This is a genomic window from Mycobacterium sp. RTGN6, assembly GCF_033804605.1.
Lineage (GTDB): Bacteria > Actinomycetota > Actinomycetes > Mycobacteriales > Mycobacteriaceae > Mycobacterium.
Map to the genome: position 1 here is coordinate 56,811 of NZ_JAPZKZ010000001.1, position 57,671 is coordinate 114,481.

Annotated in this window: 43 protein-coding genes (1 of these 43 only partly in view); 29 read left to right on the forward strand and 14 right to left on the reverse strand. The window is 68.0% G+C overall.

The window, feature by feature from the left end:
- On the forward strand, positions 1–415 hold the end of the coding sequence (gene holA, locus SLQ33_RS00280; protein WP_319452516.1) for a DNA polymerase III subunit delta. 530 nt of this gene lie to the left of the window's left edge; the window shows 415 of its 945 coding nt (coding positions 531–945); its start codon lies off the left edge, out of view; the stop codon is at positions 413–415.
- Between the two features lie 4 nt (positions 416–419).
- Here the strand turns inward: holA and rpsT are convergent, their stop codons facing one another.
- Positions 420–680, reverse strand: coding sequence for a 30S ribosomal protein S20 (gene rpsT, locus SLQ33_RS00285; RefSeq protein WP_319451784.1), 261 nt, complete (start codon positions 678–680; stop codon positions 420–422).
- Between the two features lie 149 nt (positions 681–829).
- Between rpsT and SLQ33_RS00290 the strand changes: the two genes are divergently transcribed.
- From SLQ33_RS00290 to SLQ33_RS00300, 3 genes are read left to right on the forward strand one after another with little or no spacing between them, the layout of a single operon-like run.
- Positions 830–2,548, forward strand: coding sequence for a circularly permuted type 2 ATP-grasp protein (locus SLQ33_RS00290; RefSeq protein ID WP_319451785.1), 1,719 nt, complete (start codon positions 830–832; stop codon positions 2,546–2,548).
- Positions 2,548–3,525: an alpha-E domain-containing protein gene (locus tag SLQ33_RS00295; RefSeq protein WP_319451786.1), complete on the forward strand. Its 978-nt coding sequence runs from the start codon at positions 2,548–2,550 to the stop codon at positions 3,523–3,525. Before SLQ33_RS00290 ends, SLQ33_RS00295 begins: the two co-directional genes overlap by 1 nt.
- Position 3,526: 1 nt before the next feature.
- Positions 3,527–4,366, forward strand: coding sequence for a transglutaminase family protein (locus SLQ33_RS00300; RefSeq protein ID WP_319451787.1), 840 nt, complete (start codon positions 3,527–3,529; stop codon positions 4,364–4,366).
- Here the strand turns inward: SLQ33_RS00300 and SLQ33_RS00305 are convergent.
- Positions 4,358–5,212, reverse strand: coding sequence for a ribonuclease Z (locus tag SLQ33_RS00305; RefSeq protein ID WP_319451788.1), 855 nt, complete (start codon positions 5,210–5,212; stop codon positions 4,358–4,360). The genes SLQ33_RS00300 and SLQ33_RS00305 overlap by 9 nt on opposite strands.
- A gap of 233 nt (positions 5,213–5,445) precedes the next feature.
- On the opposite strand from SLQ33_RS00305, the gene SLQ33_RS00310 reads away from it, so the two are divergent.
- The 7 genes from SLQ33_RS00310 (at position 5,446) to SLQ33_RS00340 (ending at position 12,195) form a co-directional block, all read left to right on the forward strand.
- Entirely contained in the window at positions 5,446–6,609 is a 1,164-nt protein-coding gene (locus SLQ33_RS00310; RefSeq protein WP_319451789.1) for an aromatic ring-hydroxylating oxygenase subunit alpha, read from the forward strand.
- Between the two features lie 10 nt (positions 6,610–6,619).
- Positions 6,620–7,999, forward strand: coding sequence for a type III glutamate--ammonia ligase (gene glnT / locus SLQ33_RS00315; RefSeq protein ID WP_319451790.1), 1,380 nt, complete (start codon positions 6,620–6,622; stop codon positions 7,997–7,999).
- Positions 7,996–8,739 carry a creatininase family protein gene (locus SLQ33_RS00320; RefSeq protein ID WP_319451791.1) on the forward strand — a complete coding sequence of 248 codons (744 nt, stop codon included), beginning with the start codon at positions 7,996–7,998 and terminating at the stop codon, positions 8,737–8,739. The genes glnT and SLQ33_RS00320 overlap by 4 nt, the downstream gene beginning before the upstream one ends.
- A gap of 13 nt (positions 8,740–8,752) precedes the next feature.
- A complete protein-coding gene (locus SLQ33_RS00325; RefSeq protein WP_413467533.1) occupies positions 8,753–9,499 on the forward strand; it encodes a TetR/AcrR family transcriptional regulator in 747 nt (248 codons plus the stop codon).
- 102 nt (positions 9,500–9,601) lie between these two features.
- Positions 9,602–10,030, forward strand: a complete 429-nt coding sequence (locus SLQ33_RS00330) for a CBS domain-containing protein (RefSeq protein ID WP_319451793.1) — start codon at positions 9,602–9,604, stop codon at positions 10,028–10,030.
- A 16-nt stretch (positions 10,031–10,046) separates the two neighbouring features.
- Positions 10,047–10,655, forward strand: a complete 609-nt coding sequence (locus SLQ33_RS00335; protein WP_319451794.1) for a GNAT family N-acetyltransferase — start codon at positions 10,047–10,049, stop codon at positions 10,653–10,655.
- 169 nt (positions 10,656–10,824) lie between these two features.
- Positions 10,825–12,195, forward strand: a complete 1,371-nt coding sequence (locus SLQ33_RS00340) for an LLM class flavin-dependent oxidoreductase (RefSeq protein WP_319451795.1) — start codon at positions 10,825–10,827, stop codon at positions 12,193–12,195.
- A gap of 61 nt (positions 12,196–12,256) precedes the next feature.
- Here the strand turns inward: SLQ33_RS00340 and SLQ33_RS00345 are convergent, their stop codons facing one another.
- The gene (locus tag SLQ33_RS00345) at positions 12,257–12,859 is read right to left on the reverse strand and encodes a type II toxin-antitoxin system PemK/MazF family toxin (RefSeq protein WP_319451796.1); all 603 of its coding nucleotides are present in this window, start codon (positions 12,857–12,859) and stop codon (positions 12,257–12,259) included.
- 12 nt (positions 12,860–12,871) lie between these two features.
- Between SLQ33_RS00345 and lepA the strand changes: the two genes are divergently transcribed.
- Both lepA and SLQ33_RS00355 read left to right on the forward strand, forming a co-directional pair.
- Complete coding sequence (gene lepA, locus SLQ33_RS00350) at positions 12,872–14,812, forward strand: translation elongation factor 4 (protein ID WP_319451797.1); 1,941 nt, start codon at positions 12,872–12,874, stop codon at positions 14,810–14,812.
- 52 nt (positions 14,813–14,864) lie between these two features.
- Positions 14,865–15,575 (forward strand): sensor domain-containing protein, encoded by a 711-nt coding sequence (locus SLQ33_RS00355; RefSeq protein WP_319451798.1) that lies wholly within the window; start codon positions 14,865–14,867, stop codon positions 15,573–15,575.
- A 373-nt stretch (positions 15,576–15,948) separates the two neighbouring features.
- On the opposite strand, the gene SLQ33_RS00360 is transcribed toward SLQ33_RS00355, so the two are convergent.
- On the reverse strand, positions 15,949–17,961 hold the full coding sequence (locus SLQ33_RS00360) for a glycoside hydrolase family 15 protein (protein WP_319451799.1): 2,013 nt from the start codon (positions 17,959–17,961) through the stop codon (positions 15,949–15,951).
- Between the two features lie 101 nt (positions 17,962–18,062).
- Entirely contained in the window at positions 18,063–19,298 is a 1,236-nt protein-coding gene (locus SLQ33_RS00365) for an FAD-dependent oxidoreductase (RefSeq protein WP_319451800.1), read from the reverse strand.
- Positions 19,299–19,321: 23 nt separating this feature from the next.
- On the opposite strand from SLQ33_RS00365, the gene SLQ33_RS00370 reads away from it, so the two are divergent.
- From SLQ33_RS00370 to SLQ33_RS00390, 6 genes are all read left to right on the forward strand, one after another.
- Positions 19,322–19,516: a hypothetical protein gene (locus SLQ33_RS00370; protein WP_319451801.1), complete on the forward strand. Its 195-nt coding sequence runs from the start codon at positions 19,322–19,324 to the stop codon at positions 19,514–19,516.
- A 426-nt stretch (positions 19,517–19,942) separates the two neighbouring features.
- Complete coding sequence (locus SLQ33_RS33535) at positions 19,943–20,035, forward strand: Ms4533A family Cys-rich leader peptide (protein WP_413467534.1); 93 nt, start codon at positions 19,943–19,945, stop codon at positions 20,033–20,035.
- 125 nt (positions 20,036–20,160) lie between these two features.
- The gene (locus SLQ33_RS00375) at positions 20,161–21,198 is read left to right on the forward strand and encodes a sulfate ABC transporter substrate-binding protein (protein WP_413467535.1); all 1,038 of its coding nucleotides are present in this window, start codon (positions 20,161–20,163) and stop codon (positions 21,196–21,198) included.
- A complete protein-coding gene (gene cysT, locus SLQ33_RS00380) occupies positions 21,195–22,079 on the forward strand; it encodes a sulfate ABC transporter permease subunit CysT (protein ID WP_319451802.1) in 885 nt (294 codons plus the stop codon). Before SLQ33_RS00375 ends, cysT begins: the two co-directional genes overlap by 4 nt.
- Complete coding sequence (cysW, locus tag SLQ33_RS00385) at positions 22,076–22,888, forward strand: sulfate ABC transporter permease subunit CysW (protein ID WP_319451803.1); 813 nt, start codon at positions 22,076–22,078, stop codon at positions 22,886–22,888. Before cysT ends, cysW begins: the two co-directional genes overlap by 4 nt.
- 26 nt (positions 22,889–22,914) lie before the next feature.
- A complete protein-coding gene (locus SLQ33_RS00390) occupies positions 22,915–23,964 on the forward strand; it encodes a sulfate/molybdate ABC transporter ATP-binding protein (protein ID WP_319451804.1) in 1,050 nt (349 codons plus the stop codon).
- A gap of 10 nt (positions 23,965–23,974) precedes the next feature.
- Here SLQ33_RS00390 and SLQ33_RS00395 read toward each other — a convergent pair whose 3' ends face one another.
- The 6 genes from SLQ33_RS00395 to SLQ33_RS00420 form a co-directional block, all read right to left on the reverse strand.
- Complete coding sequence (locus SLQ33_RS00395) at positions 23,975–24,907, reverse strand: 2-hydroxyacid dehydrogenase (RefSeq protein ID WP_319451805.1); 933 nt, start codon at positions 24,905–24,907, stop codon at positions 23,975–23,977.
- A gap of 160 nt (positions 24,908–25,067) precedes the next feature.
- On the reverse strand, positions 25,068–26,552 hold the full coding sequence (locus SLQ33_RS00400) for a zinc ribbon domain-containing protein (protein ID WP_319451806.1): 1,485 nt from the start codon (positions 26,550–26,552) through the stop codon (positions 25,068–25,070).
- A gap of 71 nt (positions 26,553–26,623) precedes the next feature.
- Positions 26,624–28,201 carry a peptidase S53 gene (locus SLQ33_RS00405; protein WP_413467536.1) on the reverse strand — a complete coding sequence of 526 codons (1,578 nt, stop codon included), beginning with the start codon at positions 28,199–28,201 and terminating at the stop codon, positions 26,624–26,626.
- 743 nt (positions 28,202–28,944) lie between these two features.
- Entirely contained in the window at positions 28,945–29,682 is a 738-nt protein-coding gene (locus tag SLQ33_RS00410; protein ID WP_319451807.1) for a sirohydrochlorin chelatase, read from the reverse strand.
- Positions 29,661–30,356 (reverse strand): phosphoadenylyl-sulfate reductase, encoded by a 696-nt coding sequence (locus SLQ33_RS00415; protein ID WP_413467537.1) that lies wholly within the window; start codon positions 30,354–30,356, stop codon positions 29,661–29,663. The genes SLQ33_RS00410 and SLQ33_RS00415 overlap by 22 nt, the downstream gene beginning before the upstream one ends.
- A 5-nt stretch (positions 30,357–30,361) precedes the next feature.
- The gene (locus SLQ33_RS00420) at positions 30,362–32,041 is read right to left on the reverse strand and encodes a nitrite/sulfite reductase (RefSeq protein ID WP_319451809.1); all 1,680 of its coding nucleotides are present in this window, start codon (positions 32,039–32,041) and stop codon (positions 30,362–30,364) included.
- Between the two features lie 302 nt (positions 32,042–32,343).
- Here SLQ33_RS00420 and hemW point away from each other — a divergent pair, with 302 nt between their 5' ends.
- Together hemW and SLQ33_RS00430 are read left to right on the forward strand one after the other, a co-directional pair.
- Complete coding sequence (gene hemW / locus SLQ33_RS00425) at positions 32,344–33,522, forward strand: radical SAM family heme chaperone HemW (RefSeq protein WP_319451810.1); 1,179 nt, start codon at positions 32,344–32,346, stop codon at positions 33,520–33,522.
- A 90-nt stretch (positions 33,523–33,612) separates the two neighbouring features.
- Positions 33,613–34,965 (forward strand): salicylate synthase, encoded by a 1,353-nt coding sequence (locus SLQ33_RS00430; RefSeq protein ID WP_319451811.1) that lies wholly within the window; start codon positions 33,613–33,615, stop codon positions 34,963–34,965.
- Here SLQ33_RS00430 and SLQ33_RS00435 read toward each other — a convergent pair.
- The 3 genes from SLQ33_RS00435 to SLQ33_RS00445 are packed head-to-tail and all read right to left on the reverse strand — an operon-like array spanning position 34,962 to position 37,681.
- Positions 34,962–35,540: a zeta toxin family protein gene (locus SLQ33_RS00435; protein WP_319451812.1), complete on the reverse strand. Its 579-nt coding sequence runs from the start codon at positions 35,538–35,540 to the stop codon at positions 34,962–34,964. The genes SLQ33_RS00430 and SLQ33_RS00435 overlap by 4 nt on opposite strands.
- Positions 35,541–35,546: 6 nt before the next feature.
- A complete protein-coding gene (locus tag SLQ33_RS00440; protein WP_319451813.1) occupies positions 35,547–35,936 on the reverse strand; it encodes a TA system antitoxin ParD family protein in 390 nt (129 codons plus the stop codon).
- 59 nt (positions 35,937–35,995) lie between these two features.
- On the reverse strand, positions 35,996–37,681 hold the full coding sequence (locus tag SLQ33_RS00445) for a (2,3-dihydroxybenzoyl)adenylate synthase (RefSeq protein WP_319451814.1): 1,686 nt from the start codon (positions 37,679–37,681) through the stop codon (positions 35,996–35,998).
- A gap of 95 nt (positions 37,682–37,776) precedes the next feature.
- Here SLQ33_RS00445 and SLQ33_RS00450 point away from each other — a divergent pair, with 95 nt between their 5' ends.
- From SLQ33_RS00450 to SLQ33_RS00485, 8 genes are read left to right on the forward strand one after another with little or no spacing between them, the layout of a single operon-like run.
- Positions 37,777–41,253: an amino acid adenylation domain-containing protein gene (locus SLQ33_RS00450; protein ID WP_319451815.1), complete on the forward strand. Its 3,477-nt coding sequence runs from the start codon at positions 37,777–37,779 to the stop codon at positions 41,251–41,253.
- Entirely contained in the window at positions 41,250–42,011 is a 762-nt protein-coding gene (locus tag SLQ33_RS00455) for a thioesterase II family protein (RefSeq protein ID WP_319451816.1), read from the forward strand. Before SLQ33_RS00450 ends, SLQ33_RS00455 begins: the two co-directional genes overlap by 4 nt.
- Positions 42,001–43,326: a polyketide synthase gene (locus SLQ33_RS00460; protein WP_319451817.1), complete on the forward strand. Its 1,326-nt coding sequence runs from the start codon at positions 42,001–42,003 to the stop codon at positions 43,324–43,326. Before SLQ33_RS00455 ends, SLQ33_RS00460 begins: the two co-directional genes overlap by 11 nt.
- On the forward strand, positions 43,326–46,334 hold the full coding sequence (mbtD, locus tag SLQ33_RS00465; protein WP_319451818.1) for a mycobactin polyketide synthase MbtD: 3,009 nt from the start codon (positions 43,326–43,328) through the stop codon (positions 46,332–46,334). Before SLQ33_RS00460 ends, mbtD begins: the two co-directional genes overlap by 1 nt.
- Positions 46,327–51,774 carry a non-ribosomal peptide synthetase gene (locus SLQ33_RS00470; RefSeq protein WP_319451819.1) on the forward strand — a complete coding sequence of 1,816 codons (5,448 nt, stop codon included), beginning with the start codon at positions 46,327–46,329 and terminating at the stop codon, positions 51,772–51,774. The genes mbtD and SLQ33_RS00470 overlap by 8 nt, the downstream gene beginning before the upstream one ends.
- Positions 51,771–56,147 carry an amino acid adenylation domain-containing protein gene (locus SLQ33_RS00475; protein WP_319451820.1) on the forward strand — a complete coding sequence of 1,459 codons (4,377 nt, stop codon included), beginning with the start codon at positions 51,771–51,773 and terminating at the stop codon, positions 56,145–56,147. Before SLQ33_RS00470 ends, SLQ33_RS00475 begins: the two co-directional genes overlap by 4 nt.
- The gene (gene mbtG, locus SLQ33_RS00480; RefSeq protein ID WP_319451821.1) at positions 56,144–57,436 is read left to right on the forward strand and encodes an NADPH-dependent L-lysine N(6)-monooxygenase MbtG; all 1,293 of its coding nucleotides are present in this window, start codon (positions 56,144–56,146) and stop codon (positions 57,434–57,436) included. Before SLQ33_RS00475 ends, mbtG begins: the two co-directional genes overlap by 4 nt.
- Positions 57,414–57,632: an MbtH family protein gene (locus tag SLQ33_RS00485; protein ID WP_319451822.1), complete on the forward strand. Its 219-nt coding sequence runs from the start codon at positions 57,414–57,416 to the stop codon at positions 57,630–57,632. The genes mbtG and SLQ33_RS00485 overlap by 23 nt, the downstream gene beginning before the upstream one ends.
- The last annotated feature ends 39 nt before the right edge of the window (positions 57,633–57,671 follow it).

The following is a 57,671-nucleotide window of genomic DNA, read 5'->3' on the forward strand; positions in this document are numbered from 1 at the left end:
CGCGGCTTCCGTGCGGCGCTACCACAGCGGCAAGGCGGAGGTGAAGGGGTTCGACATCGCCGACATGGCGGTCGTCGGCAACGTCTCCGGCGCGGCCGAGGCGTTGCGCTGGGCGATGATGGGCGGCGAGCCCCACGTCGTGTTGGCCGACGCACTCGCCGAGGCCGTCCACGCGATCGCCCGGATCGGGCCGTTGTCGGGTGATCCGTATCGGCTCGCAGGCGAGCTCGGCATGCCGCCGTGGCGGGTGCAGAAGGCGCAGAAACAGGCCAGGCGTTGGTCGCGGGAATCGGTGGCAGAGGCCATGCGCGTGGTCGCGACGCTCAACGCCGACGTCAAGGGCGCAGCGGCCTCCGCGGACTACGCGTTGGAGACTGCGGTGCGCAGGGTCGCCGAACTGGCCGAGGGAAGCTGACCGCTCAGAGCTTGTTGAGCGCCACAGCCAGTGCCGACTTCTTGTTCGCGGCCTGGTTCTTGTGGATGACGCCCTTGCTCGCAGCCTTGTCCAGCTGGCGGCTCGTGGCCGTCAGCATCTCGGCGGCCTTGTCCTTCTCACCAGCGTCGACGGCCTCACGGAACCCGCGGACAGCCGTGCGAAGAGCCGACTTTGCCGACTGATTGCGCAGCCTGCGGCGCTCGTTGGTGAGGATGCGCTTCTGCTGCGACTTAATGTTGGCCACGCGTTAGTTCCTTCTGAAAGTCAGGTTGGATTCGGCAAAGTCTTCATGGGGTGCCCGAGGGTGGGCAGCGAGGGATCAGATTACCAGTTCAGCGGGTAGATCCCCAAAGTGACGTCGGTGGCCTGCCGAAATGTCGCAGTTGGGGCACCATGTCAACGGTGAGCCTGCGAACATTGCCCGTCGAAGCCGCCCGGTCCTCGCGAAACCGGGCTTCGAAACGCCATGAAGGCATCTTCGATGGCTACAACAGCCTCGGCGGCTACTCCAAGGCGTTCGACGAGATGTTCGACGCCGACGGCAACGTGCGCGGGCCGTACAAGGGCATCTTCACCGAGCTCGCGCCCTCGGACGCCTCCGAACTCGCGGCCCGGTCCGACGCGCTTGGACGTGCGTTCACCGATCAGGGCATCACGTTCTCGCTGTCCGGTCAGGAACGGCCCTTCCCGCTCGACCTGGTGCCGCGGGTGATCTCCGCCGCCGAGTGGACGCGGTTGGAGAAGGGCATCAAGCAGCGCGTCAAGGCCCTCGAGTTGTACCTCGACGACATCTACGGCGATCAGGAGATCCTGCGCGACGGCATCATTCCGCGCCGCTTGATCACCTCGTGCGAGCACTTCCACCGCGAGGCCGCAGGCATCGTGCCGCCCAACGGCGTCCGCATCCACGTCGCGGGCATCGACCTGGTGCGCGACGCGCAGGGCGTGTTCCGCGTGCTCGAGGACAACCTGCGCTCGCCGTCGGGCGTGTCCTACGTGATGGAGAACCGTCGCACGATGGCGCGGGTCTTCCCGAACCTGTTCGCCACGCACCGCGTCCGGGCCGTCGGCGACTACTCGTCGCACCTGCTGCGGGCACTGCGCAACGCGGCCGCGTCGAACGAGGCCGACCCGACCGTCGTGGTGCTCACGCCCGGCGTCTACAACTCGGCCTACTTCGAACATTCGCTGCTCGCCCGCCAGATGGGCGTCGAACTCGTCGAGGGTCGCGACCTGTTCTGCCGCGACAACACCGTCTACATGCGCACCACCGAGGGCGAGCGGCAGGTGGACGTCATCTACCGACGCATCGACGACGAATTCCTCGACCCGATGCACTTCAAGCCCGACTCGGTGCTCGGTGTCGCAGGCATCCTCAACGCCGCCCGCGCGGGCAACGTCGTGATCTCCAGCGCGGTGGGCAACGGAGTCGGCGACGACAAGCTCGTCTACACGTACGTCCCCACGATCATCGAGTACTACCTCGGCGAGAAACCTCAGCTGGCCAACGTGGACACCTTCCGCTGCTGGCTCGACGACGAGCGCGAGGAGGTGCTCGACCGCATCGATGAACTCGTCATCAAACCGGTGGAGGGGTCGGGCGGCTACGGCATCGTGTTCGGACCCGATGCGTCGGAGAAGGAACTGGCCACCATCACCAAGAAGGTTCGCAGCGACCCGCGCGGCTGGATCGCCCAGCCGGTCGTGCAGCTGTCCACGGTGCCGACGCAGATCGACGACAAGCTGGCGCCGCGCCACGTAGACCTGCGGCCCTTCTGCGTCAACGACGGCGACGACGTGTGGGTGCTGCCCGGCGGGCTGACCCGCGTTGCGCTTCCCGAGGGCTCGCTGGTGGTGAACTCCAGCCAGGGCGGCGGCTCCAAGGACACCTGGGTGCTGGCCTCGCGCGCCTCGGTCGCCGACCGCGAACTGGCCGCCGCCGAGGTCGTCCGCGCACTGCCCAAGACCGCCAAGAACGGCAAGTCCGACAAGAACGGTGACGACTCGTCGCAGCAGCAGCAACAGCAACAGAGTCAGGCGCCAGTGCCCGGGCAGAGTCAAACCCAGACTCAGCAACAGCAACAGCAACAGCAACAGGCGGTGAGTGACTGATGTTGGCGCGCAACGCGGAATCGCTCTACTGGATCGGACGCTACGTCGAGCGAGCCGACGACACCGCCCGCATCCTCGACGTCACCGTCCACCAACTGCTGGAGGACTCCAGCGTCGACCCCGACCAGACGTCGCGCACGCTGCTGAAGGTGCTGGGCATCGAAGCACCGCCCACCGCGCTGGACGTGTGGTCCCTGACCGACCTGGTGGCATTCAGCCGGGACACCGACGGTGGCTGCTCGATCGTCGAGTCGATCTCCGCGGCCCGCGAAAATGCCCGCGGCGCACGCGAAGTCACGTCGACCGAGATCTGGGAGTGCCTCAACACCACCTACAACGCGTTGCCGGAACGGGAACGTGCCTCCAGACGACTTGGGCCGCACGAATTCCTGTCCTACGTCGAGGGTCGCGCGGCGATGTTCGCAGGTTTGGCCGACTCCACGCTGTCGCGCGACGATGGATACCGGTTCATGGTGCTCGGCCGCGCCGTCGAACGTGTCGACATGACCGTGCGGCTACTCCTCGCCCGTGTCGGTGACAGCGCTTCGTCACCGGCCTGGGTGACGGTGCTTCGCTCGGCGGGCGCACACGACACCTACCTGCGCACCTACCGCGGCGTGCTTGACGCGGGCCGCGTCGTCGAGTTCATGCTGCTGGACCGGCTGTTTCCGCGCTCGGTGATGTATTCGTTGCGCCTTGCCGAACACAGCCTCGACGAACTGCATCACCGAGCGCTCAACCGGGTCGGCGCCACTGCCGAGGCGCAGCGCTTGCTCGGACGCGCGCGCAGCGAGCTGGAATTCCTGCGGCAGGGCATGTTGCTCGAGACTCTCGAGGAGCGCTTGGCCGGACTGCAGGAAACGTGTGCGGACGTCGGAGAAGCGTTGGCGCTGGAGTACTTCCACTCCGCCCCGTGGGTGGCGTGGACCGACGCTGGTCACCACGCTTCGCTGGTGATCGAGGAAGGTGAGGTCTGACATGTGGCGCATGCGAGTCGTTCATGCCACGGGCTATGCCTACAAGTCGCCCGTGACCGCGTCGTACAACGAGGCCCGGCTGACGCCGCGCTCGGACTCCCGGCAGAACGTGATCCTCAACCGCGTCGAGACCGTGCCAGCCACCCGGTCCTACCGCTACGTCGACTACTGGGGCACGGCGGTCACGGCATTCGACTTGCACGCTCCGCACACCGAATTGGAGGTCACGGCGTCGTCGGTGGTGGAGACGGACAAGGGGGAAGCGCCGACTGAGCAGGTCTCCTGGGACGATCTGCAGTCCGACGCGGTGGTCGACCGGTTCGACGAGTACCTGACCGCGACCGAGTACACACCGTCGAGTCGGCGCATCGCTCGCGTGGGGCAGAAGATCGTCAAGTACCACGAGCCACTGGCGGCGGTGGTGGAAGCGGCGAAGTGGGTGCATGGCGAACTCGCCTACGTGCCGGGCACCACCGGCGTGCACTCGTCAGGCCTGGACGCGCACCGCGAGGGCAAGGGGGTCTGCCAGGACTTCGCGCACCTCACGTTGATCCTGTTGCGCAGCATGGGGATTCCGGCTCGGTACGTGTCGGGCTACCTGCACCCCAACAAGAAGGCTGCCGTGGGAGACACCATCGACGGCCAGAGCCACGCCTGGATTCAGGCGTGGACCGGTGGCTGGTGGCACTACGACCCCACCAACGACAAGGGCATCAACGAGCAGTACATCAGCGTCGGCGTCGGCCGCGACTACGCCGACGTGACGCCCTTGAAGGGCATCTACTCCGGAGAGGGCTCGACCGATCTCGACGTCGTCGTGGAGATCACCCGACTAGCCTGACGGTCGCACCGAGACGCCGGGATGCACCTCGACCCGATGCAGGTCGTCGCCCAGCTCGATCTGGCGCGGGAACTCCGCGGCGGCCAGCGCCCGCCAGTCGTCCTCCTGGCCCGGTATCAGCGGCGGGACGTAGTGCGTGAGAATCAGCGTGCCGACCCCGGCCCGCGCCGCGGTGGCCGCCGCCTGCTCGACCGAGGAGTGGTAGTCGAGGATGTCCTTGAGTCGTTGCTGCGGCGCCAGTGCAACGAGATCCTTGCGTATCACGGTGTGCACCAACGCACCTGCGCCCGCCGCGAGTGCATCGAGGCCGGCGCAGGGAACCGTGTCACCCGCCAGCACCACTGACGCGTCGGCGTAGTCGATCCGGTAGGCGATGGTGGGTTCGACGGGGCGGTGGTCGGTGGGAGCCACCTGAATCCGCACTCCGTCGGCCTCCCAAACCTGGCCGGTGCTGACTTCGTGGACCTGAACCGTCGGCGGCTCGGTGATGTCGGCGTGGTGCGCGATCCGGTAGCTGATGTCGGGTGCGAGCGCCGCGAGGGTGGCGTCGACGAGCGCCGCGGTTCCGGGAGGTCCGAAGACGGGCAACGGGGTGCGCGTGAACGTCGTGACCCAGCGGGTGGTGATCACGTCGCTCAGATCGGTGATGTGATCGCTGTGGAGATGAGTGAGCAGCAGCGCCGTGATGTTCGCCGCCCCGACGCCGACCGCCGCCGCGCGCATCAGCACGCCGCGCCCACAGTCGACGAGGAACATTTGGCTGCCCGCCCGCACCAAGGTCGAGGGACCCGCCCGATTCGCGTCCACCATCGGAGAGCCGGTGCCGAGCAGCGTCACATCGATCATGACGTCATACCTAACTCGTTCCGATCCCGACTGGGGCCGGAACGGAAGGACCGACCGGCTCTCGTCGGACGTGCGCAACGCGGCGCTTCCTCAGGTTTCAATAACCTATTGACGATGTCGAGTGAATCCGCTGGTAGATCGAATCGACTCGGCGTAATCGCTGGTGAGTAATTTCAATGAGGCATTTACCACGACGAAACAGGCCAGCAACAGAGCTTGCCTACCGTCGCCTCATGACATTCGACTACTCACGGCTCGCCGCGACCTGTGCGGTCGAGTCACCCGAGAACGCGGTCACGCTCCCGCCCGAGGCCTACGGCAGCGACGAGCTATTCGCCGCCGAGGTCGATCGGATCTTCAAGCGTGGCTGGATCCCGCTGTGCCGCATCGAGCAGGTGCCCACGGACGGGAGCTACTACAGCATCGACATCCTCGGCACGCCGCTGGTCGTCACCCGCGACCGCAAGTCCGACATCCGGGTGTTGTCGCGCAACTGCAGCCACCGATGGATGGAGGTATGCAGTGGAGCGGGGGAGGCCAACGTGCTCCAGTGTCCTTATCACCTGTGGTCCTTCGGCCTCGACGGTCATCTCGCCGGTGCGCCGGAGATGAAGCATTCTCCTGGCTTCGACCGGAATGACTATCCGCTCAAGAAGTTCCGCCACGAAGTGTGGAAGGGCTTCGTATTGGTGAACTTCGACGGGCAAGCGGAGTCCTTGGCCAGCCAGTACGCGGCTCTTGACCCGATCGTCGACGTCTACGACCTGGAGAACTACCAAACCGTCGAACAGACGGACTGGGGAGTGTGCGACTGGGACTGGAAGATCATGGTGGACAACTTCATGGAGTGCTACCACCACATGGGTCCGCATCGCGGTTCGCTCGAGGACCAATTCCCGGCGGCCCTGAGCTCCACCGGTGAGGTCGGCGACTACTTCACCACCATGTGGTCGGGGCAGGCTCCCGGCTACCCCGCGGACCCGCCGTTCCTCAACCCGGGCGCCGAGACGCTGAGCCCCGAGCACCACCATAAGTCGCTGATCTTCATCGCCTATCCGCTGTTGCAGATCGCGATGGGCCCCGCATACATGTACTGGCTCAAGACACTTCCGCTCGGGGCGGGCAAGATCGAGCTACAGCTCGACATCTGCATGTCGCCTGCCGCGCTGGCCGCGCCTGGGGTCGAGGAACGCCGCAGCCAGCTGATCAAGACGATCTGCGACATCCACCGCGAAGACATCGACGCCTGCACCGCCGTCCAGCGCGCCGTCCGCTCCGGGGTGACCGGAGTGGGCCGGCTGTCACACCTCGAACGTCCGCTGTGGGAGTTCTATCGCTACCTCGGCCGCGAACTCGGAATCGTCAGCAACGCCGCCGATCTCGCATCGACAGGCTAGGGGAGAACCTATGACCACCACATTGAATGGGCAGACGTCGACGGCCGGCATCGAATCGACGGCGCGTGATGTCGCGGATCGGCTGGCCGGCTCGGGCGTGAAGTACGCGGCGATCAGCTTCGTCGACATGCACGGGAAACCGAAGTCCAAGATGGTGCCGCTGGGCCATCTCGTCCAGGCGGCGCTCGGATCGGAGATGTTCACCGGCGCCGCACTGGACGGGGTTCCTCAGGACGTGAACGACGACGAGGTCGCGCCGCATCCCGACCTGAACGCGCCGATCATCATGCCGTTCAACCGCGAGGTCGCGTGGTTCCCTGGGGATCTGTGGATCGGCGAGACTCCTTTCGAGGCGTGCAGCCGCCAGATCCTCAAGCGCGTGACCGCGGACGCCGCGACGCTGGGCTACACCTTCAACCTCGGCATCGAGACCGAGTTCTTCCTGCTCACCGATGACCGCACACCCGGGCCGGCCGACCCGGACGACACCCTGGACAAGCCGTGCTACGACCTGCGCGGCATGCTTCACAACTACCCGGTGGTCGACGAGATCGTGTCGGCGATGAATGAATTGGGCTGGGACGTCTATTCGTTCGACCACGAGGACGGCAACGGTCAGTTCGAAACCGACTTCACCTACACCGATGCGGTGTCGATGTCCGACCGGCTCGTCTTCTTCCGGATGATGGTCGGCGAGATCGCCCGCAAGCACGGACTGTTCGCGTCGTGGATGCCCAAACCATTCGCCGACCGCACAGGTAGCGGCGCCCACTACAACATGTCACTGGCCGACGAGGGTGGCGCGAATCTGTTTGCCTCCGACAATGATCCACGCTCCTGCGGGCTTGGCGCGCTGGGATATCACTTCATCGCGGGGGTATTGCGGCACGCGCCGGCCATCTGCGCCGTGATCGCCCCGACCGTGAACAGCTACAAGCGACTGGTCAAGCAGGGCAGCATGTCGGGGCTCACCTGGGCGCCCGTCTTTGCCTGCTACGGCGACAACAATCGAACCAACATGCTGCGCATCCCGAAGGGGGGCGGACGGGTCGAATGCCGTGCCGCCGACAGCGCCAACAACCCCTATCTCGGGGCGGCGATCATGCTGGCGGCGGGCCTGGAAGGCATCCGCGAGGGACTCGACCCCGGTGAGCCCAACCGCGACAACCTGTATCGGCTCTCCGAAGCCGAGCTCGCCGATCGCGCCATCGGTTGGTTGCCTCGTTCCCTCGATGAGGCGATCGACGCGCTCGAGGCGGATCCGCTCGCCCGGTCGGTGTTCGGCGACGTGATGTTCGAGTCGTACGTCGCCGAGAAACGGGCCGAATGGGACTCCTACACCGCGCACGTGTCCGCGTGGGAAACCGAGCGCTACCTGAGGTTCTGGTGACCGCGCGATGGGGTGAGCTGTCCTCGGCGCAGCTGGCCGACCGCATCGCCGCCGATCCGGACTGCGTGGCGCTGATTCCCGTCGGGGCCACCGAACAACACGGACCGCATCTGCCGGTCGGTACCGACACCATCATCGCCACCGAGCTCGCCGAGGCCGCAGCGGGGGAGTCCGCGGTCGTGCTGCCGGCGCTTGCCTTCGGCGCCAGCTATTTTCACGGCTTTAAAATGGCTGGCACCGTGGGATTCTCGGGTGAGGAGACCGCCGCGGCGGCCGGCCTGGTCGCCGAAGCGTGCGTCGACTCGGGTTTTCGTCGGGTGCTGTTCGTGAACGGTCACGTCGGCAACGCGGCACCGCTCTGGATCGCCTGCGATGGGTTTCGCCGAGTGTTTCCCGACCGCCGGATCGGTGTCATGCAGTGGTGGGATTTGACCCCCGACATTGCTCGACGAGCGACCGAGGACGCGGCCGACTGGCACGCGAACGCCGCCGAGACGTCGATCATGCTGGCGCTGCGACCGGAATTGGTCGACACGGAAAAGATGCAAACGGCCGACGATCCCGACCGGACGGAGCACACCGTCTTCCGCTATACGGTCCAGCACGTGTCCACCAACGGCGTGACGGGCTACCCATCGCGGGCGTCGAAGTCGTTCGGTCTCGAGCTCTGGCGCGACGTGGTCTCGGCCGCACGCGACACGGTCGAGCGCGCACACGACGAGCACCCGCCGCTCGGCTAGCGGCCGCCGTAAGATGCACGTCGTGCCGACACCCGAGCGCCGGGCGCCGGTCCGCGCCATCGGACGACCACGCAACGACGCCGACGCGGCGCCGACGGCATCGCCGCGCGCGGGGATCGTGAACGCCGCGACGAAGCTCTTCTCCGAAAAGGGCTATGCGCAAACGACGATGAGCGATATCGCCCGCGCATCGGGCCTGCAGCAGTCATCGCTGTACTACTGGTTCCGCAACAAGGAACAGCTGTTGCAGGAAACCTTGCTCGTCAACCGGGCGCCGTTGAAGTTCATCGCGGAGGTCGGTGCCGGGTCCGGGTCGCCTGCCGTCAAGCTTTTCCGGCTGCTGCGGTTCGACACCATGCAACTGGCGATGTCACCGATCGACTTCAACGAGATCCAGCGCATCGCACACGAGCAGCGCAGCGAATTCCACCAGTTCTGGACGGATTACGAACGACTCAAGGATTGGGTCGCCGACCTCATCGGGGCGGCGATCAACGAAGGCAAGTTCGTCGACTGCGACAAGCAGGACACCGCTGGGTTGCTTCTCAACTTCGACGAGGGTGCGCAGAAGCGGACACGACTGCACACCGACCAGGGCGACCGGGTGGAGGAGGCGATCCGCGTCGGCGAACAAGTCGCGATCATCGCCCTGCGCGGATTGCTCAAGCGGCCAAGCGAGATCGAACGCATCCGTGCACAGGCCGCCCAATTCGACGATGCGGCCGTCGCCCTGCAGATCGCCGCGCCGCCGGCGGATTGACCGGCCGACACCGGCTCGGCGGAGAAGCTACTCCACGGCTGTCAACGAAGCGTATTTTGGGTGATAACTCGATGTGAGTCATGTCACAACAGGAGGCGCTCGGTGCGGATCGCAGACGTATTGAAGAACAAGGGAGCCGGCGTGCTCACCGTCGCCCCCGACACGATCGTCAGCGAGTTGCTCGCGGGCCTGGTGACGCGCAACGTCGGGGCGATGGTGGTCGTAGGACCAGACGGGCTCGTCGGAATCGTGTCGGAGCGTGACGTCATGCGCAAGCTCCACGAACATGGCGCCGGGGTGCTGCACCGCTCGGTCGCGGACATCATGACCGTCCAGGTGATCCACTGCACCTCCGACGACACGGTCGACAGTCTCAGCGGGCTGATGACCACCCACCGCGTGCGTCACGTCCCGGTCGTCGACAATGGCCAGTTGGTCGGCATCGTCAGCATCGGTGACGTGGTGAAGACACGGATGGAAGAACTGCAGGCCCAGCAGGAACAGCTGGAGGCGTACATCACCCAGGGGTGATGAATACGCTGACCTCGTGAACACCGCCGCGGCCCGACCGGCCACCCGTGCCGACATCGGTGCGCTCTCAGTCACGTTGGGCAAGGCGTTCTTCGACGACCCGGTCATGTCGTGGATGCTTCCCGACGCCGACCTGCGTAGGCGCAAACTGCACCGCCTATTCGCATCGCTGACCCGACACCATCATCTGGCCCGCGGCGGAGTCGAGGTCGCCCCCGAGGGAGCCGGCATCGGCGCCGCCGCGCTGTGGGATCCGCCCGGCGAGTGGAAGACGACCCGCGCCGAGGAGCTGCGGGCGATGCCCGGGTTGTTCCTGGCCTTTGGGACGGCACTCAATCGCGGGCTTGCCGTCACCGAGTTGATGAAGGCGGCGCATCCCGAAGAGCCGCACTGGTATCTCGCGGTCATCGGGAGCGACCCGGAGGTGCGGGGCAAGGGCTTCGGCAACGTGTTGATGCGGTCGCGGCTGGAGCGCTGCGACGCCGAGTACGCGCCTGCCTACCTGGAGTCGAGCAACCCCGACAACGTGCCGTACTACGAACGGTTCGGCTTCGAGGTCACCGGTGAGCTCCAGCTGCCAGGCGGCGGGCCCAGCCTGATCCCGATGTGGCGCGCTCCGCGCTGACCCTGTGAAGCGGCGGGGAAAGAATCCCGCAGATTTCATGGCTACCACCGCGAATGCCCTTGCGTCATCGTGACGGAGCGATTCTCAATGCGTCAGCAGCAGCGCTTCGGCTCGTCGCTGCTCGCAAGCCTGCCCACCGCCGAGATGCACGCCATCCCCGAAGGCCGACATGACCCGACAGATACTTCTCAACGCGTTCGACATGAACTGTGTGACGCACATCGTGGCAGGCACCTGGCGGCACCCCGAGTCGCAGGCCGCGCGCTACAAGGATCTGCAGTACTGGCTCGACTTGGCGAAACTGCTGGAGCGCGGCTTGTTCGACGGGTTGTTCATCGCCGACGTGCTCGGCATCTACGACGTCTACGGCGGTGGGCCCGAGGCCGCCCTACGCTCGGGCGCGCAGGTCCCCGTCAACGACCCACTGATGGTGGTACCCGCGATGGCCACTGTCACCGAGCATCTCGGATTCGGCATCACCGCGGCCACCTCGTTCGAGCATCCGTACTCGTTCGCGCGGCGGATGTCGACGCTCGATCACCTCACCAAGGGACGCGTGGGATGGAACATCGTCACCGGGTACCTGGAGAGCGCGGCGCGCAACCACGGCCTCGACACCATCACGCCGCACGCCGACCGCTACGACATCGCCGACGAGTACACCGAAGTCCTCTACAAACTGTGGGAAGGCTCATGGGACGACGACGCCGTCGGCACCGATCCGGCCCGCGCTGAGTACGCCGACCCCAGCAAGGTGCACCCGATCGAACATGAAGGCAAGCACTTTCGCGTGCCGGGTCTCCACTTGTGCGAACCGTCGCCGCAGCGCACCCCGGTGCTCTACCAGGCGGGCGCGTCCAACCGGGGCCGCCAGTTCGGCGCCGAGAACGCCGAGGTGATCTTCATCGGCGCGCCGACCAAGGAGGCGCTGAAGGAGGCCGTCGCCGATATCCGCGGCCGGGCCGCGGCCGCCGGACGCGACCCCTACGACGTGAAGATCGTCAACGGTCACGTCGTGGTCACCGGTGCCACCGAGGCCGCGGCACAGGCCCGCCACGAGGAGTTCCGGCGCTACATCGACCCCGAGGGTGCGCTGGCGCTGTGGTCGGGATGGCTGGGTACCGACCTGTCGCGCTTCGATCTCGACGACCCCGTCGCGGTCACCGACAACGAGTACCTGAAGTCGTCGGTGCAGACGTTCGGCCAAGGCCAGTGGACGTTGCGCGACTTCGTCGACGCGCACGCGATCGACGCGGAGGGTGGGTTCAGCGTCGGGTCGCCGGAGCGGGTGGCCGACGATCTGCAGGAGTGGGTGGCCGAGACCGACGTCGACGGATTCAACCTCACCAACGTGATCACGCCTGGCTCGTTCGTCGACTTCGTCGACTACGTCATCCCGGAACTGCAGCGCCGCGGCGCGTACAAGACGTCCTACGCCGAGGGCACGCTGCGCGACAAGCTGTTCGGCGATGGCCCGCGGCTGCCAGAGACCCACCGCGCGGCGCGCTATCGCCGCGTCACAGAGGAGCTAGTCAGATGACGGTGACCGAATCGCGCACCGAGCCGCTCGTATCCGGTTCGGGCCGGAAACCAGTGGACGGTTAGCTCCAGGAGTACTCGACGCGCAACCGTGTCGCGACCACCTCGAACGTCTCGCGGTCGAGCACCGCCCCCTCGCGCCGGATGCCCTCCTCGGGCACGTCGAGCACGCGATCGAGCCGCACCCAGCTGGCCCGACCCTCGTAGTCCCAGCTACCCGCACCGATGCCGACCCAGTCCCGGTCGGTCTCGTGACGTTCCTGGCTGGACAACATCAGCCCGAGCAGCGTGCTGCTGTCGCGGCCGACGACCAGCACCGGCCGGTCCTTGCCGCGCGACGGGTCCTCCTCGTAGACCACCCACGTCCAGACCACCTCGCCGGGATCGGCGCGACCGTCGAGGTCGGGTGCGTAGGCGATCCGACGGGCCCGATGCGCCGTTGGCACGCTGTCCTTGGTGACGGGCCGACCAGCGGAGATGGCGGGACGAGGCTCGGCCGTCGCGCCTGCCAGCATGGACAGCCCCGCATCGATGCCCAGCTTGATGCCCTGCTGGATGGTGCGGGGCACACTCTCGGGCTTCTGCAGCTGGCGGATGAGCTTCGGCGCCTCGTTGAACACCAGGTGGCCCGCCAGCCGCTGAAACGTCTTCCACTGCGACGCCATGGGGTCGAGCATATGCACGATTGTGTCGTCGCGACGGTTGGTCGATACCCTGGTAGCGCATCAGCGACTGGACCCAACCATGTTCAGGCCCCGCCCCACCAGGAGATTCCCATCAGCAGTTTCGCCGACCAGACCTTCACCGCGCCGGCGCAGATTCGGAACTTCTGCATCATCGCCCACATCGATCACGGCAAGTCGACCCTGGCCGACCGGATGCTCGGCATCACCGGCGTCGTGGCGGACCGGGACATGCGCGCGCAGTACCTGGACCGGATGGACATCGAGCGTGAGCGCGGCATCACCATCAAGGCGCAGAACGTCCGGCTGCCATGGGAGGTCAACGGGGAGCAGTTCGTGTTGCACCTGATCGACACCCCCGGCCACGTCGACTTCACCTACGAGGTGTCGCGCGCGCTGGAGGCGTGCGAAGGCGCGGTGCTACTGGTCGACGCCGCCCAGGGCATCGAGGCCCAGACGCTGGCGAACCTGTACCTCGCGCTCGACCGCGAGCTGACGATCATCCCGGTGCTCAACAAGATCGACCTGCCCGCCGCCGATCCGGACCGCTACGCCGGCGAGATCGCCCACATCATCGGTTGCGAACCGGAGGACGTGCTGCGGGTTTCCGGCAAGACCGGGGTTGGCGTCCGCGAACTGCTCGACGAGGTGGTCCGGGTGGTGCCCGCCCCGGTCGGCGACGCCGACGCGCCCGCCAGGGCGATGATCTTCGACTCCGTCTACGACATCTACCGCGGCGTGGTCACCTACGTCCGCGTGATGGACGGCAGGCTTCGCCCGCGCGAGAAGATCAAGATGATGTCCACTGGGACGACCCACGAACTCCTGGAAGTCGGCATCGTCTCACCCGAGCCCAAGGCCACCGAGGGGCTCGGCGTCGGAGAAGTGGGCTACCTGATCACCGGCGTCAAGGACGTGCGGCAGTCGAAGGTCGGTGACACGGTTACGAGCGCCCGCAACGGCGCGACTCAGGCCCTGACCGGATACCGCGAACCCAAGCCGATGGTCTATTCGGGCCTGTATCCGGTCGACGGCTCCGACTACCCGAACCTGCGCGACGCGTTGGAACGGTTGCAGCTCAACGACGCGGCGCTGGTGTGGGAGCCGGAGACGTCGGTGGCGCTTGGCTTCGGCTTCCGGTGCGGCTTCCTTGGCCTGCTGCACATGGAGATCACGCGCGAGCGCCTCGAGCGGGAATTCGACCTCGACCTGATCTCGACCGCGCCGAACGTCGTCTACCGGGTCGTCAAGGACGATGCCACGGAGATCGTCGTGACGAACCCCTCGGACTGGCAGGAGGGCAAGGTGCGCGCCGTCTACGAGCCGATCGTCAAGACGACCGTCATCGCGCCCAGTGAATTCATCGGCACGATCATGGAATTGTGCCAGCAGCGCCGCGGCGAGTTGGGCGGCATGGACTACCTCTCGCCCGAGCGCGTCGAACTGCGCTACACGATGCCGTTGGGCGAGATCATCTTCGACTTCTTCGACTCGCTGAAGTCGCGCACCCGCGGGTACGCCAGCCTCGACTACGAGGAGGCAGGCGAGCAGGAAGCCGACCTGGTGAAGGTCGACATTCTGTTGCAGGGCGAGGCGGTCGATGCGTTTAGCGCCATCGTGCACAAGGACTCGGCGGCGGCCTACGGCAACAAGATGACGACGAAGCTCAAGGAGCTCATCCCGCGCCAGCAGTTCGAGGTCCCCATCCAGGCCGCGATCGGCTCGAGAATCATTGCCCGCGAGAACATCCGGGCCATCCGCAAGGACGTGTTAAGCAAGTGCTACGGCGGTGACATCACCCGCAAGCGCAAGCTGTTGGAGAAGCAGAAGGAAGGCAAGAAGCGCATGAAGACCATCGGACGGGTGGAAGTCCCGCAGGAGGCCTTCGTCGCGGCACTGTCCTCCGACGCCGCCAGCGACAAGCCCAAGAAGTAACGCTCGTCGGCGTAGTCGAACATTCATGATCGGCATCGGCGACAATGGCTGGGTGAGCAAGGTCCGTTCGCCAAGCCGCCCGTGCGCCGTCGCGCTGGTCGTCGCGGCGTCGGTGCTGCTGTCGGGCTGCGCGAACGTCGTGTCCGGTTCAGCGATTCGGGACGAGCACGTGGTGCCGTTGAGCGTTCCGCCCCTGGACGCCTCGCAGTTCGACGACCTGCTGCTCGGAGTCGACGAACTCAACGACATCGTCGGGTCGTCGACCATGGAGCTCGACATCGACGCGACCGATATGACGGACAACTCCGACACCGTTTCCGATCCAGACTGCCTCGGTACGGTGTTCGGCGCAGAGGAGCAGGTGTACGGCGACGAGTGGACCGCGGTGCGCGACCAGGTGGTCCGCGAACCCGGCGATGACAAGGAACACTGGGCCGAACAGACGATCGTCACGTTCCCGTCGGAGCAGCAGGCGCAGAAGTTCTACGTCGAGTCCACGACGGCTTGGGAGCAGTGCGGCGGCTTCTCGGTGACCGTCGACAACGACGAGTTCACCTACATCTGGCAGCTCGACCAGGCGGCCGTCGAGGGCGACTACCTCACCCAGAACGGCACCCAGGAGGAATCCGACGGGTGGGAATGTCAACACGCACTGGCGGCCATCTCCAATGCCGTCGTCGAGACGTGGGCCTGCGCGTACGGCGTCGGCGACGAGGCCCTGGAGATGGCGCGCAGAATCGTCGCGAACGCGGCGGCGGCGTAGCGCTCGAAACGACGCCCTTCGGACCAGCCTGATCGAAATGCCTGGCTCCATGGTGCTGGGTGTGGCTGCTCTGAAAGATGCTGAACGACAGCATGTTTCGCGATGATCTCCATCCCGGAAGCTCACGGCTTGCCGACGACCCGTCCGCGTCGAGTTGGACGCGCGGGCGGACGCGACAACGCTGGGGGAGAAGGTGCTCGATGGGAGCGCCCGCCGACGCTTTGGAGTTCGCGTGTCCGACAACGTGTTCGACGGGCTGTACGCGCCGTCCCTGGCCGCACTGACGCGAAGGGGCCACCGGTGGCCGTGGGTCGTCGCCGCGCTCGGAACGGCCGTCGTCGTCATCGGAGGAGCCGCGTACTCCGACCCCGCGCTACATCGGGGCGTTGGCCGGCTGGAACACCCCGGCGCCGTCGGCTTCGTCTTCGGCCCGGATGACGTGCACGACAGCGTTGATCATCGCCAGGTGGGTGAACGCCTGAGGGAAGTTCCCCAGGTGACGCCCGGTGCGCGGCTCGATCTCCTCGGCGTATAGGTGCAGCGGGCTCGCGAACGACAGCAGTCGCTCGCACAGGTGCTTGGCGCGGCTGATCTCGCCGATCTCCACCAGCGCGGACACCAGCCAGAACGAACAGATCGTGAAGGTGCCCTCCTCGCCGGCGAGTCCGTCATCGGTCTCCTCCGTGCGGTATCGCAGCACCAGCCCGTCCTCGGTGAGCTCGTCGGCGATCGCCAGCACGGTCGCCCGCACCCTTGGGTCGTCCGACGGCAGGAAGCGCGTCAGCACCACCAGGAGCAACGACGCGTCCAGCGCGTCGTCGCCGTAGCGCTGCGTCAGCACGCCGCGCGAGTCGACGCCGTTGGCCAGGATGTCGGCCTTGATCTCCTCGGCGATGACCCGCCACTGCTGGGCGTAGCTCTTCTCGCCTTGTAGCTCAGCGAGTTTCGAGCCACGGTCGAGCGCCACCCAGCACATCACCTTGCTCGACGTGAAGTGCTGCGGCTCGCCGCGCACCTCCCAGATGCCACGGTCGGGTTCGCGCCAGTGCTTGATGGCCTCTTCCACCTGGCGCTTGAGCACTGGCCACAGCGCGTCGGGGATCTGCTCGCGGGACTTGGCGTGCAGGTACACCGAGTCGAGCATGGTGCCCCAGATGTCGTGCTGCATCTGGTCGAACGCCCCGTTGCCGATGCGCACCGGACGGGAGTTGTCATAGCCGGAAAGGTGGTTCAGCTCCTCCTCGACGAGGCTGCGTTCGCCGCCGACGCCGTACATCACCTGAAGTGGGTGGCGTTCACCGTTGTTGGCGCCGGACACGTCGGCGATGAACGAGAAGAAGTCGTCGGCCTCGCGGTCCAGACCCAGTGTGTAGAGCCCCCACAGCGCGAACGTCGAGTCGCGCACCCAGGCGTAGCGGTAGTCCCAATTGCGTTCGCCCTGAGGCGTTTCCGGTAGCGACGTGGTACTGGCGGCGAGCAGCGCGCCGGTCGGGGAGTAGGTCAGCCCCTTCAGGGTCAACGCGCTGCGCTGCAGGTACGCGCGCCACGGGTGATCGGGGAAGTCGCCGATGTTGATCCACTGACGCCACGACTCGCTGGTCTTCCACATCTTGTCGGTGGCTTCTTCGTAGGTCTGCGGCGCCGGGTGTCCCGACCAGCTCAGCGCGACGAAGACGTTGTCGCCCTCGTTGAGTCGCGTCCTGGCCCGCGCCTCCCGGCCCTCCAGCCCGATGCGCAGGTTGGTGGTCAGCCGCAGCGTCGGGTGGGCCTCCGGGTCCTTGCTCGCGCGCGCGATCGCCTCGCCGTACGCCGCTGCCGAGTACTCCCATGACGCGCTCTGCCGGTGATAGTCGAACGACGGCTCGCAGCTCATCATCAGCTCCACCACGCCGCTGACGCAGCGCACCGTGCGCAGCAGGATGTGCTCTGCGTCCCAGTCCATCGGCGTTCGCCGGTGGGTTCGGGAGCGGGCCTCGAGGTCGTGCCAGGGCCCCATCACCAGCGTGTCCCGCACGATGAGCCAGCCGGTGTGGGTCTGCCAGGTGGTTTCGAGGATCAGGCTGCCCGGCAGGTAGCGCCGCGCAGCGGGCACCGACACCCCATACGGTCCAAGCCGGAAGTGCCCGGCGCTGCGATCGAGGATCGCGCCGAACACGCTTGGCGAGTCGGGTCGCGGCACGCACATCCACTCGACCGAACCGGCCGACGAGATCAGGCAGGTGTTCTCGCAGTCCGACAGGAACGCGTAGTCGGCGATCGGCGGGAACGGGTTGCGCAGCGGCCCGCTCGACACGTACGGCACCGGGGCCGTCACCGTGAACGGGGCCTCCGGGGGGTGCTCGGCGCGATCGGCCTCGTCGGCGGGCCCAGTGTGCTGCAAAACCATTCGCACATCATCGGTCGGGGCAGCGCTCGCCGTCCACTTTTCGGTCAGTTGTGGGCGCGTGTCGCCCGTGGCCGTGCCAGGCGAAGGGTGGGACCAGGTTTTCAGCGGCGGGTCTGGGCGGGCGCGTGTTCGGGCAGCGGGCCGATCGCGACGCCGTATGCCACGGCGGTGCGCAGCGCGGGAATCCGGTTGGCGATCTTCACCGCGCGCGGCGCCGTCGCCATGGTGGCGTCGGGGCCGATCGCCACGGCGATGGCCCGGTCCTGGACCGTCCGCTGCACCCGCTGGATCAGCGCGGCGGGCAGCCAGCGCCGCGCTTGGATGCGTGCGAGGTGCCGCGTGTGCACCGTGTGCGTGCGCAGCGGTTCGGCCAGGATCCGCGCCGTCGCGACTGCATCGGCGACCGCCAGATTGATGCCCACGCCGCCGATGGGCGACATCGCGTGTGCCGCGTCGCCGATGAATAGCAGCCCGTCGACGTACCAGCGGCGAAGCCTATTCAGTTGCACGTCAAGCAGTTTCACGTCATCGAACGACGTCAGCGTGGACACCCGGTCGGCCAGCCACGGCACCAGCGTCACGAGTTGGCGCTGAAGCGACTCGATGCCCTCGGCCCTCATCTGTGTGTCGGCGCCCTTGCGGATCAGGTACGCGACCTGGAAGTAGTCGCCGCGATCGATCAGCGCGCAGCCGTGGCCGGACTGGAAGATCCCGTTGAGCCCGTGCGGATCGCCGTCGCGCCGCGGCACCCGGAACCACCACACGTCCATCGGCGCGCCGAAGCTACGGGGCGTCAACCCCGCAGCGGCACGAAGCGTCGACGCCCGACCGTCGCAGGCCACCGTCAGGTCGGCGCGCAGCACGTGCTCGCCCGTGGCGTCGCGGTAGCGGACGCCGACCACCTTCCCGCGCTCCTCGACCGGACCGAGCACTTCGGTGCTGCGCAACAGCCGGAAACCCGGCTCCGCCTCCGCGGCGGTGGCCAGCAGTTCCAGGAAGTCCCACTGCGGCACCAGGGCGATGTGCTTGTGGGGGCCCGGTAGCCGGCGCAGATCGATCTGAACCGGGGTGTCCTGAACGGTGGCGTTGACGCTTTCGATCATCCGATGCGGCAGCGCTGCGAACGCGGCGCCAAGGCCCAGTTCGTCGAGTAGGCGCAGCGTGCTCGCGTGCACCGTGTCACCGCGGAAGTCCCGCAGGAAGTCGGCGTGCTTCTCCATCACCGTGACGTCGACGCCGGAGCGGGCGAGTAGCAGGCCCAGCATCATGCCCGCGGGCCCGCCACCTGCGACCAGGCACGTCGTCGCCTGCGGTGGCTCCGTTTCGGGGCGCGTCACGGAATGATCGTAGGGTGGGGACGGTGAGCGGCATCCTCAATTGGTGGGACGGCGTTGAGCTCTGGTTGTCCGGGCTCGGGTTCGTCTGGCAGACGGTGATCGTCATGCCCGTCGTGCTGCTGCTCGCCTACGGGATCGCCGTCCTGCTCGACGGCGCATTCGGCAACGGAATTCGTCTGCTGCAACGAATGCGGCACCAGGACGAAGACCAGTCGTGAACGGAATGCCACGCTCGCGCGTCACATTGGTGCTGGTCGCGCTGGTCGTACTCGTCATCGTCATGTGGCTGATCACCCGTTGATCAGCGCATGAACAGGAAAATCGTAGCCCGCAAGCCCCCGGGTTCAGCCAGGGACAAGTGGTGTGGACTTGTCGGCGATGGCTGCTACGGTCACGACTACAACAGAATCCCCCGGAGAGATCCCAAGGTCAGGACATCGACCGGCGTCGGGGAAAGTAACCAACGAGGCCACTGGCATCGCAGGTGTGGCGCCCGCAAGGGACAGAGTTGGTCGGCGCAAACGCAAAAGCCCCCGGCTTACGGCGGTGCAGTGATGAGCACCGAGACAGCCGGATATCGGCACGCGGGAATCCCACGCCGTCAGGCGGGGGAGGATGTCAATAGGTCTGCTACGCTTCGCGCCATGCACGCAGCGTCCGGCATCTCTGAGAGCCATGTCTTGGCTCTCATTGCCGTGGGTTCATGCGCTGTTGCAGACGTCCACTGTTGTCGCTGATTCCACGCCCGTACGCGGTTTGGGGTCGATGGTGACTGCGCGCATCTTCCAGTGCTGATCCAATTCCTTGCCGTCGTGACGGGGTATCCCTCCCGTTTGTCCCGCAAGGAAAGGTCATCACCCCCGTGAAGAAGCCCACCACCACCAAGTCCCGCTGGCTTCCTGCCGCGGCGCTCGCGCTCACCGCGACACTGCTGGCCGCGTGCGGCGGCGGCTCGAGCGACGTCGCGGGCGGTGACGGACAAGGCCCGGCCGACACCACGCTGACCCTGGTCGCGTACGCCGTTCCGGAGCCCGGCTGGAGCAAGATCATCCCGGCGTTCGCCGCCACCCCCGAGGGCAAGGGCGTCGCGGTGACGACGTCATACGGCGCGTCCGGTGATCAGTCCCGCGGCGTCGTCGACGGCAAGCCTGCCGACATCGTGAACTTCTCGGTCGAGCCCGACGTCAGCCGCCTGGTCAAGGCGGGCAAGGTCGCCGAGGACTGGAACAAGGACACCACCAAGGGCATCCCGTTCGGTTCGGTGGTGTCGCTCGTGGTGCGCAAGGGCAATCCGAAGAACATCAAGGACTGGGACGACCTGCTCCAGCCGGGGCTCGAGGTCGTCAGCCCTAGCCCGCTGAGCTCGGGTTCGGCCAAGTGGAACCTGCTCGCGCCGTACGCGGCCAAGAGCGACGGCGGCAAGAACGCCCAGGGCGGGCTCGATTTCGTCAGCAAGCTGGTGTCCGAGCACATCAAGACGCGACCCGGATCGGGCCGCGAGGCCACCGACCTGTTTCTGCAGGGCACCGGTGACGTGCTGATCAGCTACGAGAACGAGGCCATCAACATCGAGCGCCAAGGCAAGGACGTCGAGCACGTCAATCCGCCCCAGACGTTCAAGATCGAGAACCCCGTCGCGGTGGTCAGCAGCAGTGCGCACCTCGAGCAGACCAACGCGCTGAAGAATTTCCTCTACACCAAGGAGGGGCAGAAGCTGTGGGCCGAGGCCGGCTTCCGCCCGGTCGACCCGGCGGTCGCCGCGGACTTCTCCACTGACTTCCCGACGCCAGAGAAGCTGTGGACCATCGATGACCTCGGTGGATGGAAGACCGTCGATCCCGCGTTGTTCGACAAGGAGAACGGCACCATCACCAAGATCTACAAGGCGGCAACTGGATGACGACGGCAGTCGACCCCAATCCGGAGGCAGTCCGGCCCGAAGTCACCGGTGACGGTGCCTCGGGCGGGCCGCGCCGCAAGGTCGGCAACGCGTTCGGCACGACGGGCCTGCGCGTAGGCGCGGCGACGTTGTGGCTGTCCGTCATCGTGCTGCTGCCGCTGGCGGCGATCCTCTGGCAGGCCGCCGGCGGAGGGTGGTCGGCGTTCTGGAGCGCGGTGACGTCCAACGCGGCGCTGGAGTCGTTCCGGGTCACGGTGACCGTGTCGATCGGTGTGACGGCGATCAATATCGTCTTCGGCCTACTGGTCGCCTGGGTGCTGACGCGCGACGACTTCCCAGGCAAGCGGCTGGTCGATGCCGTGATCGACCTTCCGTTCGCCTTGCCGACCATCGTCGCGAGTCTGGTGATGCTGGCCCTCTACGGGCCGAAAAGTCCTGTCGGACTTCACCTTCAGCACACCCAGTGGGGCATCGGCGTCGCGCTGCTGTTCGTGACGTTGCCGTTCGTGGTGCGGTCGGTTCAGCCGGTGCTGCTGGAGCTCGACCGCGATGTCGAGGAGGCCGCGGCGTCGCTCGGCGCCAGCAACTTCACCATTCTCCGGTTCATCATCCTGCCCGCGTTGCTGCCGTCCCTGTTGTCCGGCGCGGGACTAGCCTTCTCGCGCGCGATCGGCGAGTTCGGCTCGGTGGTGCTCATCGGTGGCGCCGTCCCCGGAGAGACCGAGGTGTCCTCCCAGTGGATCCGGACGCTCATCGAGAACGACGACCGAACCGGCGCGGCGGCGATCTCCATCGTGCTGCTGGTCGTCTCGTTCGTGGTGCTGTTCATCCTCCGCGCGGTCGGCTCGCGCGCCGCCAAGCGTGAGGAGTTGGCCCAGTGAACCTTTCGCCGCTCGTCCGGAACCTCTTGCGCTACACCGCGCTGGCATACGTCACAGTGCTGGTGATCGTCCCCGTCGGCGTGATTCTGTGGCGCACGTTCGAGCCCGGAATCGGGGCGTTCTTCACGTCGATCGGTACGCCCGCGGCCATCTCCGCGCTGCAACTGTCGCTGCTCGTGGTGGCCATCGTCGTGCCACTCAATGTCGTCTTCGGCATCCCGACCGCACTGGTGTTGGCGCGCAACCGGTTTCGCGGCAAGAGCGCGCTACAGGCCGTCATCGACCTGCCATTCGCCGTCTCGCCGGTGGTCGTCGGCGTCGCCCTGATCCTGCTGTGGGGGTCTGCGGGCGCGCTTGGCTTCGTCGAGAACGACCTGGGTCTGAAGATCATCTTCAGCTTCCCCGGCATCGTGCTGGCCTCCATCTTCGTGACCGTGCCGTTCGTGATCCGCGAGGTCGAGCCCGTGCTCCACGAACTCGGCACCGACCAGGAGGAGGCCGCCTCGACCCTGGGGGCGTCCTGGTGGCAGACGTTCTGGAAGATCACGCTGCCGTCCATTCGGTGGGGCCTCACCTACGGCATCGTGCTGACGGTCGCCCGCACCCTTGGCGAGTTCGGTGCCGTCATCATGGTGTCGTCGAACCTGCCAGGAACCTCGCAGACATTGACCCTGCTGGTGGCCGACCGCTACAACCGCGGCCAGGAATACGGCGCCTACTCCATCGCGACGCTGCTGATGGCCGTCGCCGTATTCGTGCTCATCGCCCAAGTGATCCTCGACGCGCGACGCGCTCGAGCGGCAAAATAGCTCCCGAAGGACAGGACTCTCCGCTCATGACCAATGCGATCACCGTGCGAGGCGCCAACAAGCGCTATGGCGACTTCGTCGCCCTCGACAACATCGACTTCGACGTGCCCGAGGGTTCACTGACCGCGCTGCTCGGTCCCAGCGGCTCCGGAAAGTCCACCCTGTTGCGCGCCATCGCCGGGCTCGATCAGCCCGACACCGGCACCATCACCATCAAGGGTGACGATGTCACTGGTGTGCCGCCGCAACGCCGGGGCATCGGCTTCGTGTTTCAGCACTACGCCGCGTTCAAGCACCTCACCGTGCGCGACAACGTGGCGTTCGGACTGAAGATCCGCAAGAAGCCCAAGGCAGAGGTCAAGGAAAAGGTCGACAACCTCCTCGAGATCGTCGGGCTGGCGGGTTTCCAGACCCGCTACCCGAATCAGCTGTCCGGCGGGCAGCGCCAGCGCATGGCGCTCGCCCGAGCACTCGCCGTCGATCCGCAGGTGTTGCTGCTCGACGAACCCTTCGGGGCGCTCGATGCGAAGGTGCGCGAGGACCTGCGGGCGTGGTTGCGCAGGCTGCACGACGAGGTGCACGTGACCACCGTGCTGGTCACGCACGATCAGGCAGAGGCGCTCGACGTCGCCGATCGCATCGCGGTGCTCAACAAGGGGCGCATCGAACAGGTGGGGTCGCCCACCGAGGTGTATGACAGCCCGGCCAACGGGTTCGTGATGTCGTTCCTCGGCGCGGTGTCGTCGCTGAACGGAACCTTGGTGCGGCCGCACGACATCCGCGTCGGCCGCAACCCCGACATGGCGATCGCGCAGGCCGACGGCAGCGTGTCGTCGACAGGTGTCGTCCGCGCGACCATCGACCGAATCGTCGTGCTGGGCTTCGAGGTTCGCGTCGAGCTGACCAGTGCCGCAGACAACACGCCCTTCACCGCACAGATCACCCGCGGCGACGCGGAAGCGCTGGGACTGGGGGAGGGTGACACCGTCTACGTGCGGGCCACCCGGGTGCCGCCGATCCCGGGGAGCCTCGAAATTCCCGTGACCGACGAGGCCGAGCAGCTGACGAAGGCCTGACGTCCCCGTTTCACCCGGCGACCAGGTTGGGTGGTCGGCCACCGCGTGCGAACACGTCGATCTGACGCAGCGCCACAGCCCACGCTCGTTCCCAGGCGCCGACGGTGCTCCCCGCCACGTGCGGGGTCAACAGGAGCCCAGGCGCCGACCACAACGGATGCTCGTTGGGTAGCGGCTCTGGATCGGTGACGTCGAGCGCGGCGCGGAGCCGACCCGATGTCAGCTCCGCGAGCAGGGCCTGGGTGTCGACCGTGCCGCCCCGGCCCGCGTTGACGACCACCGCACCGTCGCGCAGCTTGGCGAGGAACTCGGCGTCGATGAGGTGGTGGGTCGACTCGTCCCCGGGCAACATGGCGACCACGACGTCGGCGCTTGGCAGTAGCCCGTCGATGTCGGTCAGTGCACGAACTCCCGGCCTAGCCCGTCGCCCGACCAATGTCACTTCGGTCTCGAACGGTGTGAGTCGGGCGGCGACATTGACCGCGAGGTCGCCCGCGCCGAGCACGATCACTCGCTTGCCGATCAGCGTGTCGGTGTCCTTCGGCCGCCAGACCCCCTCCGATTGGTGCTCGGCGAACGTCTCGAGCTCGCGGTAGATGGCGAGCAGTGCGGCCACCACCCACTCGGCCGACGAGCCGCCGTGCGCGCTGCGCCCGTTGGACAGCATGACGCCGCGAGGCACCAGTGGGAGCCACTGCTCGTAGCCGGCGTTGAGGGTCTGCACGAGACGCAGGCGCGGCAGCTCGCCGAACCGCGCCCCGGTGGCCGGAGCGTCCTCGTACCCGACGACCACCACCGTCGCGTCGACGTGCTCGCTCGGCCATGGCTTACCAGGCTCGTAGGGGATTGCGTCAACATTCGACGGGGTGGGCATTCGTTCGAGGCCGAGGCCCCGGGGGATGAGCACTTTCAGCGGCGGCGTCCCCGCGTCCCAGGTTTCCATCTCATCCTCTCGTCGCTTCGTCAAAACGAACGACGGTTGCCCACTTGTTATTTCGTCGCAGCCGACGACGAGGAAACCCGAAGGTTCAGCGAGAGCGCAACCTCGGTTGGAGTCGACCGCGCCGGTAAGACCTTCTCATGGCCAACCCCCGGACATGAGTTCAGCGCGGCGGATCACCCCGCCAGCTGAAGCTGTTGACGTACTTGGCCATGTCCAGCGCGAGGAAGAAGTTGGTGCCCGACGGGTGCCCGGAACCGAAGTCTGGGCTGAATTCGTGATACGGCCCGGCCGCCGCCGCGACGAGCGCGAAGTCGTTCTTCACGGCGACCATCACCAGGATGCGCAGCCGGTCGTCGTCGCCGATGGAGTCGGCCGGGTAGAAGTCGGCGACCACGCCGTAGCCCAACTGATAGCCGACGAGCGCATTGGGCAGCTCGTAGTCGGTCGTGGCGTCGGGGTAGGTGCTTTGGACGAGGTCGTCGGCGATCTGTCGCGGTGTTCGTCCGGCCGCGGGTTCGCCAAACAGGCGCAGCGTGCCGCCGTCCCCGACGAGCAGCTCGGCCACGACGCCGTTCGGCTCGAACGTCGCCTCGTACGACGTGCCCTCGCCGGGGTAGGCCACCGAGAACTCACCGGTGTCGGGCGTGAATCGGGGGTACGTCGCGACGGGCTTGCTGATCGGCGGGCGTCCGCAGTCCGGCGGGCAGACGTAGTTCGGCTTGGGCGGCGTCAGCCACAGGGACAGCCCGACCGCGACGGCCACCACCACCGCTGAAACGCCGCCAAGGATCAGGAGCAGCCGCGCGGGGGGCGTGGACCGCGACGTCCGCGACGCCGCGTCGTCGGGGGTGTCCGCGAGCGCCGTCGCCTTCAGCACGATCCGCAGCGCGAACAACGCCAGCACTGCCGTCAACGCGTACAACCCCAACTGGACGTAGCGCGAAGGCGCGCCGAGGTCGATCACCCCGAGCCCCAGAAAGAGCAGAACGCCGCCGACGACCGACGGGGTTGGGGAACTCGGCGAGTACCAGCGGTAGGTGCGACCGGTGTCGGTGCGCTGGGTGCACCACAGCGTCGCGCCAACCGCACCCGCAACCGCAGCCGCCACTAGCGGTATCGCCAGGCCCTGGATGACGGCCGCGACCACCAGGCCGGCCGCGGAGCGGTCGTCGTCGGCCACGGTCCCACCGGCGAACTGCGGTGCCAACCGGGTCAGGGTGCCCGCGGCCGTGAAGCAGTATCCGGCAAGGGATCCGATCGTGAATCCGTCGAAGGACTCGCGTACCCCGGAGGCACGCCGCAGTCTCGCCAGCACTACGGGGGCGAGCATCAGGATCACGAACCCGAGCGGGATCGCCAGCCCCGTCACCAGGAGCCGGACCGGACTCACCGGGATGCCGAGTGCGGCGTCGTCGGCGCGTGCGACGGCCGCGTCGGTTCCGAGTGCCCACCCCACGCCGAGTCCGACGGACAGCGTCGCCGTGACCAGCAACACCGAGCGTGACACCTCGTCGACCGCATTGCTCTCGTAGAGGTAGGCGAGGAATAGCAGCGGCATCCCCAAGGAGACGAGGCCGACGAGCGGAGCTTGCCACCGCATCGCCGCGGCCACGGTGATCAGCACGACCAGGCCGATCACCGCCACGCGAAAAGCCGTGCGGGAGCGCCTCGGCAGCCGTGGGAAGACCGTACTCGTGAGCGACGGGCCGTCCGTGCTCACCGCGGCGCCACCCGCTTTTGGACGTCCAGGAAGTCCTTCACTAACGCGTCGACGTTGGGGCTCCCGAGTCCGGTGACGAGGTCGTAGCCGGGGGTCGAGACGTCGACTGCGTTGCCGCCGAGGCTCACGTCACGGAATCCCGGTGAGTTCGCGCCCGCGGCCACCCGGTAGAGCAGTGGGTTGATGTTGCCGAGTGCGTGGCCGCCGTTGGCGAGCAGCCACTGGTTCATCACCGCCGTCAGGGCCGCCCAGATCGGCGCGGACTGCGAGGTGCCTGCGCCGACGAAGTCCTGTCCGTCGAATCGGATTCTCACCCCCGTGAGCGGGTCGGCGGTGGCGGAGACGTCGGGCGTCAGCCGGCGCATGTCGGAGTCGCGAGCCGCGGAGACCCGCTGCTGCCATGCGGGGCGGGGGAACAACTTGGACACCCCGCCGCTGGTGCCTTGGGATAGCGGCGAGTCGACCCAGGCCTGCTCGGCCTGCCATCGGCCCTGCTCGTCGGTCGACAACGACGTCCCGCCGACCGACGTCATCGCGGGCAACGATGCGACGGCGTCCAGCCCGATGTCGTCCGGTCCCGGCGGGGCCGACCAGTTGGCGCCGCCCTTGCATTCCAGTCCGCCGGTGTCTCCGCTGGCATCGAACGCCGACGTCCCGTGTGACTGAGCGCGTTCCAAGGCGGACTGCACGGGCTTGAGGTCGGTGGCGGTGACCAACGCGTCGCACCCCCAGCCGATGGACAGACTCCACACCGCGCCGGGGAACTGCCGGTCGACCGAGTCGAACATCTCGCCGATCTGTTCGTACGTGCGACCGCCCTCGAGGGTGGGCCGAGCGTTCACGACGACCATCCGCGCATCGGGCGCGATCGCGTGCGCGACCTCGATGTCCATCGTCGCCTCGCCGTGCGGTTCACCGGGCTGGCCGCCGACGAGGATCGGCTTGAGCGGTGGCAGCCCCGACAGCTCGGCGAAGTCATCGAGATCGGCCTGGTCGTAGCCGTCGAACTCGTAGAACACGATGGTCTGGCCCTTGCCGGTGAAACCAGCTGCCGCAAGGGGATTCGCGTTGTACGCGGTCAGTAGGGCGTTCGGCGACAACCCTTGCGGCGGAACGTCGAGCGGAGGCATTGCCGGCTGTGCCCGCCGGTGCGGGGTGTACCCGAGGATGCGCCCGAGGTCGCTGACCGTCGCGCGGATCGGCTGCGGGACTCGGGGCTGCTCGGCCGATGCGTAGAACACCTGCCCGCCCAGGCCGCGGTAGTCGTGCACCGGCACGTCGAACGCCCTGGCGACGTCGCGGGCAGCGCCCTCGACGATCGCCCAGTCCTCGCCGGGCCGCCATCGCACGGCAAGCCCTTCGCCGGCGGCCCACCGCATCAACGGCTCGGGTCGCTTCGCATCGTGAAGTGCCGCGGTGAGCTGCGCGTGCGCAATGCGTGACGACCCGAGATCCGTCGAGCTGGCAAGCAACAACGCGTACGGGCCGGCGATGTTCGTCGCATCGCTGTGCTGAGTATTAGCTGGGTGTGCCGAGCCGAGCATCACGGCCGCGGCCGCCAGCAACGCCGTCATCCAACACCCGAGTAGCCGCCGCAACGGCCGGTGCGTATGCATCAATGAACTCCACAGCAGCCGAACCGGCGCGTCATACCGCCGCGGCGGTCAGGGTAGTCGGACGCACCTCCCGCAGAGTGGCGATACGAGTGCCCTCTGCGGGAGGAGCGGTGGACCGTCAGCTGGGGCGGTGACTTCCGTCCGACCGGTGGTTGCCTGGTTCCTGCGTAGGAGCAGGCGGCGCCTTCACCGGCGGCGAGAAGCTGTTGCCTCCACCCGGGGTGATGTTCTTCTCCGTTGGCGAAGGGGCTGCCGACGACGAGGGAGGTGTCGTCGAGCTCGATGGGGCCGGTGTTTCGCTGCCACTACAGCCGGCAGTCAACGCGCCCATCGCGATGATCGCGCTTCCGCCGGCAACGAGTGCAAGTCGACGCGCAAAGCGACCTGAGGTCATGTTCCTTGTGTCCTATCTAGTCCGTGATTACCCGTTGGGGTTTGCGGACGGTCGGGTGATAATCGTTAGCGTCAATATTCTGCCCCAGTTTTAGCAAACTATGGTCCAAATCATGAGAACTGGATCGAAAGTTCACAGAACAGGTCGGAAAAGGATAAACGCCCGCATGTGGTCAAGATTGCGTTAACGGTGTTTTTCGTGGTGGGCGCCACGCCATCAGCTAGCTACTTCTCGAGCCCACGGAACCGGGCGCGAGCAGGCGTAGCGGGATGTGCAGGGAGTTCGCTCGATGCCTAGGTGTGATGTCCTAGGCGGCGAGCCGTCCCGCGCGCTGCTCGTCGAAGCGGTCCAGTAGTGCGGCCGCCACCAGGTTGTGCGCGCCGAGCGGCTGCGCAGTCGGAATGCCCAGTTCGGCCGCCGTTTTCGCCACGCGGTCGGTGATGGTGCCGGGCGCCAGGAACCATGGGGCCACGACGAGTGCGCGAGCACCCCGACGGCGAAGTCGCTTGGCCGCCTCGGCGACGGTCGGATGCGGTCCGGTGGCGAATGCCACTTCGGCGCCCGCCCACTGTGCGCCGACACTCAGCGCGCTGGCCACCCTTGCGGTTCGGGCGTTCGCGGAGTCGCTCGACGAACCGACGGCCGCCACGATGACCCCGAGGTCGCGGTCACCCGGCGACACGCCGGCTTCGGCGAGCCGCTGCGCGAGCACCGCGAGCAGCGCGGGATCCTCGCCGAGCACGTCGGCTTGCCGAACGCGGGCGCCCGAAGCCTCGATCATCGAGGGAATGTCGACCCCGGCGTGATAGGCGTCGGCCAACAACATCGGCACCACGATCGCGGAGCCGCTGCGGGCGGCGACGTCGGCCAGCACGTCGGACAGGCCGGGTTCGGACCGCTCGAGGAATGCCGTTCGGACGTCGAGCCACGGACGCAGCCGCCGGATCCGACCGGCGAACGCACTAGCCACTGCGGCCGAGCGCGGATCGACGCTGCCGTGCGCCGTCAGGATCAGTGCGTCGGTCACGACGCGTGGAGCCCGCATTCCGTCTTGGACTGACCTGCCCAGCGACCGCTGCGCGGATCGGCCCCCTCGATCGGCTTCGCCGTGCACGGGGCGCAACCGATCGACGGGTAGCCCTCGTCGACGAGCGGGTTCACCAGGATGTCGTTTTCCTCGATGTAGGCCGCCATCTCGTCGTCGGACCACGCGGCGATCGGGTTGATCTTCACCAGTCCGAAGGCCTTGTCGAAGCTGATCAGCGGGGCGTTCGCCCGCGTGGGCGCCTCGACGCGCCGGATGCCCGTCACCCAGGCCGAATAGCCATTGAGCGCCTTGCCCAACGGCTGGACCTTGCGCATGTTGCAGCACTCGGCGGCATCTCGCTCGAACAGGTTCTTGCCGAACAGCTTGTCCTGCTCGGCGACGCTGTGCTTCGGAGTGACGTTGACGACGTTGACCCCGTACACCGCCTCGACGGCGTCACGCGTGCCGATGGTCTCGGCGAAGTGGTAGCCGGTGTCGAGGAACAGCACGTCCACGCCAGGGCGCACCTTGGCGGCCATCGAGACCAACGCCCCGTCCTGCATGTTGGAGGCGACCACGTAGTTCCCGCCGAAGTTCTCGTCGGTCCAGCGCAGCAGTTCCTCGGCCGACGCGTGCTCCAGTTCCGCCGCGCCACGTTCGGCCAGCTCGACCAGAGCCTCCTCGGTCATCATGTCCGTCACCTCAAGTCCGCCTCGTCTGCTCGCAACGCCCAGTTAGCGAAACGCTCGCCGTCCTCGCGTTGTTTCACGAAGTTGCGAACCACCCGCTCGATGTAGTCCCCGAGCTCGCCCGACGTCACCTTGTGTTGGCGCAGTTTGCGGCCGAAACCGCTGTCCAAACCGAGGCTGCCGCCCAGGTGAACTTGGAAGCCCTCGACCGGGCCGTCGCCGTCGTCGACCATCTGGCCCTTGAAGCCGATGTCGGCGATCTGGATGCGGGCGCACGAGTTCGGGCAGCCGTTGACGTGGACGGTGACCGGTACGTCGAGCTGCGCGTTGATGTCCTCGAGCCGCCGCTCGAGGTCGGGCACCAAGGTCTGCGACCGCTTGCGGGTCTCTGCGAACGAAAGCTTGCAGAACTCGATGCCCGTGCACGCCATCAGGTTTCGCCGCCAGTGCGACGGCGTCGAGGGCAAGCCGAGCGCGTTGAGCCCGTCGCGAAGCTCGGCGAGCTTGTCGTCGGGCACGTCGAGCACGACCAGCTTCTGGTACGGCGTGAACCGGATGCGATCCGAGCCAACCGCCTCGGCGAGGTCGGCGACCTTGGTCAGGATCGTGCCGGACACGCGGCCCGCGATCGGGGCGACGCCGACGGCGTTGAGTCCGTTCTTCAGCTTCTGGACGCCGACGTGGTCGATGGGCCTGACCACGGGTGTGGGCGCTGGCCCGTCGATCAGCGTGCGCTTCAGGTATTCGGTCTCGAGAACTTGCCGAAACTTTTCGATGCCCCAGTCCTTGATCAGGAACTTGAGCCGCGCCTTCGCACGCAGCCTGCGGTAGCCGTAGTCGCGGAACACGCTGACCACGCCCTCCCAGACGTCGGGCACCTCCTCGATGGGCACCCAGGCGCCGACCCGCTGGCCAAGCATGGGGTTGGTGGACAACCCGCCGCCGACCCACAGGTCGAAGCCGGGACCGTGCTCGGGGTGGTTGACCCCGATGAACGCGACGTCGTTGACCTCGTGCACCACGTCCTGCAGGCCCGAGATCGCAGTCTTGAACTTGCGCGGCAGGTTGGAGTACTCGGGCTTGCCGATGTAGCGCTTGACGATCTCGTTGATCGCCGGGGTGCCGTCGATGACCTCGTCGAGCGACTCGCCGGCCAGCGGCGAGCCGAGCACGATGCGCGGGCAGTCACCGCACGCCTCGGTGGTCTGCAGCCCGACCTCGTCGAGCCGTTTCCAGATCTCGGGCATGTCCTCGACGCGGATCCAGTGGTACTGGATGTTCTGCCGGTCGGAGATGTCGGCGGTGTCGCGCGCGAACTCGGTGGAGATGCCGCCGAGGGTGCGCAGCGCCGCCGCGGTCAGCGCGCCGCCGTCGCAGCGCACGCGCAGCATGAAGAACTCGTCCTCGAGCATGTCGGTGTTGTCGTCACCGGTCCAGGTGCCGTCATAGCCAGGTTTGCGCTGCGTGTAGAGCCCCCACCAGCGGAAACGGCCACGAAGGTCGCCCTTGTCGATGCTTTCGAAGCCGTTCTTGGCGTAGGTGTTCTCGATCCGAGCCCGCACGTTGAGCGGGTTGTCGTCCTTCTTGGACTGCTCGTTCGGGTTGAGCGGCTCGCGGTATCCGAGCGCCCACTGGCCCTCGCCCTTGGGTCGCTTGACGGGCTTGGGCTTGGATTCGGCCTGGGTCATTGGTTGGCCCCTTAAGGGAGGAGCCGGCTTTGGGGTCGCGCGCTATCACCGGTGGCTGTCCGGCGGCGCAGATCCGGCGGCCAGCTGAAAGTACAGGTGGGCAGGTCTACGACATCAAGGCAGACAGCAACAGGTACAGACCCGCATGAAGTCGACGTGCCGCCGCGCCACGAGCGATACGCGGCTGGTGGAGCTGGGGGCGGCGGTCACGTCGCCCATTGTGCCACGGACACCCGCACCGGCCCTAACCGGGACAAACTTGCGCTCAGCGTGAGTAAAACCGCATCTGGGACACTCGTGGGGTGACGATTCGGGCCGAGCCTGCGGTATTGCCGCAGCTGCGCAGTGCGCCAGGCCGGCCGTTCGGCATCTACGTCCACGTGCCGTTCTGCGCGACGCGGTGCGGGTATTGCGACTTCAACACCTATACGCCCGCCGAGCTCGGGGGCGCCAACCCCGACGGCTGGCTCGCCGCGCTGCTGCTGGAGTTGGCCGAGGCGGCCGCGACGCTCGGTGAGCGGCGGCCCGAGGTGAGCACCGTGTTCGTCGGCGGGGGAACGCCGTCGCTGCTCGGCGGAGCTGGGCTCGCCGCGGTGCTCGACGGGATCAGAGCGCACTTCACGCTGGCCGACGACGCCGAGGTCACCACTGAGGCCAACCCCGAGTCGACGTCGCCGCGGCTGTTCGCCGAGCTGCGCGCCGCGGGCTTCACTCGCATCTCGCTGGGCATGCAGTCGGTTGCACCTCGCGTGCTGGCCACGCTCGACCGGGTGCATTCGCCAGGGCGGCCGCTCACCGCCGCCGCCGAGGCCCTGGCCGAGGGCTTTGCACACGTCAACCTCGACCTCATCTACGGGACACCGGGGGAGACGGACGACGACTTGCGCCGCTCGGTCGACGCTGCGATCGAGGCTGGAGTGGACCACGTGTCCGCCTACGCACTGGTGATCGAGGACGGCACGGCGCTGGCGCGCCGGGTACGGCGGGGCGAACTCGCGGCACCGGACAACGACGTGCTCGCGCACCGCTACGAGTTGCTCGACGCGCGGCTGTCACAGGCCGGCTTCGACTGGTACGAGGTGTCCAACTGGAGCAGGCCCGGCGGGGAGTGCCGACACAACCTCGGCTACTGGGACGGCGGCGAGTGGTGGGGCGCGGGGCCAGGCGCCCACGGCTACGTCGGCGATACCAGATGGTGGAACCTCAAGCACCCCAACGCATATGCGCAATCGCTGGCGGCGGGTCGACTACCCGTTGGCGACTTCGAGGTGCTCGACGACGGCACGCGACACGTCGAGGACGTCATGCTGCGGCTGCGGCTGCGCTGGGGGTTGCCGCTGTCCTCGCTCGGTGCGGCCGAGGTGCGGCGCGCGGACGTCGCGGTCGCCGACGGGCTCGTCGAGCAGCGCGCCGACAATCTGGTGCTGACCGATCGGGGTCGGCTGCTCGCCGACGCCGTCGTACGCGACCTGCTCGACTGAAGACGCCCCCGGAAGGCCGGCCGACGGTGATCGGGGTAACTCCGACGTAGCCTGCCCAGGGCTTAGTAGGTTAGGCTAAATTAACTTGCTGTGACGCAGACGAGCATCGAGACCAGCCCCGAGGACGCCGCGTCGATCGCCCTCGCGCTGCCCGCGGGTGTGACGCCAGCCGATCTGATCGCCGAAATCGTCAATGCGCTGCCGGAGCAGGACGACGAGGAATACCTGGTCTACGAGCGTGACGGCGAATGGACGTTGGCGAGCGGCGTCCGCGCGGCCATCGAACTCGACAGCGATGAACTCCGGCTCGTCGCGGGTGAAGTCGTGCAGCGTCAGCCCTGGACCGGCACCCCCGGTCCGGTGCTCGGCGAGGCCGTCGACCGGCTGCTGCTCGCCACCGACCACCTCTACGGCTGGGTGGCGTTCGAATTCGGCGCGTACCGATTCGGGCTGCAGGATCGACTGCCGGCCGGCACACCGCTGGCGCGCATCTTCCAGCCACACACGCAACTCGTCGTCACGGCAACCGAGGTTCGTCTCGGCGACGCGGACACCCGTTACACACGGGTGGTGAAACGGCTTCTCGCCGAGGGGGTTCCCGTAGCGGCGGCCCCAAGACCGGTCGACGTCGGCGACGACCATGCGGGCTACCGAACGCGGGTCGCCGCCGCCATCGCCGAGATCGTGTCTGGCAGCTACCAGAAGGTCATCCTGTCTCGGAAGTTCGACGTGCCCTTCGCGCTGGACTTCCCCGCCACCTATCGCGTCGGTCGGCGACACAACACGCCTGCGCGGTCATTCCTGTTGCGGGCAGGCGGAATTCGGGCTCTGGGATACAGTCCCGAGTTGGTCGCCGCGGTGCACGGTGATGGCACGGTGGTGACCGAACCCTTGGCGGGCACCCGGGCCTTCGGCCGCGGCAGCGACCACGACCTCGCTGCGCGTGACGATTTGGAATCGGACTCCAAGGAGATCGTGGAACACGCCATCTCGGTGCGCAGTTCGCTGAAGGAGATCGCCGAGGTTGCCGAGCCCGGTACCGCGGTGGTCACCGACTTCATGACCGTGCGCGAGCGCGGAAGCGTGCAGCATCTCGGCTCGACGGTGGGTGGCCAGCTGAGCGCCTCGATGAACCGGATGGACGCGCTCGAGGCGTTGTTCCCGGCGGTCACCGCGTCGGGCATCCCCAAGGCCGAGAGCGTGGACGCGATCCTGCGGTTGGACGAGTGCCCGCGTGGGTTGTATTCCGGTGCGGTGGTGACGTTCTCGGCCGACGGCGGGATGGATGCCGCGCTGGCGTTGCGCGCCGCCTACGAGCACGACGGGCAGACCTGGCTACGCGCCGGCGCGGGCATCATCGCGGCGTCGACGCCCGAGCGCGAGTTCGAAGAGACCTGCGAGAAGCTCACGACGCTGGCACCCCATCTGGTGCCACGGGGTTAGTCCGGCCAGCGCGACTTCAGCGGCTCAGGCGTCCAGGCCGGCCAGGTGGGCGAGCCGACGACGACTCCGCCGCTCATCTGGGCCACGATCCGCGGGCCCTCCCGGCGGGAGTTGTCATACACCGTCGCGGTGTCGGATTGGGTGATGGCCGTCGCGACCAACGTCCAAAGGCGTTGGTACCGCGCCCGAATCTTGTGCTCCGGCACGTCATGACCGCCCGCCAGCACCCGACGCTTGACGCGCTCGACGGCGAGCTCCTCGGGTATCAACACGACGTGCAGTACCACCGTGTACCCGGCGGCATGGGCAGTGCGGATCAGCTCGAGCTTGGACGGATGCGAGAACACCGTCTCGGCGATGAACGAGCGGCCCAGCTCGATGAGTCTGGACCGCGTCTCGGCAGCGACCTGCGAGGCGTCGTAGGCATGTGACACGGGGTCATCGGGCCAGCGTTGCCTGGCGATCTCGTCGGCATTGACGAACACACCGCGGGGCAGCAGCGGCGCGAGCGTCAGCGCGACGAACGTCGACTTTCCGGCGCCGTTTGGCCCGACGACGAGGTCAGCGCGCTTCACCGTCGATCAGCGCTCGGCCTCCACCGCGGAAGACGAGCCGTCCGGCCAGTACTCGACGATCTCGCCTTCGTCGTTGAGGGCGACCATCGTGATGCCCCGTGCGGCGAGGACGTCGCCGTAGTTGGTGCGCCTGAGGCTTTCCTCGATGGCCGCGGAGATCTCGGCGTTGAACACCACGCCCTCCTCGACGGTCAACTCGCTCGTGTCGAGGTCGCCAGCGAGTGCCGATTCGATGCGGCGGCGCGACGCCGTGTGCTGGGTCGATACCGCCCGTCCGACGCGGGCCCAGTGGTCCAGCTGTTGCTTGGCCGAGCGGCTCTGGCGAGCGCCTTCGGACGTGGCGCTGTCCATCAAGTCAGCAGCGACCCGGGTGACGCGATCGGCGACCTCGGACATGCCCAACCTCCTGCTAGGTAGCAATCTGTTACAAGCGTAGCAGATTGCTACATAGCAGGTCAGCGGGTCAAGTGGGCCACGATCGCCTTCTTGTCGATCTTGCCGACCGCGGTGGTGGGCAACGAGGGCATCGCCACCAGCACGTCGGGCCGCGAGTGCGCCGCCACGCCTCGCTCGTCGAGGTAGGCATTGAGTTCGGGCAAGGTCACCGGCGCTCCGGTGAACACCACTGCCGCGCAGATCTTCTCGCCGAGATACTCGTCCGGCACCGGGACGGCCGCTGCGGACCAGATCGACGAGTGGGTGAGCAGATGCGCTTCCAGGTCGAGCGCTGACACCGTCTCGCCGCCGCGGTGGATGACGTCCTTGACCCGTCCAGTCACCTCGAGGTATCCGTTCGCGAAGCGACGCACCTTGTCACCGGTGCGGTAGTACCCGTCCGGGCTGAAGGCGCGCTCGTTGTCACGCTCGGCGTTGAAGTATCCGTTGAGCGTGTAGGGCCCGCGTACGAGCAATTCGCCCTCCTCGCCCGCTGCCACCTCGTGGCCGGCTTCGTCGACGACCCGGAGTTCGTCGGCCTCGGACAGCGGTCGGCCCTGAGTGCGCTCGACCAACTCGTCGGGGTCGCCCAGCCTCGTGTAGTTGAGCAGCCCCTCGGCCATCCCGAACACCTGTTGTAGCCCAGGGGCCAACGCGGCCCGCACGGTACGGGCGTCGTCGGCACCGAGCTTGGCGCCACCGACCTGCAGTAGCCGCAACGTGGTGGGCGCCTGAGGTTCCCACTCGCACGCGTGCGCCCACAGCTTGGCGAGCGCGGGCACCAGTGCGGTCATTGTGACGCCGTGGCGCGCGATCGTCGCGAAGGCCGCTTCGGGACTGGGGTCCGTGGTGAACACCGTCGTCGCACCGACGCTGATGGCGCCGAGCAGGCCGGGGCATGCGAGCGGAAAGTTGTGCGCCGCAGGCAATGCCACGAGGTAGACGTCGTCGGCGGTCAGGCCGCACAGCTGCGCGCTCGCGGAGAAGTTGTACCAGTAGTCGTCATGGGTACGGGGGATGAGCTTCGGCGCTCCGGTGGTGCCGCCCGACACCAAGAGCAGCGCAGGCGCCGACGTGTCGACGACGAGTTCCGGTGCAGGCGCCGATTCGGTGAGCAGGTCGGCGAGCGCAACGTTGGAATCGTCACCGGAGCCTGAGCTGCCATCGACGACGACGTGGCGCACCGCGGGATGTTGGGCCACCAGTTCGCGGGCCATCGCGGAAAAGTCGAATCCGCCCGCCTGGTCGACGATGACCACCGCGACGGCGCCACTGACGCCGGCGAAGTGGCTGAGCTCTGCGAGCCGGTGTCCCGGCAGGCACATCACCGGGATGGCGCCAGCCCGAAGCAGAGCAAAGAACGCGACGGCGAACCGGTTCGAGTTGGGCAGCTGCAGCAATACCCGGTCTCCGGGTGCGATCCCGAGCGCCGCGAAGCCCGCCGCACCGCGGTCGGCCAGCCGATCCAGTTCGGAGAACGTGTGGGCTCCGTCGGCATCGGCCACGGCGACTCGCTCGGGCCAGGTCGAGGCCGCGTGCCGCAGTACCGAATCGAGGCGATTTCCGGTCCAGAACCCCGCCCGCCGGTAGGCCGCCGCACGGTCCGGCGGGAACGGCACGAAGGCCGGTGCGGAACCTGACTGCGAGGGCGATTGTGCTGCGGATTCCGATGATTCGGACGTCGGTTCTGGGGTGGTCACGGTCACTCTTCGGCCCCTCGGGGTAGGCGTGTCGGGTCAGCCAACCATAGGGTAGCCTCATCAAAATTAGGGCAGCCTTTGCTAACAGAAGGAGGCGCAAAATGGGTGTTGCTGCTGTGAATTCGACGACCATCCGTGAAGAGGTCGCCGAACTCCTCGGCATCAGCACCGGCGACGTCGACCCGGAAGCCGATCTCATCAGTCAGGGGCTGGATTCGATCCGGATGATGTCGTTGGCCGGCAAGTGGCGCAAACGCGGCGTCGACGTCGACTTCGCCTCCCTGGCCGCCAATCCGTCGGTGCGGGCCTGGTCCGAATTGGTGGCGACGGTCGAGGCCGGCGACGAACCGTCCGCCGCAGTGGCGACGGTGCAGCTCGACGCGGACGGCGATGAGCCGTTCCCGCTGGCGCCCATGCAGCACGCGATGTGGGTGGGGCGTGAAAGCGATCAGCGGCTCGGCGGGGTCGCAGGCCACCTGTACGTCGAATTCGACGGCGCCGCAATCGATCCGGACGCGTTGCGGCAGGCCGCCACGGCACTCGCGGAACGCCACCCGATGCTGCGGGTGGAGTTCCTACCCGACGGCACGCAACGCATCGGCGCTCAGCCGCAGGGGTTTCCGGTGGTCGTCGAAGATCTGCGCGGCGTGGCCGCCGACGACGTCGAGACGCGACTGGCCGCCATCCGACGGGAGAAGTCGCATCAGCAACTGACCGGGGCCGTGTTCGAACTCGCGCTGTCGCGATTGCCAGGCGATCGCACCCGGTTGCACGTCGACCTCGACATGCAGGCCGCCGATGCGATGAGCTACCGCAACATCATGGCCGACCTGGCCAGCCTGTACCGCGGCGAACACCTCGCACCGCTCGGCTACACCTACCGCCAATACCGGACGGCCTCGAGCGAGCCGGCCGCTTCCGTCGAGGCGGACAGGCAGTGGTGGAGCGAGCGCATCCCCGAGCTACCCGATCCGCCGCGGCTGCCGCTCGTCGCCGAGACCGAGCAGGCGGATCCGCGCCGAACCACCCGCAGATGGCACTGGCTCGCTCCCGAGACTCGCGACGCATTGTTCGCGGCCGCCCGACGACGCGGCGTGACGCCGGCGATGGCGCTGGCGGCGTCGTTCTCCGATGCGTTGGCCGGTTGGTCGGCAGAGCCCCGGTTCCTGCTCAACGTGCCGATGTTCGGCCGCGAACAACACCACCCAGACGTCGACGGGCTGGTCGGCGATTTCACGTCGTCCCTGCTGCTCGACGTGGACCTCGCTCAGGCCCACACCGCCACCGAACGTTCGCGGGCCGTGCAGGCCACGTTGCACGCGGCGGCCGCACACGCCTCCTATCCGGGGCTGTCCGTCCTGCGCGATCTCGCCCGTCACCGCGGCGCGCAGGTGCTCGCGCCCGTCGTCTACACCAGCGCGCTCGGCCTCGGCGAGTTGTTCGCCCCTACCGTGAACGCCGCGTTCGGCACGGCGGTGTGGATCAACTCCCAAGGCCCGCAGGTACTGCTCGACGCCCAGGTCACCGAATTCGACGGCGGCGTCCTGGTCAACTGGGACGTCCGCGAGGAGGCCTTCCCGGCGGGCGTTATCGACGCGATGTTCGAGCGCCACGTCGCCGAACTGCGTCGCCTCGCCGTCGACGAGGCCGCGTGGGACGCCCGGCGGGCGCCATTCATCACCGCCGCGCAGGGCGAGGTACGCGCGGCCGCCAACGCGTCGACCGCCCCGCCGAGCGGGGACAACCTGGTCGACGGGTTCTTCCGCAACGCACACCGCGCGCCAGAGGCCACCGCAGTCATCGGCAGCACGGAGACCCTGACCTACGCCGAACTGAAGGACAAGGTGCTCTCGGTCGCCACCGCGCTGCAATCCAGGGGCGTCGGCCACGGTGACGTCGTCGCCGTCATGGGCCCCAAGAACGCCGAGCAGATCCCGGCGCTGTTGGCCATCCTCACCGTCGGCGCGGCGTACCTCCCGATAGGCGTGGACCAGCCCGCCGACCGGGCAGCGCGCATCCTGGACACCGGGGGCGTCGAGTTCGCGCTCGTCACCGGCCGCGACATGCCGGACGTCCCGGTGCCTGCGCTCACCGTGCACGACGCCGAGATCATCGGGGACCCAGCACAATTCGAGCCCACCGCGGTGACTCCCAACGACCTCGCGTACGTGCTGTTCACGTCCGGGTCCACGGGCGAACCCAAGGGCGTCGAGCTCACTCACGATGCCGTGATGAACACCCTCGAGTTCCTCTACCGTCACTTCGACATCGGGCCAGGGGACCGCGCGTTGGCGCTGTCACACCTGGAGTCCGACATGTCGGTTCCCGACGTATTCGGCACGCTGCGCGTCGGCGGAGCGATCGTCGTGGTCGACGAGGAACACCGCCGCGACCCCGATACCTGGGCCCGGCTCATCGACGAGCACCGGGTCACGGTGGTCAACTTCCTTCCGGGCTGGCTGGAGATGCTGGTTGACGTGGGCGGCTCGTTGGACTCGCTGCGGGTGGTGCTCACGGGCGGGGACTGGGTGAGGCCGGAACTGGCCCGCGCACTGCGCAAGCGTTCGCCCCAGGGGCGCTTCGCCGGGCTCGGCGGGGCCACCGAAACCGCCATCCACGGAACACTTTTCGAAGTGGTCGAAGAGCCGCAACCGAACTGGGCATCGATTCCCTACGGCGTGCCGTTCCCGAACAACGCATGCCGAGTGGTCAGCGCCACCGGCGAGGACTGCCCCGACTGGGTCCCAGGAGAACTCTGGTTCTCCGGCCGCGGCATCGCGCGCGGCTATCGCGGCAGGCCCGATCTGACCGCAGCGAAGTTCGTCGCGCACGACGGCCGGACGTGGTACCGATCGGGCGACCTCGCACGCTACTGGCCCGACGGCACACTGGAATTCATCGGACGCGTCGACCACCGCGTCAAGCTCAGCGGGTATCGCATCGAACTCGGCGAGGTCGAGGCGGCGCTGCGGCGAGTCTCCGGAGTCGGAGCAGCGGTTGCCGCGGTGGTCCCGGTGGACGGTGGCCGCGACGTGCTGGGCGCGCTCGTCCGAATCGACGACTCCGGGCTGGACACCGCCGCCGTCGCAACGGCGATGGCCGACATCGTTCCGCCGCACATGATCCCGACACTGTTCGTGGTGACCGACCGGATTCCGTTCACGTTGGGCGGAAAGATCGACCGCAAGGCAGTCGCGCTGCGGCTGGCCGATGCAGAGCTCGCCGCAGGCAGCGGCTACCGCGCACCGAGCACGCACCTCGAGTCGGCACTGGCCGCCATTCTCGGCGACGTGCTCGGCCGTGCCGACGTCGGCGTCGACGACGACTTCTTCTCGCTGGGAGGGGATTCGGTGATGGCCACCATGGCCGTGGCCCGCGTCCGCGACTGGCTGGACACGCCAACCGTCATGGTGCCCGACGTCTTCGCCGCCAGGACCGTCGCGCTGCTCGCGAACCGGCTGTCGGCGCGCGAGCCAGGAAGCGACCGCCTCGAGCAGGTGGCCGAGCTGTACCTGGACATCGCGCACATGGATGACGCCGACGTCGAGTCCGCGCTCGACACCGCCGCGACGTCGTGAGTGGCATCCGGCCCGACGCCCAATTCGCGTTCAAGCCGTGGATCAAGCGGTACCCCAGTGCGGATGGGCGGGAAAGTGCCCGCGCGACACTGGTATTCCCGCACGCCGGAGGTGCGGCGCTGGCCTACCGTGCCTTGGGTACCGCGCTGGCCGCGGCCGGATCAGACGCGTATGTCATGCAGTATCCGCAACGCGGTGACCGGCTGACGCATCCGGCACCGGCGTCCGTGGAGGCGTTGGCCGAGGAGCTATTCGCGGCGGGCGACTGGGCTGGGCTCGGTCCGCTGCACCTGTTCGGGCACTGCATGGGCGCGGTGGTGGCGTTCGAGTTCGCGCGGGTCGCCGAACGACACGGTGCCGACGTCGGAGCGCTGTGGGTGTCGGCCAGTGAGGCACCGTCGGCCGTCGCGGCGTCGCCGAAACTGCCGATGGCGCAAGCGGAGATCCTCGCCGAACTGGTCGATCTCGGCGGCACCGATGCCCGGCTGCTCGACGACGACGACTTCGTCGAACTCCTGCTCATGGCGGTGCGCGCCGACTATGCGGCATTCAACCGGTACGCGTGCGATGCCGTCGTTCGCATCAACGCCGACATCCACACGCTCGGCGGTGAGCGCGACCACCGGATCAGCGAGGACATGTTGCGTCGCTGGGAAACTCACACCACCGGCGCGTTCACCGTCTCGATGTTCGACGGTGGCCACTTCTACGTCAACGACGCAGGAGCGGACGTCGCGGAGTTGATCAATGCCTTCTAACGAGTTCGCCACCGATCCCGTCGTGATCGTCGGGATGGCACTCGAAGCGCCCGGCGGCATCGACACCGCCGACGCCTACTGGACCCTGCTGTCCGAGCAGCGGGAGGCGTTGGGCCATTTCCCCACCGACCGCGGCTGGCCGGTGAGGGATCTGTTCGACGGATCGCGCCGCGACGGGTTCAAGCGCATTCACGACCTGGGCGGTTTCCTCTCCACCGCAGCGACCTTCGACCCGGCGTTCTTCGGCATCTCACCGCGCGAGGCGGTCGCGATGGACCCGCAGCAGCGGATCGCATTGCGCCTGGCGTGGCGGACGCTGGAGCACAGCGGCATCAATCCCGACGACGTCGCCGGGCACGACGTGGGGTGCTACGTCGGAGCGTCGGGGCTGGAGTACGGGCCCGAATTGTCCGAATTCTCGCACCACAGTGGCCATCTGATCACGGGCACGTCGCTCGGCGTCATCTCCGGGCGGATCGCCTACACGCTGGACCTCGCCGGGCCCGCGCTCACCATCGACACGTCGTGCTCGTCGGCGCTTGCGGCCTTCCACGTCGCGGCGCAGGCGGTGCGCACCGGGGACTGCGACATGGCGCTGACCGGCGGCGTGTGCGTGATGGGCACGCCCGGCTACTTCGTCGAATTCTCCAAGCAGCACGCCCTTTCCGACGACGGTCACTGCAGGCCCTACAGCGCAAACGCGAGCGGCACCGTCTGGGCCGAGGGTGCGGCGATGTTCCTGCTGCAGCGCAAGTCTCGGGCATTGGCCGACGGCAGGCACGTGCTCGCGGAGATCCGGGCCACTTGCGTGAACCAGGATGGGCGCACCGTCGGGCTCACCGCGCCGAGCGAAACCGCACAGACGCGCCTGTTCCAGAAGGCCATCGCCGCGGCGGGGGTGCGCCCCGAACAGGTCGGCATGATCGAGGGGCACGGCACCGCGACGCGACTCGGAGACCGCACCGAGCTTCGGTCGCTGGCACAGACCTACGGTGCGACGTCCCCTGGTGCAGGCGCAGTGCTCGGCTCGGTCAAGTCCAACGTCGGACACGCGCAGGCCGCCGCAGGGGGACTGGGACTGGCCAAGGTGCTCCTGGCCGCCGAACACGCGACGGTGCCCGCCAGCCTGCACGCCGAAGCCGCGAGTCGCGAAATCGACTGGGATGCTCAGGGATTGCGCTTGGCCACCGAGTCGAGCCCGTGGCCCGCGGTCGGCGGTCAGCGGATCGCCGCGGTGTCGGCCTTCGGCATGAGCGGAACCAACGCACATGCGATCGTCGCCGTCCCTGACCGCGCCGACGGGGCGGCCGCCTGATGTCGCCCGTCACACCGCCCGACGGGCGTACCCCGGTCCTGCTGAGCGCACACGCCGAAGAGCTCGTCGGCGAGGACGCAGCGGCCATCCTGGACTATCTGCAGCGGCGGCCCGAGCTGGTCGACGTGTCCGACGTGGCGGCTACGCTGCGACGCACGCGGCGGGTGCGCCGCCACCGGGCGGTGGTACGGGCCGCCGACCGAACCGAGCTCACCGACGGGCTGCGCGCACTCGCCGAAGGCGTTGAGCACCCGCTGGTGACCCTGGCCGCAACGTCTCCTGGCTCGTCGCAGCCCGCGCCTCGCATCGCATTCGTCTTCCCGGGTCAGGGCAGTCAGTGGCCGTCCATGGGCGTCGAGGCCTACAGCCGGCTGCCCGAGTACCGCGCCGAGGTGGACCAGTGCGCTTCGGCCTTCGCCGCCGCGGGCGCCCCGTCGCCACTGGACTACCTGCTGGTCGACCCGGGCGCAGGCGCGCAGACGAACGACTTCTCCCAGCTCCAGATCCAGGGTGCGCAATTCGTGCACGGGGTGGCGCTGGCCAGGGTCTGGCGGTCCTACGGCGTGCTGCCGGACGTCACGGTCGGGCACAGCCTCGGCGAGATCGGGGCCGCGTACGTCGGGGGCGCCATCACGCTGCGCGAAGCGGTCGCGATCGTCATTGCGCGCGCCACGGTGCTGGACGGACTCACCGGGCCGTACCGAGTCGCGGTGCTCGGGATCACCCCCGACCAAGCGCAGGCCGTGATCTCGGAAACGCCGGGCTGGTTGGAACTGTCCGTGGTGAATTCACCGTCCTCCGTTGCCGTTTCGGGGGATACCGAGGCCGTCGCCGCGGCGGTGCGGGCCGTCACGAAGCGTGGGTCGTTCGCCAAGGAGATCGAGATGTGGTTTCCGGCGCACACCACCGCGTTGGACGCGGTGCGGCCGGAGCTCGACGCCCTGCTACCGCGTGGCGAGTTCGTCGACACGCCAGTGCAGTTCATCGGCACAACCACCGCTGACGTCGTGCCTGCAGGCACGGACTTCGCCGACTACTGGTACACGAATCTGCGCAGCACGGTCCGGTTCGACCGCGCCGTGTTGGCGGCAGTTGGACACGGCGCCCGAATCTTCGTGGAACTGTCTGCGCACCCGGCGCTGTTGTTCGCAATGGGCGACGTGCTCGAGGACGCTCCGGAACTGGCCGGTGGGTCGGCCGCGATGGTCGGTTCTGGCCGTCGCGACGAGCCGCTCACCGACCGGCTGTCCGCCAACCTCGTCTCCGTCGCGCTGGCCGACCCCGGCCACCGGTGGGCGGACGCGTCCGACGAGTCGCGGAAGCCGCTGCGCGACTTCCCCTTCGCGCCGATGCGGGCCGAGCACCACTGGGCGCGGTCGGAACGGCTTCCCCCCATCGCCGGGCTGACGGTCGCCGTCGAACGGTGGGACGTCGTGCGAACGATGCCCAGTCCCGTCGGGCCCCGCCGCGCCGCGGTGATCGGGCAGGACGCGGGCGGCCGTGTCGTCGACGCACTCCGTTCCGCCCTGGACCGGCACCACGGCGTCGCGATGACCCAGCCGTCCGACGCCGATCTGTTGATCGTCGTCGCGCCGGAACTCGATCAGCCCGACGTGGTCGCGGCGGCCGACGAACTCGGTCGCCTCGTCGACGAAGGGCTGCTCGACTACGCCGGCGCCGTCACCGCACGGACCCGCGACGTCTGGCTCGTCACGGCAGGCGGCGAACGGGTCGCCACCGATCCGACCCCGCGGTCCGTTGCGGCCGGGCTGGCCGCCATGCATCGCAGCGTCGGCCTCGAGCACCCCGAGCAGAGTTTCCGCCAGCTCGACCTGCCGACGCAGGGGATGGGGGACGCTACCGCCGACGTGGCCGTGGCCGTCCTGCTCGGCGCGACGGAGGATATTGCGCTCAGGGAAACGGGCACGGCGCCAACGCTCTACCGCAGAACCAGCTCCGACCAGCAGGCGCTCGAGCCGTCGTGGCGGCCCGAGTCGGGCATCTTCGACGAGGTGGTCATCACCGGGGGCTCCGGCGCGGTGGGTTTGCACTACGCGCGCTACCTCGCCGAACACGGGGCCCGCCGGATCGTGCTGTTGAGCCGCGGTGGGGTGGACGCCGCTGCGCTCGACGAACTCAACTCGGCGCGCGGTGTCGACGTGCTCGCTCCGCGCTGCGACGTCACCGACGCCGCTGCGGTGGCGGTAACTGCAGCCGAATTCTCGGGTTCCGGAGCGACTTTGGTGATTCACGCCGCCGGGACGGCCACCATGATTGCCGCGCGCGAGCTGACTTCGGCGGCCATTCGGGAGACCTGCTCGGCCAAGCTGGTCGGGCTGGAGCACTTGACCACATTGTGGCCGATGCGGGCGGACGCGCGAATCATGTTGTGCTCGTCGGTGTCCGGACTGTGGGGCGGGCAGGGCCACGCGGCGTACTCGGCCTCCAACCGGCTGCTCGACGTGATGGCGGCACAGCAGCGAGCGCGGGGCCGACGCTGCACGTCGGTGCGCTGGGGGCTGTGGCAGGGCGCGGGGATCCTCGAACAGGACGAGGTCGCCCGAGTCGAGCGATCCGGCCTGACGAGCATGCCCGGCGAACAAGCCGTCGAGGCCAGCCTGCGCGACTACGCGGCGGACCCACTGGTGTTCTCGGCCGACGCCGAACGGTTGCGACTGTTCCTCGGCGGCGCCGACGCGTCCGACGCCGACCATCCGAGTGCCGTCGTCGTCGAGCCCGACGTCGACACGACCGAACTGGACGCCGCGACCGCCGTCCGCGCCGCGTTGGGCGCCGTGCTGAAGCTTGCCGACACCGTGGGACTGGACCTCGACGGGTCGCTGATCGACCTCGGCGTGGACTCGCTGCTGGCACTCGACCTCCGCAAGAAGCTCAAGAAGACCACGGGACAGAACGTTCCGCTGGCGACCATCCTCGGCGGCGTGACGGCCACCGAGTTGATTCGACATCTGGAAAACCCAGAGAATAGGGCACTTTCGCGTGACTGACATTGCCGACCACACCCGGACCAACGATGCTCGTCTGGAGTTGATGCGACGCAGGCTCGCAGAGCGCGGATTGGCCGCAGACCCAACGGCCTATGCGGACACAAGCGCGCTCACCGACGGCCAGCGACGGATGTGGTTCGTCCAGACGCTCGACCCCAGCGGCGTACTGCTCAACGTCTGCCTGTCGTACCGCTTGACCGGTGCACTCGACGGCGCCCGGCTGCACGACGCGGTCAACGCCGTCGCCCAACGCCATCCGATCCTGCGGACGACCTACTCCGCCGACGAACACGGCGAACCCCGCGCGACGGTGCACGACGAGCTGTTCCCGTCGTGGACCGGGACCGATCTGTCCGAGTTGTCCGAGCGCGCCCGCAAGCTGCGGCTCGAGGTGCTGGCCCAACGGGAGTTCGGCACCGCATTCGACCTGGCCGCCGAGGCTCCGCTGCGCATCACCCTGATCAGGACGGGTCCAGCCGAGCACGTGATGCTCTTCGTCGCACACCACGTCGCATGGGATGACGGGTCGTGGCGAGTGTTCTTCGCCGACCTCACTCGCGCATATGCCGGCGAGCAGCTTCCGCCCGCACCGGCGCCCGCAGTCGCCGCAGACACCGTTGGTGAGGACCTGGCCTACTGGCGGGAGGTGCTGGCGGATCCGCCTGAGCCACTGGAGCTTCCGGGTCCGTCGGGGTCGGCGATTCCCACCAGCTTCCGGTCGCAGCGCAGGTCGGTGACGCTGACCCCACGGACCGTGGAACGCGTGACGGAGTTGGCCCGGGAGACCGGCTCCTCGCCGTACATGGTGCTGCTGGCGGCATTCGGCGCGCTCATCAACCGCTACACGCACACCGACGACTTCCTGGTCGCCACCCCGGTGCTCAACCGGGGCGTCGACGACGTCATCGGCTACTACGGCAACACCGTCGCGATGCGGCTCCGTCCGCAAGGCTCGCGCTGCTTCCGCGAGTTGATCGCGGCGGCGCGTGACACCGCCCTCGGCGCGTTCGCCCATCAGCGGATCAACCTGGACCGGGTGGTGCGCGAGCTCAACCCCGATCGGCGGCATGGCGCCGAACGCATGACAAGGGTGAGCTTCGGCTTCCGTGAACCGGACGGCGGCGGCTTCCGCCCGGCCGGCGTGCGCTCCGAACGCGCGGAGCTGCGCGGTCACCACACCCAGCTGCCACTGGGTTTCATGGTCGAGTTCGATTCGACTGGTGGTACCGGGGCCGTCGTCGAGGCCGAGCACCTGACGGAGGTCATCGACGTCGACCTGGCCAGACAGCTGCTCGAGCACTTCTCGGTGCTGTTGGACAACGCGTTGGCCGAACCCGACGTCCCACTGTTCCGGCTCGGGCTGTACTCCGCCGCCGACGCGGAGTGGATGCGCCGGGTGTCGCATGGCGAGCAGTTCGACACTCCGGCAACGACACTCACCGCGCTGGTCTCCGAGCAGGCGGCGCGCACCCCCGACGCGACCGCCGTCGTCTACGAGGGCAGGCACTACAGCTACCGCGAAGTCAACGAATCCGCGAACCGCTTGGCGCACTGGTTGATCGAGCAGGGGATCGGCACCGAAGACCGGGTGGCCGTCCTGCTCGAAAAGTCACCGGAACTGGTGATCACCGCACTCGGCATCGTCAAGGCCGGGGCCGTGTATCTGCCGGTCGATCCGACCTATCCGGAGGATCGACTGGCGTACATCTTGGGCGACTCCGACCCCAAGGTGGTGCTCCGCGAGCCGGTTACCGGGCTGGACGGCTACCGGTCGGACGATCCGAGCGACGCGGACCGGGTTCGTCCGCTGCGACCCGAGAACACCGCCTACCTGATCTACACGTCGGGCTCGACGGGGCAGCCCAAGGGCGTGCCGGTCGCTCATCGGCCGATCGCCGAGTACTTCGTGTGGTTCGGCGACGAGTATCAGGTCACGAACAACGATCGCCTCCTCCAGGTGGCCTCGCAGAGCTTCGACGTGTCGATTGGCGAGATCTTCGGCATGCTCGCCGCGGGCGCACGGTTGGTGATCCCGCGTCCGGGTGGCCTTGGCGACATCGGCTATCTGACGGATCTTCTTCGGAACGAAGGCATCACGTCGATGCACTTCGTACCGTCACTGCTCGGGCTCTTCCTCTCGCTACCCGGCGTGAACCAGTGGCGCACGTTGGAACGCGTCCCGATCGGCGGCGAGGCGCTCCCCGGTGAACTCGCCGACAAGTTTCACGCCACCTTCGACGCCCTGCTGCACAACTTCTACGGCCCGACGGAGACCGTGCTCAACTGCACCCGGTTCAAGGTCGAGGGCAAGCAGGGTGCCCGCATCGTCCCCATCGGGACACCGAAGATCAACACGGCACTGCACCTACTCGACGACGCCTTGCAGTCGGTCCCGGTCGGAGTGATCGGCGAGATCTACATCGGCGGAACGCACGTCGCGCACGGCTACCACCGCAGGGCGGGCCTGACGGCGGAACGCTTCGTCGCCGATCCGTTCAACCCGGGCGGCACGATGTACCGGTCCGGCGATCTTGCCCGACGCAACGCCGACGGCGACATCGAGTTCGTCGGGCGCGCCGACGAACAGGTCAAGGTGCGCGGGTTCCGCATCGAACTCGGTGAAGTGGCCGCGGCCATCTCGGTGGATCCATCGGTCGGCCAGGCCGTGGTGGTCGTCAGTGACCTGCCGACGCTCGGCAAGAGCCTCGTCGCGTACGTGACGCCCGCGAGCGCGGTCGAGACCGTCGAACTCGACAGAATCCGCGCCCGCGTCGCGGCGGCCCTGCCGGAGTACATGATCCCGTCCGCCTACGTGGCGCTCGACGAGATCCCGATCACGACGCACGGCAAGATCGATCGACGAGCGCTACCGGAACCAGAGCTCAAGTCGGCCAGCGAGTTCCGCGAGCCGGCCACCGAAACGGAGCGCCAGCTCGCCGAGCTGTTCGCCGAGTTGCTGGACCGGCCGGAGGTCGGCGCCGACGACTCGTTCTTCGAGCTCGGTGGACATTCCTTGCTGGCGACCAAGCTGGTGGCGGCCGTCCGGTCGCGGTGCGGGGTCGACATCGGCGTTCAGGACATCTTCGAGCTCGCCACGGTGTCCGACCTGGCGGCGCGCGTCGACGAGCTCGCCGCGTCGGGTGCGACGTCGGCCCGACCCGGCATCGTCCCGGTGAGCCACGAGGGTCCGCTGCAGATGTCGGCCGCACAGCTGCGGCAATGGTTCCAGTTCCGCATCGATGGGCCCGCGCCGGTCAACAACATCCCCTTCGCGGCACGGCTGACCGGACCCACCGACGTCGATGCGTTCGTCGGCGCGATCAACGACGTAGTCGCGCGCCACGAGATCCTGCGCACCACCTACACCGAAATCGACGGTGCGCCATACCAGCTCGTCAACCCTGCCGCACCGCTCGTCGTGCGCCGGGCGCGCGGCGACGGCGACGAGTGGCTGCAGTCCGAGCTCGACGCCGAGCGCCGATACTGCTTCGACCTGGAACGGGACTGGCCGATACGCGCCGCGGTGCTGTCCACGCCCGAGCATCAGGTGCTATCGCTGGTGGTGCACCATATCGCGGCCGACCATTGGTCGGCGGGCGTGTTGTTCACCGACGTGCTCTCCGCGTACCACGCCAGGCGGGCGGGCCGGTCCGGTGCGCTGCCGCCCCTGGAGGTGCAGTACGCCGACTTCGCGGACTGGCAGGCCAAGCTGCTGTCCGATGAGGGCGACGCCCTGGTGGCCCAACGAGACTACTGGAAGCGGCAATTGGCCGGCTTGCCCGAGGAGAACGGGCTGCGTCCGGACTTCCCGCGGCCACCCGTGCCCACCGGCGAGGGGGCGGCGCTTGACTTCACCATCGCAGGCCCCACCCGCGCCAAGCTCGTCGAGCTCACGCGCGAGCTCGGCGTTACCGAGTTCATGCTGCTGCAGGCGGCCGTCGCCGTCGCGTTGCATCAGGCCGGCGAGGGCACCGACATCCCGTTGGGCACCCCGGTCGCCGGGCGTACGCTTCCGGAGCTCGACCAGCTGATCGGCTTCCTGATCAACATCGTGGTGCTGCGCAACGACCTTTCGGGCAACCCGACCCTGCGCGAAGTCCTGCGCCGGTCCAGGGAAATGGCGCTCGAGGCGTACGCGCATCAGGACCTGCCGTTCGACCGGGTCGTCGACGCCGTCAGCCCCGTTCGCTCGCTGTCACGCAACCCGCTGTTCGGCGTCGTGGTGCACGTGCGTGAGGAATTGCCCGCCGATCAGGTCATCGACTCCGGCCCCGAAGGCGATACCCGATTCACCGCCCTCGAGCCGACGTTCGACGTCGCACACGCCGATCTGTCGCTGAACTTCTTCGCAGGCAACGGCTCTGGTGAGGACGGTGGCTACCAGGGCTCGATCATCTACCGCACCGAACTCTACGAGCGGGCCACAGCGCAGCGCTTGGTCTCCTGGCTGCACCGGGTGGTCGACGCCTTCGCCGCCAACGCCGACCAGACGCTGCGCGACATCGCGGTCATTGAACCGGACGAACGCAGCAAGCTCGTCGAACAGTGGAGCCGAACCGCAGTGCCGCCCGCGGGGTTGCCGCAGACCCAGGGCGCCACGGCCGTGTACGTTCTCGACGAATGGCTGGAGCCGACGGCGATCGGCGTCATCGGCGACGTCTACTACGCCGGCGGGGCGGTGGACGGCGCACAGCGCGCCGCGAATACCGCCTCCGCAACCAGATTCGTCCCGAATCCCTTCTCGGACTCCGCGGCCGCCGACGCCTGGCTCTACCGCACCGGTGACCGGGCGCGCTGGACCGACGACGGCAGGCTCGACGTCGTGGAGTCCGGCGATCACCGGCTGCAGGCCGCCTTGGAGGCCGTCGACGGGGTCGCGGCGGCGGCCACCAGGAACTGGGCGGGACGCGGCAGCACGATCCTGGCCGGCTACGTCGTCCCGGACCGGGCAGTCGACCACGCGGAGGCGTTCGTAGAGCGAGTGCGGGCGGCGCTGCCCGCCGACGTCGCCCCAGCGGCCATCAGCATCGTGGCGACGCTCGACAGAAGCGAGTTCACCAGGCCGACAGTGCAAGTGAGCGGACCCAACGAGCCGGCTCGCACGGACACCGAACGCGCCCTGGCCTTGCTGCTGACCGACCTGCTCAGCGTCCCCGAGGTCGGCCGCAACGACGAATTCTTCACCCTCGGGGGTGACAGCATCCTCGCCGTGCAGCTGGCTGCCCGCGCCCGCGACACCGGACTGGCGCTGACCGCGCGGATGGTGTTCGAGCACCCGGTGATCGCCGAACTCGCCACCGCGATCGACGAAAGCGGTTCGGCAGCCCAGTCCGCGTCCGGAACCGAGCACCACGCACCAATGTCCGCGTCCGGGCTGTCGGCCGACGACTTGGCCTCGTTGACCGCAGGCTGGGCGGCCACCCACGACGGGACACCATGACCGCACCCGCAGGCGTCGAAGACGTCATGGCGCTCAGCCCCCTGCAACTGGGGCTGTACTCCATGGCGGGCCTGAGCGACGGCGACGGGGCCGATCCGTACGTCATCGCGATGGCCGCCGACGTCGTGGGCGACCTCGATGCCGCACTGCTGCGCGCGTGCGCGGAGAAGATGCTGGTGCGCCATCCGAACCTGCGCGCCAGCTTCTTTCAGGGCAACCTTCCCCGCCCGGTGGCGGTCGTCCCGACGGCCGTCGACCTGCCGTGGCGGCACGTGACGGCGTCCGCCGAAGAGGCCGTCGCGCTGGAGGCCGGCGAGCGGCGGCGACGGTTCGACCTCGCCCGCGGGCCGGTACTGCGCTTTCTCCTCATCGAGAAACCGGACGCACATTGGCGGCTCGTCGTCGTGGCTCACCACATCGCGATCGACGGATGGTCCCTGCCGGTCTTCGTCGGCGAGCTCCTGGTCCTGTACCGGCTCCGGGGGGACGTCACCGCGCTGCCACCCGCGCCGCGCCCGTACCGCGACTACATCGGGTGGCTTGGCGGTCGGGACGCCGAGGCCAGCCGGGAACGCTGGCAGACGCACCTCGCTGGCTTGGACGGTCCGACGCTGCTGTCCCCGGCGCTGACGGGACGCCAGCCGGATCCGGGCCTTCCCGCGCGCACCGAGCTGGTGCTCGACGAGCAGGCCACCGCAGCGCTATTCGATTCGGCGCGGGTGCGTGGCGTCACCATCAACACGTTGTTCCAGATGGCCTGGGCGATGATCCTCTCGGCCCTGACCGACCGTGCCGACGTGGTGTTCGGGGTGACCGTCTCCGGCCGCCCGGACGAGTTGTCCGGCGTGGAAACCATGGTCGGCCTCTTCATCAACACCGTTCCACTGCGGATCCGACTCGACCCGGTCGGCCGAGTCGGTCGGCAATGCCTTGCGCTGCAACGGGAAGCGGCCGAGCTTCGCGACCACAGCTACCTGAGCCACACCGAGCTCCGTGCTGTCGGCGGAATCGGCGAGCTCTACGACTCGCTGCTGGTGTACGAGAACTTCCCGCCAGGCGGGCTCGTCGGAAGCGACGAATTCGCGCTCGACGGTGCGGTGCTCAAACCGGCTGCGCTGGAGAGCCTCTCGCACTTTCCCGTCACCATCGCCGCGCACCCGACGCACGGCAGGCTCACCGTCCTGGTGGAGACGCTCGACGGGGCGCTTGGCATGCTCGACGAACACGAGCTCGCGCAACGGGTGTTGGCCGTCGTCGAGCGGCTCCTGCAATCGTGGGATCGGCCGTTGAGGGACGTCGCGATCACCCTCGACGGCGAACTCTCGTCTACCGCTCCAACCAATACCACGTCGCGAACGGGTGGCTTCCACACCGCCTTTCACCAGCTCGCGACAGAGCATCCGGACGCGATCGCGCTGAGCTGGGACGGAGGCGAACTCAGCTACCGGGGACTCGATGACGCCGCCGACCGGCTTGCGGCCGCACTACTGCGGCGTGGCGTGCGGGCCGAGACCCCGGTGCCGATCCGGCTTCGTCGCGGTCCCGACTACGTCATCGCGATGCTCGCCGTGCTCAAGGCGGGCGGGCTGATCGTGCCGCTGGATCCCGCGATGCCGGCCGAACGCGTCGCCGAGATCGTCCGGCAGACCTCCGCGACGTTCGTCGTCGACGAAGCCCTGCTGGCGTCGGCGGCCGACGAACCCGAGCCCGACTACCGGCCCGCCGACGTACGCCCGGGCCAAGGCGCGTACGTCGTCTTCACCTCAGGGACCACTGGAAAGCCGAAGGGCGTCATCGGAACTCACGACGCGCTCCTGGCGTACGGGGCCGATCACGCCCGAAACGTGCTGCGTCCCGCGGCGACGCGACTCGGCCGGCCGCTGTGCGTGGCGCACGCATGGTCGTTCACGTTCGACGCGGCCTGGCAGCCGCTCGTCGCACTCCTCGACGGGCACGCCGTGCACATCGTCGGCGACGACGTCCAGCGCGACGCGGAGGCGCTGGTCGAGGTGATCAGCAGGCACGGTGTGGACCTGATCGACACCACACCGTCGATGTTCACCCAATTGCAGTCGGCCGGCCTGCTTTCCACGGTGCCGCTGGCCGTGCTGGCACTGGGCGGGGAGGCCATCGACGCCGCCGCGTGGCGGGCCATTCGCGACGAATGCGCGCGCACCGGCATGACCGCCCACAATTGCTACGGCCCCACCGAGACCACCGTCGAGGCCGTCGTCGCCGCGATCGACCGGCACGACCAGCCGTGCATCGGAGCACCCACCGACTCGACGACGGCCTACGTCCTCGACGCGTGGCTGCGCCCGGTGCCCGACGGCGTCGCGGGCGAGTTGTACCTGACCGGAGGGCAACTCACGCGCGGCTACCTCGGCCGACCAGGGGAGACGTCGGGCAGATTCGTCGCCGACCCGTTCGCGGCGGGCTGGCGCATGTACCGCACCGGTGACGTGGTGCGCCGGACCAGAACCGGCGCCATCCAGTTCCTGGGCCGCAGCGACGATCAAGTGAAGATTCGCGGCTTCCGGGTGGAACCCGCCGAGGTGGCCGCCGCCCTGCACCGCCATCCCGGCGTGCGGGGCGCACACGTGGCCGTGCGGCGGCACCGCAGCGGCCCGCGGCTCACCGCCTACGTGGCGACCACCGCGACGGTCACCGAGCTGCGCCGCATGCTGACCGCGACCCTGCCGAGATACCTGGTGCCCCACCACATCGTCGTCGTCGCCGAGATTCCGCTGAACACGAACGGCAAGGTTGACGACGCCGCACTGGCCGCCGTGGACGCGGGTGCCGAGACCGATGCGGCGCAGGCACCTGCGACCGATACCGAGGCGGTGATCGCCGACGTGCTGGCCGAGGTGCTCGACGCCAAGGGCGTCGACGTCACCGCCGACTTCCTCGACCTTGGACTGGACAGCATCGTCGCGCTGTCGGTGGTACAGGCCGTGCGTCGGCGCGGAGTATCGCTGCGGGCGCGACTGATGTTGGACTGCACCACCGTTCGCGAGCTCGCTGCGGCCATCGACGCGGACGTCGACGTGCACCTGCGTGACGCAGAGGACGACGGCGAGCCCATCCCGTTACTTCCCAATGCGCACTGGTTGTTTCAATACGGCGACCCCCGCCGGCTTGCGCAGACCGAGGCGATCCGGCTACCGCGGGGCGTCACCCGCGATGCGCTCGAGGCCATGCTTCGCAGCGTCATCGATGGCCACGCCGTGCTGCGCAGTCGGCTGGACCGCGACACCATGACGCTCGTCGCCCACCCCATCGTCGACGTGCTGAGCGAGGTGACGGTCACCGGGGACATGCGAGCGGCGGTGGTCGAGCAGACCAGCCTTGCGGTGGACCGGCTCGATCCGGAACGCGGCGTGATGCTCGACGCGGTGTGGCTGCGAGCGTCCGACGGGACGGCCGACGTCCTGCTACTGACCCCGCACGTACTGGCGGTGGATCCGTCGTCGTGGCGAATCGTGTTGGGCGAACTGGAAACCGCGTGGCACGCCGTGGCGGCGGGGCGGGCGCCCACCCCCGCGCGCGAGCACACCTCATTGCGCATGTGGGCTCGGCTGCTCGCCGACCGTGCGCTCAAGCTCGACACGTGTGACTTCTGGGAGCGTCAACTCGAAGGCGCCGACCCGGAGCTCGGGACTAGGCGCATCCGCCCGGACACCGACCGGATGGGCGACGTGGTGGTGACCTTGTCCCTCGCCGATCCCGAGCTGACCGCCAAGGTGCTCGCAGGGCCGGTCCCGGTCACCGAGGTGCTGGTGGCGGCGACGGCGCGTGCGATCACGACGTGGCGCCGGCATCGCGGGCAGGAGACGCCGGCGCCGCTGCTCGCGCTCGAGACGCACGGGCGGGCCGACGCGACGGTGTCCGCCGGAATGGGCGACGACGCTCACGAGCTCGACACCGGGGACACCGTGGGACTGCTGAGCGCCATCTACCCGATGCGGATCGATGCCGCGGACGCCGCGGGTGTGGTCGACCAACTCGCGGCGATCCCTGGTGACGGCATCGACTACGGGCTGCTGCGTCACCTGCGGCCCGATACCGCTGAACGGCTGGCCGCACATCGCGACCCACAGGTGCTGCTCAACTACCTGGGTCGGTTCCACCGCGACGCGGCCGGCGACGCGCTGCAGTCGGACCGGACGCTGCTCACCGACGCGGCACGCCTGCCGGAACCCAATCTGGCGGTCCGCCACGAACTCACGTTGATGATCGCGGTGCTCGAACGTGACGGACGGCCGGTACTCGGCGTCCAGTGGCGTGCACTGCCCGACATCCTGTCCGCCGATGACGTCGCCACGCTTGCGGCGATGTGGTCGGACGCTTTGCGAGAGGTAATCCAATGACACCAACGACCCCGACCCTTGCCGTCATCGGTGCGGGTGCCAAGGGCATCGCCGTGGCGGCGAAGGCGGCCGAGCTGCGCGAGATGGGCGTTGCGGCACCGGACGTCGTTGCCGTCGAACGGTCCGGCGTGGCCGCCAACTGGCAGGCGGGCGGCGGATGGACCGATGGGCGCCACCAGTTGGGCACCAGTCCCGAGAAGGACGTCGGCTTTCCCTACCGTTCGTCGCTGGTGCCGCGCCGCAATGCGGAGCTCGACGAGCGGATGACCCGGCACAGCTGGCAGGCCTTCCTGATCTCGACCGGTCAGTTCGCCGAGTGGGTCGACCGCGGCAAACCGGCTCCCACACACCGCCGTTGGAGCCAGTACCTGCGGTGGGTGGCCGGGCACGTCGGGATGAACGTCGTGCAGGGTGACGTCGAGCAGATCGCGATGGCCGGCGACCGGTGGGCACTGGTCACGGCGGAGACCACGGTGCACGCCGACGCGCTGATGATCACCGGACCCGGGCAGGCGGAGCGATCGGTGCTGCCTGGCAACCCGCGGGTGATGTCGATCGCGCAGTTCTGGCACCGGGCGGCCCAGCACGACCGCATCGACGCCGAACGCGTCGCCGTCATCGGTGGCGGGGAGACCGCCGCGTCGATGCTGAACGAGCTCTTCCGCCATCGGGTTTCGACGATCACCGTGATCTCGCCGTCGGTCACGCTGTTCACCCGCGGCGAGAGCTTCTTCGAGAACACCCTGTTCTCCGACCCCACCGGATGGACCAGCCTCACGTACGCCGAGCGCCGCGACGCGCTGGCCCGCACCGACCGCGGGGTGTTCTCCGCACGGGTCCAGGACGCGCTGCTGGCCGATGACCGCATCCGGCACCTGCGAGGCCGGGTCGCACACGCCGTGGCCCGCGACGACCGAATTAGGTTGACGCTCAGCACCAATCAGAGCGGGGAAGCCATCGAGACCGTGCACGGCTTCGACCTGGTCATCGATGGGTCGGGCGCCGACGCGATGTGGTTCGTGTCGTTGTTCACTCAGGACACGCTGGACCTGCTGGAGCTCGGGCTCGGGTGCCAGCTGACCGCCGACGCGTTGCAGGACGCCATCGGCCACGACCTGGCGCTCACCGACGTGTACCCGAAGTTGTTCCTGCCCGGCCTGTCCGGGCTCACGCAGGGCCCGGGCTTTCCGAACCTCAGCTGCCTCGGCATGCTGTCGGACCGGGTGTTGGGCGCCGAGCTGTTCCACGACGCGACGAGGAGAGTCGATGAGCAACAATCCGTTCGATGACGAGGCGGGCACCTTTTACGTGCTGGTGAACGACGAAGAGCAGCACAGCCTGTGGCCGACGTTCGCCGAGGTACCCGCGCAGTGGCGGGTGGTCTTCGGTGAGAGCACGCGCGCCGACTGCCTCGCATACGTCGAGGAGAACTGGACCGACCTGCGGCCGAAGAGCCTGCGCGACGCGATGGCTGGCGATGCCTAGCCCCTTTGCTTTGCGAGATTGGCGTTAGCGCGGGGAAGT

Bases quoted from the DNA above. Each gene is read 5' to 3' on its own strand.
- SLQ33_RS00290 (WP_319451785.1), top strand. From the start codon at position 830: ATGTCAACGGTGAGCCTGCGAACATTGCCCGTCGAAGCCGCCCGGTCC.
- SLQ33_RS00295 (WP_319451786.1), top strand. From the start codon at position 2,548: ATGTTGGCGCGCAACGCGGAATCGCTCTACTGGATCGGACGCTACGTC.
- SLQ33_RS00300 (WP_319451787.1), top strand. From the start codon at position 3,527: ATGTGGCGCATGCGAGTCGTTCATGCCACGGGCTATGCCTACAAGTCG.
- SLQ33_RS00305 (WP_319451788.1), bottom strand. From the start codon at position 5,212: ATGATCGATGTGACGCTGCTCGGCACCGGCTCTCCGATGGTGGACGCG.
- SLQ33_RS00310 (WP_319451789.1), top strand. From the start codon at position 5,446: ATGACATTCGACTACTCACGGCTCGCCGCGACCTGTGCGGTCGAGTCA.
- glnT (WP_319451790.1), top strand. From the start codon at position 6,620: ATGACCACCACATTGAATGGGCAGACGTCGACGGCCGGCATCGAATCG.
- SLQ33_RS00325 (WP_413467533.1), top strand. From the start codon at position 8,753: ATGCACGTCGTGCCGACACCCGAGCGCCGGGCGCCGGTCCGCGCCATC.
- SLQ33_RS00340 (WP_319451795.1), top strand. From the start codon at position 10,825: ATGACCCGACAGATACTTCTCAACGCGTTCGACATGAACTGTGTGACG.
- SLQ33_RS00345 (WP_319451796.1), bottom strand. From the start codon at position 12,859: ATGGCGTCGCAGTGGAAGACGTTTCAGCGGCTGGCGGGCCACCTGGTG.
- lepA (WP_319451797.1), top strand. From the start codon at position 12,872: ATGCACGATTGTGTCGTCGCGACGGTTGGTCGATACCCTGGTAGCGCA.
- SLQ33_RS00360 (WP_319451799.1), bottom strand. From the start codon at position 17,961: ATGGTTTTGCAGCACACTGGGCCCGCCGACGAGGCCGATCGCGCCGAG.
- SLQ33_RS33535 (WP_413467534.1), top strand. From the start codon at position 19,943: ATGCACGCAGCGTCCGGCATCTCTGAGAGCCATGTCTTGGCTCTCATT.
- cysT (WP_319451802.1), top strand. From the start codon at position 21,195: ATGACGACGGCAGTCGACCCCAATCCGGAGGCAGTCCGGCCCGAAGTC.
- SLQ33_RS00390 (WP_319451804.1), top strand. From the start codon at position 22,915: ATGACCAATGCGATCACCGTGCGAGGCGCCAACAAGCGCTATGGCGAC.
- SLQ33_RS00395 (WP_319451805.1), bottom strand. From the start codon at position 24,907: ATGGAAACCTGGGACGCGGGGACGCCGCCGCTGAAAGTGCTCATCCCC.
- SLQ33_RS00405 (WP_413467536.1), bottom strand. From the start codon at position 28,201: ATGACGGCGTTGCTGGCGGCCGCGGCCGTGATGCTCGGCTCGGCACAC.
- SLQ33_RS00410 (WP_319451807.1), bottom strand. From the start codon at position 29,682: ATGCGGGCTCCACGCGTCGTGACCGACGCACTGATCCTGACGGCGCAC.
- SLQ33_RS00415 (WP_413467537.1), bottom strand. From the start codon at position 30,356: ATGATGACCGAGGAGGCTCTGGTCGAGCTGGCCGAACGTGGCGCGGCG.
- SLQ33_RS00420 (WP_319451809.1), bottom strand. From the start codon at position 32,041: ATGACCCAGGCCGAATCCAAGCCCAAGCCCGTCAAGCGACCCAAGGGC.
- SLQ33_RS00440 (WP_319451813.1), bottom strand. From the start codon at position 35,936: ATGTCCGAGGTCGCCGATCGCGTCACCCGGGTCGCTGCTGACTTGATG.
- SLQ33_RS00450 (WP_319451815.1), top strand. From the start codon at position 37,777: ATGGGTGTTGCTGCTGTGAATTCGACGACCATCCGTGAAGAGGTCGCC.
- SLQ33_RS00460 (WP_319451817.1), top strand. From the start codon at position 42,001: ATGCCTTCTAACGAGTTCGCCACCGATCCCGTCGTGATCGTCGGGATG.
- mbtD (WP_319451818.1), top strand. From the start codon at position 43,326: ATGTCGCCCGTCACACCGCCCGACGGGCGTACCCCGGTCCTGCTGAGC.
- SLQ33_RS00475 (WP_319451820.1), top strand. From the start codon at position 51,771: ATGACCGCACCCGCAGGCGTCGAAGACGTCATGGCGCTCAGCCCCCTG.
- mbtG (WP_319451821.1), top strand. From the start codon at position 56,144: ATGACACCAACGACCCCGACCCTTGCCGTCATCGGTGCGGGTGCCAAG.
- SLQ33_RS00485 (WP_319451822.1), top strand. From the start codon at position 57,414: ATGAGCAACAATCCGTTCGATGACGAGGCGGGCACCTTTTACGTGCTG.